The 57,671-nt window shown below is 32.5% G+C and carries 51 protein-coding genes and 1 tRNA gene (1 of these 52 running past the window's edge); 36 read left to right on the top strand and 16 right to left on the bottom strand.

Annotated features, from left to right (window positions below; translation table 11 throughout):
* Positions 1-170, bottom strand: partial view of a VOC family protein gene (locus BUB82_RS10945; RefSeq protein WP_073193664.1) — the beginning only. The gene continues 274 nt to the left of window position 1, outside the view; the window shows 170 of its 444 coding nt (coding positions 1-170); its start codon is at positions 168-170; its stop codon lies off the left edge, out of view.
* A gap of 147 nt (positions 171-317) precedes the next feature.
* Here BUB82_RS10945 and BUB82_RS10940 point away from each other — a divergent pair, with 147 nt between their 5' ends.
* The 3 genes from BUB82_RS10940 to BUB82_RS10930 all read left to right on the top strand — a co-directional run bounded on the left by BUB82_RS10940 (position 318) and on the right by BUB82_RS10930 (position 3,172).
* On the top strand, positions 318-545 hold the full coding sequence (locus tag BUB82_RS10940; protein WP_073193663.1) for a hypothetical protein: 228 nt from the start codon (positions 318-320) through the stop codon (positions 543-545).
* Between the two features lie 38 nt (positions 546-583).
* Positions 584-2,236, top strand: coding sequence for an amidase family protein (locus BUB82_RS10935; RefSeq protein ID WP_073193662.1), 1,653 nt, complete (start codon positions 584-586; stop codon positions 2,234-2,236).
* 150 nt (positions 2,237-2,386) lie between these two features.
* Positions 2,387-3,172, top strand: coding sequence for a glycosyltransferase family 2 protein (locus tag BUB82_RS10930; RefSeq protein ID WP_073193661.1), 786 nt, complete (start codon positions 2,387-2,389; stop codon positions 3,170-3,172).
* Here the strand turns inward: BUB82_RS10930 and BUB82_RS10925 are convergent.
* On the bottom strand, positions 3,169-3,924 hold the full coding sequence (locus BUB82_RS10925; RefSeq protein ID WP_073193660.1) for a Kdo domain containing protein: 756 nt from the start codon (positions 3,922-3,924) through the stop codon (positions 3,169-3,171). The genes BUB82_RS10930 and BUB82_RS10925 overlap by 4 nt on opposite strands.
* A 7-nt stretch (positions 3,925-3,931) precedes the next feature.
* Positions 3,932-5,008, bottom strand: coding sequence for a glycosyltransferase family 2 protein (locus tag BUB82_RS10920; RefSeq protein WP_073193659.1), 1,077 nt, complete (start codon positions 5,006-5,008; stop codon positions 3,932-3,934).
* Positions 5,009-5,076: 68 nt separating this feature from the next.
* On the opposite strand from BUB82_RS10920, the gene BUB82_RS10915 reads away from it, so the two are divergent.
* Together BUB82_RS10915 and BUB82_RS10910 are read left to right on the top strand one after the other, a co-directional pair.
* Entirely contained in the window at positions 5,077-5,946 is an 870-nt protein-coding gene (locus BUB82_RS10915) for a hypothetical protein (protein WP_073193658.1), read from the top strand.
* 77 nt (positions 5,947-6,023) lie between these two features.
* Complete coding sequence (locus BUB82_RS10910) at positions 6,024-6,824, top strand: glycosyltransferase family 2 protein (protein ID WP_073193657.1); 801 nt, start codon at positions 6,024-6,026, stop codon at positions 6,822-6,824.
* Between the two features lie 185 nt (positions 6,825-7,009).
* On the opposite strand, the gene BUB82_RS10905 is transcribed toward BUB82_RS10910, so the two are convergent.
* A complete protein-coding gene (locus BUB82_RS10905; protein WP_073193656.1) occupies positions 7,010-7,891 on the bottom strand; it encodes a glycosyltransferase in 882 nt (293 codons plus the stop codon).
* A 77-nt stretch (positions 7,892-7,968) separates the two neighbouring features.
* Here BUB82_RS10905 and BUB82_RS10900 point away from each other — a divergent pair, with 77 nt between their 5' ends.
* The 7 genes from BUB82_RS10900 to BUB82_RS10870 all read left to right on the top strand — a co-directional run bounded on the left by BUB82_RS10900 (position 7,969) and on the right by BUB82_RS10870 (position 16,297).
* Complete coding sequence (locus BUB82_RS10900) at positions 7,969-8,529, top strand: L-threonylcarbamoyladenylate synthase (protein ID WP_073193676.1); 561 nt, start codon at positions 7,969-7,971, stop codon at positions 8,527-8,529.
* A gap of 2 nt (positions 8,530-8,531) precedes the next feature.
* Positions 8,532-9,959 (top strand): CCA tRNA nucleotidyltransferase, encoded by a 1,428-nt coding sequence (locus BUB82_RS10895; RefSeq protein ID WP_073193655.1) that lies wholly within the window; start codon positions 8,532-8,534, stop codon positions 9,957-9,959.
* A gap of 71 nt (positions 9,960-10,030) precedes the next feature.
* Positions 10,031-11,068: a COX15/CtaA family protein gene (locus tag BUB82_RS10890; RefSeq protein ID WP_073193654.1), complete on the top strand. Its 1,038-nt coding sequence runs from the start codon at positions 10,031-10,033 to the stop codon at positions 11,066-11,068.
* Positions 11,069-11,593, top strand: a complete 525-nt coding sequence (locus BUB82_RS10885) for an IS1096 element passenger TnpR family protein (RefSeq protein ID WP_073193653.1) — start codon at positions 11,069-11,071, stop codon at positions 11,591-11,593.
* Between the two features lie 96 nt (positions 11,594-11,689).
* Entirely contained in the window at positions 11,690-12,748 is a 1,059-nt protein-coding gene (locus BUB82_RS10880) for a nucleoid-associated protein (RefSeq protein WP_073193652.1), read from the top strand.
* A gap of 52 nt (positions 12,749-12,800) precedes the next feature.
* On the top strand, positions 12,801-14,273 hold the full coding sequence (locus tag BUB82_RS10875) for a carboxypeptidase-like regulatory domain-containing protein (protein WP_073193651.1): 1,473 nt from the start codon (positions 12,801-12,803) through the stop codon (positions 14,271-14,273).
* Between the two features lie 2 nt (positions 14,274-14,275).
* A complete protein-coding gene (locus BUB82_RS10870; protein WP_073193650.1) occupies positions 14,276-16,297 on the top strand; it encodes a M3 family metallopeptidase in 2,022 nt (673 codons plus the stop codon).
* Positions 16,298-16,379: 82 nt separating this feature from the next.
* Here the strand turns inward: BUB82_RS10870 and BUB82_RS10865 are convergent, their stop codons facing one another.
* Positions 16,380-17,093 carry an SDR family oxidoreductase gene (locus BUB82_RS10865; protein ID WP_073193649.1) on the bottom strand — a complete coding sequence of 238 codons (714 nt, stop codon included), beginning with the start codon at positions 17,091-17,093 and terminating at the stop codon, positions 16,380-16,382.
* Between the two features lie 101 nt (positions 17,094-17,194).
* On the opposite strand from BUB82_RS10865, the gene BUB82_RS10860 reads away from it, so the two are divergent.
* The gene (locus BUB82_RS10860) at positions 17,195-19,507 is read left to right on the top strand and encodes a transglycosylase domain-containing protein (RefSeq protein ID WP_073193648.1); all 2,313 of its coding nucleotides are present in this window, start codon (positions 17,195-17,197) and stop codon (positions 19,505-19,507) included.
* On the opposite strand, the gene BUB82_RS10855 is transcribed toward BUB82_RS10860, so the two are convergent.
* Positions 19,497-20,363, bottom strand: coding sequence for a hypothetical protein (locus tag BUB82_RS10855; protein ID WP_073193647.1), 867 nt, complete (start codon positions 20,361-20,363; stop codon positions 19,497-19,499). The two genes, BUB82_RS10860 and BUB82_RS10855, sit on opposite strands and share 11 nt — an antisense overlap.
* A gap of 45 nt (positions 20,364-20,408) precedes the next feature.
* On the opposite strand from BUB82_RS10855, the gene BUB82_RS10850 reads away from it, so the two are divergent.
* From BUB82_RS10850 to BUB82_RS10835, 4 genes are all read left to right on the top strand, one after another.
* A complete protein-coding gene (locus BUB82_RS10850) occupies positions 20,409-21,680 on the top strand; it encodes a mechanosensitive ion channel family protein (protein WP_073193646.1) in 1,272 nt (423 codons plus the stop codon).
* A 70-nt stretch (positions 21,681-21,750) separates the two neighbouring features.
* Positions 21,751-22,365, top strand: a complete 615-nt coding sequence (locus BUB82_RS10845; RefSeq protein WP_073193645.1) for a YqaA family protein — start codon at positions 21,751-21,753, stop codon at positions 22,363-22,365.
* A 43-nt stretch (positions 22,366-22,408) separates the two neighbouring features.
* Positions 22,409-22,795 carry a hypothetical protein gene (locus BUB82_RS10840; RefSeq protein WP_143185684.1) on the top strand — a complete coding sequence of 129 codons (387 nt, stop codon included), beginning with the start codon at positions 22,409-22,411 and terminating at the stop codon, positions 22,793-22,795.
* Positions 22,796-22,877: 82 nt separating this feature from the next.
* Positions 22,878-23,897, top strand: coding sequence for a TQO small subunit DoxD (locus BUB82_RS10835; RefSeq protein ID WP_073193643.1), 1,020 nt, complete (start codon positions 22,878-22,880; stop codon positions 23,895-23,897).
* A gap of 87 nt (positions 23,898-23,984) precedes the next feature.
* Here the strand turns inward: BUB82_RS10835 and typA are convergent, their stop codons facing one another.
* Positions 23,985-25,781, bottom strand: coding sequence for a translational GTPase TypA (gene typA / locus BUB82_RS10830; RefSeq protein ID WP_073193642.1), 1,797 nt, complete (start codon positions 25,779-25,781; stop codon positions 23,985-23,987).
* Positions 25,782-25,920: 139 nt separating this feature from the next.
* Entirely contained in the window at positions 25,921-26,382 is a 462-nt protein-coding gene (locus tag BUB82_RS10825) for an Lrp/AsnC family transcriptional regulator (protein ID WP_073193641.1), read from the bottom strand.
* A gap of 151 nt (positions 26,383-26,533) precedes the next feature.
* Here BUB82_RS10825 and BUB82_RS10820 point away from each other — a divergent pair, with 151 nt between their 5' ends.
* Complete coding sequence (locus tag BUB82_RS10820; protein WP_073193640.1) at positions 26,534-27,754, top strand: aminotransferase class I/II-fold pyridoxal phosphate-dependent enzyme; 1,221 nt, start codon at positions 26,534-26,536, stop codon at positions 27,752-27,754.
* 69 nt (positions 27,755-27,823) lie between these two features.
* Here BUB82_RS10820 and BUB82_RS10815 read toward each other — a convergent pair whose 3' ends face one another.
* A complete protein-coding gene (locus BUB82_RS10815) occupies positions 27,824-28,243 on the bottom strand; it encodes a hypothetical protein (RefSeq protein ID WP_073193675.1) in 420 nt (139 codons plus the stop codon).
* A gap of 68 nt (positions 28,244-28,311) precedes the next feature.
* On the opposite strand from BUB82_RS10815, the gene BUB82_RS10810 reads away from it, so the two are divergent.
* The 3 genes from BUB82_RS10810 to BUB82_RS10800 all read left to right on the top strand — a co-directional run bounded on the left by BUB82_RS10810 (position 28,312) and on the right by BUB82_RS10800 (position 30,112).
* On the top strand, positions 28,312-29,067 hold the full coding sequence (locus tag BUB82_RS10810) for a 5'-nucleotidase C-terminal domain-containing protein (RefSeq protein WP_073193639.1): 756 nt from the start codon (positions 28,312-28,314) through the stop codon (positions 29,065-29,067).
* Positions 29,064-29,972, top strand: a complete 909-nt coding sequence (locus tag BUB82_RS10805; protein ID WP_073193638.1) for a bifunctional metallophosphatase/5'-nucleotidase — start codon at positions 29,064-29,066, stop codon at positions 29,970-29,972. Before BUB82_RS10810 ends, BUB82_RS10805 begins: the two co-directional genes overlap by 4 nt.
* Before the next feature lie 66 nt (positions 29,973-30,038).
* Positions 30,039-30,112, top strand: a tRNA-Arg gene (locus tag BUB82_RS10800).
* Positions 30,113-30,705: 593 nt separating this feature from the next.
* Here the strand turns inward: BUB82_RS10800 and BUB82_RS10795 are convergent.
* Together BUB82_RS10795 and BUB82_RS10785 are read right to left on the bottom strand one after the other, a co-directional pair.
* Positions 30,706-31,242: an HD domain-containing protein gene (locus BUB82_RS10795; RefSeq protein WP_073193637.1), complete on the bottom strand. Its 537-nt coding sequence runs from the start codon at positions 31,240-31,242 to the stop codon at positions 30,706-30,708.
* 556 nt (positions 31,243-31,798) lie between these two features.
* Positions 31,799-32,077 (bottom strand): DUF4339 domain-containing protein, encoded by a 279-nt coding sequence (locus BUB82_RS10785; RefSeq protein ID WP_073193635.1) that lies wholly within the window; start codon positions 32,075-32,077, stop codon positions 31,799-31,801.
* Between the two features lie 553 nt (positions 32,078-32,630).
* Here BUB82_RS10785 and BUB82_RS10780 point away from each other — a divergent pair.
* Positions 32,631-33,131: an outer membrane protein gene (locus BUB82_RS10780; protein ID WP_073193634.1), complete on the top strand. Its 501-nt coding sequence runs from the start codon at positions 32,631-32,633 to the stop codon at positions 33,129-33,131.
* Positions 33,132-33,180: 49 nt separating this feature from the next.
* Here the strand turns inward: BUB82_RS10780 and BUB82_RS10775 are convergent, their stop codons facing one another.
* The gene (locus BUB82_RS10775) at positions 33,181-33,639 is read right to left on the bottom strand and encodes a YehS family protein (protein WP_073193633.1); all 459 of its coding nucleotides are present in this window, start codon (positions 33,637-33,639) and stop codon (positions 33,181-33,183) included.
* A gap of 151 nt (positions 33,640-33,790) precedes the next feature.
* Here BUB82_RS10775 and BUB82_RS10770 point away from each other — a divergent pair, with 151 nt between their 5' ends.
* From BUB82_RS10770 to BUB82_RS10745, 6 genes are all read left to right on the top strand, one after another.
* On the top strand, positions 33,791-35,368 hold the full coding sequence (locus BUB82_RS10770; protein WP_073193632.1) for an NAD(P)/FAD-dependent oxidoreductase: 1,578 nt from the start codon (positions 33,791-33,793) through the stop codon (positions 35,366-35,368).
* A 57-nt stretch (positions 35,369-35,425) separates the two neighbouring features.
* Entirely contained in the window at positions 35,426-36,619 is a 1,194-nt protein-coding gene (locus BUB82_RS10765) for a pyridoxal phosphate-dependent aminotransferase (RefSeq protein WP_073193631.1), read from the top strand.
* Positions 36,615-37,625, top strand: coding sequence for a UDP-N-acetylmuramate dehydrogenase (murB, locus tag BUB82_RS10760; RefSeq protein ID WP_073193674.1), 1,011 nt, complete (start codon positions 36,615-36,617; stop codon positions 37,623-37,625). Before BUB82_RS10765 ends, murB begins: the two co-directional genes overlap by 5 nt.
* 38 nt (positions 37,626-37,663) lie before the next feature.
* Positions 37,664-37,867: a membrane or secreted protein gene (locus BUB82_RS10755; RefSeq protein ID WP_073193630.1), complete on the top strand. Its 204-nt coding sequence runs from the start codon at positions 37,664-37,666 to the stop codon at positions 37,865-37,867.
* Positions 37,868-37,932: 65 nt separating this feature from the next.
* On the top strand, positions 37,933-38,967 hold the full coding sequence (locus tag BUB82_RS10750) for a glycosyltransferase (protein ID WP_073193629.1): 1,035 nt from the start codon (positions 37,933-37,935) through the stop codon (positions 38,965-38,967).
* A 6-nt stretch (positions 38,968-38,973) separates the two neighbouring features.
* Entirely contained in the window at positions 38,974-39,507 is a 534-nt protein-coding gene (locus BUB82_RS10745) for an RNA polymerase sigma factor (protein WP_073193628.1), read from the top strand.
* A gap of 86 nt (positions 39,508-39,593) precedes the next feature.
* Here BUB82_RS10745 and BUB82_RS10740 read toward each other — a convergent pair whose 3' ends face one another.
* Both BUB82_RS10740 and rocD read right to left on the bottom strand, forming a co-directional pair.
* Positions 39,594-39,980: a rhodanese-like domain-containing protein gene (locus BUB82_RS10740; RefSeq protein WP_073193627.1), complete on the bottom strand. Its 387-nt coding sequence runs from the start codon at positions 39,978-39,980 to the stop codon at positions 39,594-39,596.
* A gap of 10 nt (positions 39,981-39,990) precedes the next feature.
* Positions 39,991-41,271 (bottom strand): ornithine--oxo-acid transaminase, encoded by a 1,281-nt coding sequence (gene rocD, locus BUB82_RS10735; RefSeq protein ID WP_073193626.1) that lies wholly within the window; start codon positions 41,269-41,271, stop codon positions 39,991-39,993.
* A gap of 190 nt (positions 41,272-41,461) precedes the next feature.
* On the opposite strand from rocD, the gene BUB82_RS10730 reads away from it, so the two are divergent.
* From BUB82_RS10730 to BUB82_RS10715, 4 genes are all read left to right on the top strand, one after another.
* Positions 41,462-42,901 carry an SLC13 family permease gene (locus tag BUB82_RS10730; protein ID WP_083574521.1) on the top strand — a complete coding sequence of 480 codons (1,440 nt, stop codon included), beginning with the start codon at positions 41,462-41,464 and terminating at the stop codon, positions 42,899-42,901.
* Positions 42,902-42,971: 70 nt separating this feature from the next.
* Positions 42,972-44,381: a 23S rRNA (uracil(1939)-C(5))-methyltransferase RlmD gene (rlmD, locus tag BUB82_RS10725; RefSeq protein WP_073193625.1), complete on the top strand. Its 1,410-nt coding sequence runs from the start codon at positions 42,972-42,974 to the stop codon at positions 44,379-44,381.
* A gap of 3 nt (positions 44,382-44,384) precedes the next feature.
* On the top strand, positions 44,385-44,891 hold the full coding sequence (locus BUB82_RS10720) for a DUF6452 family protein (RefSeq protein ID WP_073193624.1): 507 nt from the start codon (positions 44,385-44,387) through the stop codon (positions 44,889-44,891).
* Positions 44,857-45,570, top strand: a complete 714-nt coding sequence (locus BUB82_RS10715; protein ID WP_073193623.1) for a DUF6048 family protein — start codon at positions 44,857-44,859, stop codon at positions 45,568-45,570. The genes BUB82_RS10720 and BUB82_RS10715 overlap by 35 nt, the downstream gene beginning before the upstream one ends.
* Positions 45,571-45,734: 164 nt before the next feature.
* Here BUB82_RS10715 and BUB82_RS10710 read toward each other — a convergent pair whose 3' ends face one another.
* The gene (locus BUB82_RS10710) at positions 45,735-46,892 is read right to left on the bottom strand and encodes a THUMP domain-containing class I SAM-dependent RNA methyltransferase (protein WP_073193622.1); all 1,158 of its coding nucleotides are present in this window, start codon (positions 46,890-46,892) and stop codon (positions 45,735-45,737) included.
* Positions 46,893-47,016: 124 nt separating this feature from the next.
* Here BUB82_RS10710 and BUB82_RS10705 point away from each other — a divergent pair, with 124 nt between their 5' ends.
* The 3 genes from BUB82_RS10705 (at position 47,017) to BUB82_RS10695 (ending at position 49,971) form a co-directional block, all read left to right on the top strand.
* Positions 47,017-47,751 (top strand): class I SAM-dependent methyltransferase, encoded by a 735-nt coding sequence (locus BUB82_RS10705; protein ID WP_073193621.1) that lies wholly within the window; start codon positions 47,017-47,019, stop codon positions 47,749-47,751.
* On the top strand, positions 47,748-48,413 hold the full coding sequence (locus BUB82_RS10700) for a ZIP family metal transporter (protein ID WP_073193620.1): 666 nt from the start codon (positions 47,748-47,750) through the stop codon (positions 48,411-48,413). Before BUB82_RS10705 ends, BUB82_RS10700 begins: the two co-directional genes overlap by 4 nt.
* 412 nt (positions 48,414-48,825) lie before the next feature.
* Positions 48,826-49,971, top strand: a complete 1,146-nt coding sequence (locus BUB82_RS10695) for a geranylgeranyl reductase family protein (RefSeq protein ID WP_073193619.1) — start codon at positions 48,826-48,828, stop codon at positions 49,969-49,971.
* Positions 49,972-49,977: 6 nt separating this feature from the next.
* Here BUB82_RS10695 and BUB82_RS10690 read toward each other — a convergent pair whose 3' ends face one another.
* Positions 49,978-51,978: a helix-turn-helix transcriptional regulator gene (locus BUB82_RS10690; RefSeq protein ID WP_073193618.1), complete on the bottom strand. Its 2,001-nt coding sequence runs from the start codon at positions 51,976-51,978 to the stop codon at positions 49,978-49,980.
* Between the two features lie 144 nt (positions 51,979-52,122).
* Between BUB82_RS10690 and BUB82_RS10685 the strand changes: the two genes are divergently transcribed.
* A partial coding sequence (locus BUB82_RS10685) for a lectin-like protein (RefSeq protein WP_073193617.1) occupies positions 52,123-57,671 on the top strand: 5,549 nt, incomplete at its 3' end.

Raw genomic sequence — 57,671 nt, 5'->3', positions numbered from 1 at the left:
GGTTTATGGGCGTTTCTAAATTCAAAACTTGAACCCCATTGATTAACCTCAAGCCCTAAATGTTCAGCGTACCAATTCCGAGTTTGTTCTGGGTTTTCCGAAAAAAAGAAAACACCACCAATCCCTGTTACTTTTGGTTGCTTTTCGTTTTTATCTGTTAAGTCATCCATTTTTATGTTTTGTTTAAATATATAAAAATTTATTAGCCTGAGATAATTTTACAATCTGACAAATAAATTGATTTCAAATTGATGTTGAAAAGTTTATATGGACTGGTTTTGTTAAAATTGCTATTTTAGAAAACTCATTAAAATGAAATGAAAAAAATATTTAAAATAACTTCAACAGTTTCAATTGTCTTATTCGGTATTTTGTGGCTTTCTAGTCAGTTTAATTTTTTGACTGACTATATTTCAACTGATGTTAGAAATGTTCTTGTACTGATATATTTACTTACAAGCTTAAAGTATTTCAAACTTGAATTGAAGGATAAAAATGCTGAAATTCAACACTTAAAATTGAAATTAAAGAAGAAAAATAATTAGGTTAATAATATTTTGAATTATCAATATAAAATTGAATTATGACAATAAACAAGCTTATTTTTATACTAACAGTTTTGCTAGCATTACAAGCCTGCAACAATCCTTCATCTAAAACAAATTATCCTGAGTTTGATACTTGGGAAGCTTACGACGAGTCGGCCTTAATCGATTCTAGTCAACAAAATGATGATCCCTTACTTCGATATCAATTAATACAATCACGTGTTTTTAATAAAAATGAGCTCTTAAAAGTTATTAAGCCTCAACTTGAAGGCTTCACTGAAAATAAATATTCTGAAATTTCCCCTTTAATTTATGAGAATAGCATCTTAGATATTCAAAATCATATTGCAGATCATAAGCTAAGCTACAAATTATTAACGCAATGGTATTTATATCGTATTGCTCTGCATGAAACCAGCCAGCACAACAACTTAAACGCCATTATTTCTATTAATCCTAATGCTGTAGCTCAAGCCGAAATCTTAGATGAAAGAAAAAATGACAATCTTCATCCTACTTATGGGATGCCTATCTTATTAAAAGATAACATCAATACTGCTGAAATGCCAACAACCGCTGGCGCCTTAGCTTTAATTAATCATCAGCCAAGTCAAGATGCCGAAATTGTGACTAATCTTAAAAATCATAATGCCATTATCTTAGGAAAAGTTAACCTCAGTGAATGGGCAAATTTTCTATGTGATGGCTGCCCAAACGGCTATTCGGCTGTTGGTGGCCAAACCATGAATCCTTACGGACCAATGCGTTTTGATACTGGCGGCTCAAGTTCTGGGAGCGCGGCCAGTGTTGCGGCCAATTATGCTGTGGCGGCTGTTGGAACCGAAACTTCAGGGTCAATTTTATCACCTTCAAGTCAACAATCTTTGGTTGGTCTTAAGCCCACAATTGGCCAATTAAGTCAAAACGGAATTATTCCTATATCCAGCACTTTAGATACACCAGGACCTATTACAAGAACTGTTGCTGATAATGCCATTTTGTTATCTGCGATGCGAAGCCAAACAAAAACTGAAGATTATACATTAACTTCTATTGAAGCACCATCTGAAATTCGATTAGGTGCCATAAAAGCTTATATGAAAGATTCATTGTACCTACAATCTATTGATATTTTTAAAAATAATTCATTACAAGTTGAAGTTATTGAACCAAAACCAATGAATTTTAGTGGATTTCTAGCACTACTCAATGGCGATATGAAACGAGACCTCGAAGCTTACCTTAAGCAGTTTGCTTCAGATTCTGTTGAAGTTAGAAGCGTTTCTGATGTGGTAAATTTCAATACTAAAGATTCTTTACTTCGTATGCCATACGGACAAGCGAGATTAAATGGTATTGTTCGTCAAGATTTAAACGATACTGAACTTGACTCTATCCGTCAAAATTTAATTCAATCTGGAAAAACTTATTTCGATGAACTGTTTAATAACTACCAACTCGATGCTATTTTATCAATTAATAATTATAATGCTGGTCAAGCTGCTGTTGCCAAATATCCGGCAATTACCATCCCGATGGGTTACAGCAAATCAGGCGAACCTCAAGGCTTAACCATTATCATGAAAGCTGGGCGAGAAAAAAACTTATTAAAACTAGCACATTTTTACGAGCAATTGACGAACTATCGTAAACCGCCACAGGAAAATTCAAAAACCATTCAACCTTAAATTAATCAAATAATCATTTTTAAATATTATATCCTAGTATTCGATTAATTTCTAAGTTATATCAACCTTAAATCAACCAATTCACAACTTCTAAGCTTTTGTGAAAATTAATTTTTGTTTATTTGTAGTGTTAACAAGCTAGACGCTTTTATGCCTAAAAACAAACCTAAAATAAGTGGACTAATCATAACGCTTAATGAAGCGAATAATATTGCTGAAGTCATTAATAACCTTGACTTTGTTGATGAAATTGTGATTGTTGATTCTTTTTCTAATGATGAAACAGCAGAAATAGCTCAGCAGTTTCCAAAAGTAAAGTTTATTCAAAATGCGTTTGATAATTTTACAGATCAAAGAAATTTAGCTCTTGACCACGCTAAGCACGAATGGGTTTTGTTTTTAGATGCTGATGAACGCCTTACGCCTGAACTTACTGAAGAAGTGATCTCCGAAATTACTTCAACTGAAACCGCCGATGCTTATTTTTTTAAGCGCAAGTTTATGTTTAAACAGCAACCGCTTCATTTTAGTGGCTGGCAAACCGATAAAAATATTCGTTTATTTAAAAAATCGAAATGCCGTTACACGAAAGAACGCTTAGTACACGAAATACTCAATGTTAAAGGTTCAACTAAAACACTCAACCACCAGCTGATTCATTTTTCATATATTGATTATGAAAGTTATAAAGCTAAGATGAAAAGTTACGCTAAATTAAAGGCTAAAGAACTCTTTCTAAAAGGTGTAAAGCCCAACTTTTTTCACTTTTACATTAAGCCAGCTTATAAATTTTTACATGCTTACCTTATTCGACTAGGATTTTTAGATGGTAAAAAAGGCTTGATTATTTGTTACCTCAATGCTTTAAGTGTTTTTCATCGCTACCCTGAATTGAAGCAACTCAATCAGCAAGAACAAGAATTACAAAAAACCTAGCGACCTTTAAATTTTCGTTTTAAAGCTTGCTTTTTATGGAACTTTCGTTGAAACTCTGAAGTATAATGCCACAATAAATCAAACACTTCAACAGAAGTTTTTGTGTAATGTTTAGCATATTCGTCAGCCATGACTTCGATCATTTCACGTTTTGGCGTTAATCGGCTAAGGTTTTTCATTCGGCTATCAAAATCTAATGCTCTAAATCGCATCCGATTTAAATCAACTAGTTTAAATTCAAAACCACCTTCTGGTTTAACATAAATCAAAGTGTTTCCTGGCGAATGATCTAAAAACTCAACACCTTTTTCATGCAGTTGAAATGAAAACTTAGTGAAAGCTCTTAAAATCTTATCATAATGAGGCAAATCAAAATGATGCACTAAATCACGATAAGTATATTTTGGTTCATCATGAAAACTGATATAATAAGAATCTTTAAGTCCTAAACCTCCATAATTTTCAATATAAGCTATAGGTTCGGGCGTTCCAATACCTAAGTCAGTAAGTTTATTTGCATACTCAAAAGATCGCTCAGCTTTAGAGTGTCGTATATATTTATAGGCAAACTGGTTGATTAAATTAGGGGTTTTAAAGGCTTTGATGTTAATTTTTCTTGCCTTAAAATCGAATAACTTAATCCGGTTTCTATCTCCATTTCCAAAACTTTCACCACTTGTTGTAAAGTTTTCAATAAAGGATAATAACTCTTTTTTATCGTCCTGGTAAGTCGGATTAAATACTGCTCGCATAATTTATTTAAAGTCGCAAATTTAGCTTGTATTTTAAAAACAAATTCTCTAAATACTTTAAAATATTGTTTTTATTTAGATTTCTGATTAATCTATAGGATATTTCAGGATTATCAATTGCATAAAGTTTAAGTATTTCAAATTGTTTAGCCTTTTTTTTATTTATTTGATTATATTCTATAGCATTCAATTGCTTCAAATGCTTTTTAATCATCATTAACCCTTCTTCTCTAAAACCAAAGCACTTATGAAATCTCATAAATCTAAAAAAAGCAGAAATAGTAGTAATCTGAAGGTTTAGTATGTAAGCTCCTATAATAGATTTTTTCTTTGCATTATTTTCTTTTAAATAATAATTTAAATAAATATTATTAATAATAAAAATACAAGACTTAAGATTTTTTAATGTGTAATTTTTAGTTATTGAATGATAGTTCGCAATATTATAATAATAAGTAACTTTAGAATTAAAGATTATATTTTTGGCATAATACATGGTTTCAAAAAACCACATTTCATCTTCATGCAAAATTTTATCAATAAAATTTAAGTTTTTTGAAAAGATAAATTTTGAACTATAAAGCTTATTCCACACAACAATATCAAAAGGCTCTCTTAAAGAGAGTTCTAAAAAATCTAAATCACTTAATTCCCTATTAACTAACTTGTTATGTCTTAACTTTTTATTAATTTTTTTTGTTTGACCATATGTAGAAGCGTTTTTTCCAATGACGATATCAATATCGCTATTTGTTAATTTAATTAAATCATTTAAACATTCCTTATCAAGCAAATCATCAGAATCTAAAAAAAATATATATTCTCCCCTAACATGTTTAAGACCTTCATTTCGTGCAGAAGAAACACCTTTGTTTCTTATTGTAACTAGCTTAAAGCGAATGTCCTTTTTTATCCATAAGTTAACTTTTTCTTCTGTTCCATCTGTACTACCATCATTAATAATAATGCACTCCCAATATAAATAAGATTGGTTTAATACGCTATTTAATACATTATCAATAAAATCACTAGCATTATAACTAGGTATTATAATACTAATTAGTTTTTTTTTAAAATCTATCATTATTCACCATTATTATATTTATTTTACTTTAGCAAAATACATTTATATAAACAAAATATTAGTGAAACATGAGAAAAATTAAAGTTGGATTTTTATTATCTTACGATTACAATAGATTAAAAAAATCTATTCCAGCAGTTTATAAATATTCCGATGCTATTTATTTGGCAATAGATAAAAATTTAAGAACTTGGTCGGGTGAAGTTTTTGTTATCGATAATAATTTTTTCTTATGGTTGAAGAAATTTGATACAGAAAATAAGATTATCATTTACAAAGATAACTTTTTTAAACCAGAACTTTCTCCCATACAAAATGACACTAGAGAACGTCATATGCTATCTATAAAAATGGGTATAGGGAATTGGCTTATTCAAATAGATGCTGACGAAATATTTATAGACTTTAAAAAATTTATTGATACATTGAGAAAGTATGATCACTATTTAAAAAAACCTAAATCTAACCCAATACAAGTTTCAGGTTTTTTAATAAATATCTATAAATATTTAGATGATGGAATTTTATATGTAAAAAAACCCACAAAAGTTCTTTTAGCTACTAATTTTCCCAATTACAAGTTGGCTCGTAAAACTAAAGAACGAATAATTTACACAGATAATCTATTAATTCATGAAAGCTTATCCAGAGATGAAGAGGAACTAAAATTTAAATTAAATAATTGGGGCCACACTAATGAGCTTAATAAAAGTTTTTTTTGTAAATGGAAAAGTGCTAATAAATACAATTATCATAAAATTAAAAATACATTTTATTTAGATCCTAAAGTTTGGAAAGATTTAGAGTACTTTAATCAAAAAGATCTTAATGAATTTAAAAAAACAATACACAAAACTTCAAATTTAAGAATATCTAAAGTGTACTTAATTAGAAAAAATTTCGGCCAATGGTTTAAGCATCTTAAAATTTTCAAATAAAAAACTTAGGTATCAGTAAATTCCTGCTAATAGTATTATTAATTTTACTCACAAATTACATTAAATTGAATATCAAAATGTCTAATGTTACGAAATCAAGTCTTATTACACCAACTTATAATTGGCCTGAAGCGCTTGAACTTTTGCTACTTAGTGTTTTAAATCAAAATCAACTACCTGATGAAGTGATTGTTGCTGATGATGGCTCAACAAATGACACAAAACGATTGGTTGAAAAATTTCAAAAAAACTTTCCAGTTCCATTGCACCATATCTGGCATGAAGACAAAGGAAATCGCAAGCCTCGTATTATGAATAAAGCAATTGCAAAGGCTAAATATCCGTATATTATTGAAATAGATGGCGACATTATCATGCATAAGAATTTTGTAAAAGATCATCTTAATTTTGCAAAAAAAGGTCTTTACCTGTATGGTTCAAGAGCAAACATTCAAGAAGAATACCTTGAAGAGTTGATTAAGAAAAAGCAAATTCATTTTAATTATTTTTCAAAAGGAATTAAAAAACGTGGAAGAACTTTACATCTTCCAGCACTAACAAATATCTATAAACCTGTTGATCAGCGCTCTCGAAAATTACGCGGATGCAATATGTCTTTTTGGCGAAAAGATTTTATCAAAGTAAATGGTTTTAACGAAAACCTCGTTGGCTGGGGAATTGATGATTCTGAAATGATTCAGCGATTACATAATATTGGTATCAAGGGGAAGCGTCTTAAATTTTCAGGGATTGCTTATCATATTTATCATAAAGAACAATCAAAATCTCATATTGATATTAATAGAGAAATAGAAGAACAAACTACTGAGAAAAAACTGACTTATTGCGAAAAAGGTGTTGATCAGTTTTTAAAATAAACTTCTGTAAATTTTTTCTACTTTTTCAGCTTGTATGTCAGATGTGAAGTTTTTGATTACAAAATCTTTATTGCTGTTTAAAACTTCATCAAATCTTGATTTATTTTTATATAAACCCAAAACAAAATCAGCTAATTGTTCGCTATCTTTTACATCAGCTATATAAGCATTTTCACCATGTTTAATTAATGTTTCAGAAATACCAACACGTGTACTACAACTTTTGTTTTAAAGTAAAAAGCCTCTAATAAAGATGTTGGACCACCCTCACGCTCAGATGTTAATAAAAAAACATCAAAATAATCATGTAATAAATAGGCTTGATTAAATTGACCTATAAATAAAACATGCTCTTCCAAATTCAGCTCTTTCAATCGACTTTTATATTCAGGCGTTAATTTTGAAAAACCGCCAACTTGTACAAATTGGATGTCTTTTATTTGATGATGGTTTACAAGCTGGTCAGCGACATCAATAAACCTATCTAAATCTTTGGCAGCTGAATGATTGGCAATATTTCCAACAACAAATTTTGAAGAGTCTACCATAGAATCATAATCTACTTCCTTAAAATCAAGATTAAAAGAATCATTAACAACACTTAATTTCTGCTGATTTTTTTTGGTCAACATCGACTTGAAATGTTGTTTAACATAGTTTGAAACACAAACAATATGGTTAATTGAACTTGAATTATACTTCAGTCGACTTAAATAACTTGAACTATTACTGATTCCTTTTTTTTCAAATACTACTTTAGCTTTAATGGATTTACAAAGTGAAGCATAAAAACACAATGTTAGCGAGCAACTTGTGTGTAGATGAATAACTTCAGGATTAAATTGTTGAATCACTTCAAAAAAACGACTAATGTTTTTAACTGACTTTAGTTTTGGAGTTTTAGAGGCAAAAAATGGTATTTGGTTTTTAGAAGCATGTTTTTCAACAGGTGAATTTTTAGTTCCAAAAATAGCATTGTCAACTTGATTAAGATGTGTCACTAAATTAAATAACTGTTGCTCATTACCACCCCAAGAATTCGCACCAGAAACATGTAATACTTTCATTATTTGTAAACTTAAAACAAAGATATGCTAAATTTGTGGTATGAATTAAAATACCATAAAAGCATTTGATTACAGACATGCAAGCAGACATTACAAACGCCCTCAAAACCTTAAAAAACGGCCAACTTCTACTCTACCCAACCGATACGGTTTGGGGCATTGGTTGTGATGCTACAAATGCAGAAGCCGTCAAAAAAGTTTACCAACTTAAACAGCGTGAAGACTCAAAAGCACTCATTTGCCTCGTCAAAGATTTTGAAATGCTTAAAACTTATGTGCCTCATTTACCATCTAATTTGCTTGAAGTTTTAAATCATACGCAAAAACCAACAAGTATAATTTATAGTCATGTTAAAGGTTTTGCGCCTAATTTAGTTGCTAAAGATGGTAGCGTTGCTATTAGGATTTGTCAAACTGTGTTTTGTCAAGGCTTGCTTTCTGATTTTGGTAAACCCATTGTTTCTACATCAGCCAATATTAGCGGCGAACCTACGCCAAAAGACTTTAATGAAATTTCGCCTGAAATTTTAAAAGGCGTTGACTATGTTGTAAATTTGCAATCAACTAATACGGCAAATGCACCATCTCAAATATTGAAAGTTCATCAAGATGGTCGCATTGAAGTGATTCGCCCTTAAATATGTCTAAAACACATTATACTGAAGCTTTACAGCATCAATTATTTCCATTCATTACTAAAGCAGCAGACCAACTTGGCCTTGAAACCTACGTTATAGGTGGTTTTGTACGCGACTATTTCCTAAAAAGAGAACAAAAAAAAGACATCGACATTGTTTGTGTTGGCGATGGCATTCAGTTAGCAAAAGCTGTGGCTGAACTTTTACCAAACAAACCTAAAGTGCAAGTGTTCAAAACCTTTGGAACCGCCATGCTGAAGGCTTTTGATGTTGAAGTAGAATTTGTTGGTGCTAGAAAAGAATCTTATACTGAAAATAGTAGAAAACCTAGTGTTGAAGTTGGTAGCTTAACCGACGATCAAAACCGTAGAGACTTTACCATTAATGCTTTAGCTTTACAGTTAAATTCTGAAGATTTTGGAAAACTCCTCGATCCATTTGATGGTTTAGAACATCTTAAACAACAACTCATCATAACGCCACTAGATCCTGACATCACTTTTTCAGATGACCCTTTGCGTATGCTTCGTGCCATAAGGTTTTCGAGTCAACTGAAATTTTTTATTGACCCTAAAGCGCTTGATGCTATCGCTCAAAATAAAAACCGACTGCAAATCATTTCAAAAGAGCGAATTGTAACTGAAATTAACAAAATGATGAAAACCCAACAGCCATCTCAAGGGTTTAAGCTTTTACATAAAACTGGTTTGCTTCAACTAATTTTACCTGAACTAACCGCACTTGAAGGCATTGACGAAGTTGATGGCCAGCGCCATAAAGATAATTTTTGGCATACTTTAGAAGTAGTTGATAATATTTCTCGTGAAACCAATAATTTATGGCTTCGCTGGGCGGCCTTATTGCATGATATTGGTAAAGCGCCAACTAAAAAATTTAGTAAACGAAATGGTTGGACCTTTCATGGGCATGAATTTATGGGGTCTAAAATGGTTTACAAGCTATTTAAACGACTCAAAATGCCGCTCAATGATAAAATGAAATATGTTCAAAAATTAGTACTATTAAGTTCTAGACCTATTGCCATTGTTGATGATAATACAACCGACTCGGCTGTAAGGCGCTTAGTGTTTGATGCTGGTGATGATATTGAAGACTTAATGATGTTATGTGAAGCAGATATAACAACTAAAAATCCTAAACGCTATAAACGATATCATAATAATTTTAAAATTGTTCGCCAACGTATTAAAGATGTTGAAGAACGTGATAAAATCAGGAATTTTCAGCCACCAATTTCAGGAAAAATTATCATGAATCATTTAAAAATTGAACCTTGTAAAGAAGTTGGCTTAATTAAAAACGAAATAAAAGAAGCGATCTTAGAAGGTGAAATACCTAATGAATATGACGCTGCTTTTAAATTCATGCTAAAAACTGCTAAGGCTTATGGTTTTAATGCAAAGGCTTGATGCTTGCTAATTTTACCTAAAAAAATGAATCATTCAAATTTAAATTCAACGCTTACATTTACCTTTGAAATATGTTTAGAAAATCGGTAAAAATTTCATTAATCCTAATTTATTTAGTGATTATAGCTGGTGCTGTTGTTAGAATGACAGGCAGCGGCATGGGTTGTCCAGACTGGCCAAAATGTTTTGGCTACTACATTCCACCAACTGAAGAGGCACAATTGCAATGGCATGCTAACCAAGATTATTTTGAAGGTCAAGTCATTATTGTTGATGAAACTTTAAAAGTTGCAAAAGAAAAATTTAAATCATCTAAAGGCTATAATCCCGATAACTGGAACAGCTACGAAAAACATGATTATGCGACATTTAATGCGGCGCACACTTGGGTAGAATATATCAACCGCTTGTTAGGCGCCTTGTCTGGTGTTGCCATTTTAATCATGACAATTTTATCGTTTAAACAAAGAAAAAAATCTTTTAAAATTCCATTATTTTCTGTCATCACATTAGTTCTATTGCTATTTCAAGCTTGGCTTGGGGCTACTGTTGTTTATTCTGTATTATCGCCAGTGCGCATCACTTTGCACATGTTGGTAGCCTTAATCATAGTGGCTTTATTAATGTATATTTTAAAGATTTCAACTGATTTTAAATCTAAATACAACACATCAAATGCATTTCACTACTTAATGCTATTTGCTGTGTTCTTGAGTTTAATACAAGTCGCTTTTGGAACGCAAGTTCGCCAGTTTGTAGATGAACAAGTTAAAGTTTTCGGATATTCAGCAAAAGCAATGTGGTTAAAAGACCCAGATACCATGTTTTACATTCATCGTTCATTTTCAATTTTAGTATTGATTGTCAATTTGGCGATAGTATTCATTAACAAAAAGCAAGGCCTAGGTTTCAAATTAGTTAGATGGATGATAGGGCTTATTATTTTTGAAATTTTTACAGGAATACTCATGTTTTATTTAGATTTTCCATTTTTATCACAACCTTTGCATTTAGTTATTGCAGCTTTATTATTTGGCGTGCAATTTTATATCTTATTACAAAGTTTTGAAGCAAAATCGACTGAATCAATACATAAAATAAAACAATAAATGATATTCAAATTCCGCATTATACTTGACATCTTAGATGATGTATTTAGAGATATTGAAATTAGAGATACCGATACTTTAGAAGATTTTCATAACGCTATTACACAAGCATTCGGCTTTGATGGTACTGAAATGGCGTCCTTTTATAAAAGTGATGAGGAATGGAATCAAGGTGAAGAGTTTTTGCTCTTTGATATGAGTGAAGGTCAAAAATCAGTTCGAATGATGAATGAAACAGCGCTTGATACCGTCTTTTCTCGTGAAAATACTAAAATGATTTATGTGTACGATTTTTTCAATATGTGGACGTTTTATGTTGAATTAGCCGATATGACTGAAGCCAAAGATGGTCAAGATTACCCTAATCTAATGTTTGCGCAAGGTCACTTACCAGAACATCCGCCAGAAAAAGAATTCACAGCTGAAAAACTAGATGAATTAAATGATGATAGCTTTGATGATGGTTTTGACGATCAAGATTTTGAAAGTTTAGACGATTTTGATTTTGATCAAAACTGGAACTAAATAACAAAGTTTATAAATAAATATTTAGTTCGGTAACTTCAACTGAAGTTAGCTTACCACCACAAATTTTTAATATACCTTAATACTCATTTCCTTATGCTCAATTTATATAGCGCCCAAATTGAAAGTTTATCTATACATCGTGTTGGCAATAAAAGCCGCAACGAATCACTCTTTTTATCAGAAGAAGCTTATCAGCTATCAGACGAATTAACCCCATTAATTAAAGAATACTTTTTAAAATCATTTCGCGATAAAGAAGAGAGTTATTATCAATTTGTTCATGAAACCGATTTAGAATTTCATCAGCTTTATAATTATGCGACTGAAATTTTTAACAATCCGCTTAAGGCACATGAAATTTCTAAGCAAATAACTCGGTATTTATTTGAACAATCTATGCATCAACACATTAAAGGCGGTGAAGTTTACGTGGTTTACTTTGAAAATGTACTTGTAGATAATCAAAAAGTTGATGCGATTGGTATTTTTAAATCCGAGTTAAAGCATGACTTTTTACAATTTCAAGAGCAACAAAATAACCTTGAAATGATATTACAACAAGGCGTTTATTTAAACAAGCTTGACAAAGGTGCCTTAATTTTAAATACTGAAAAAGAAGAAGGTTATAAAATCCTCTCTGTCGATTCTAATAAATACGATACGAAATATTGGTTAGAACAATTTTTAGGTGTAGATTTTTTTCAAGACGAAAATTTTTACACTAAAAAATACTTGAAATTTTGCGAGAATTTTGCCAAAGATGTGGTTTTACCAGCTGAAGATAAACAGCAAGAAGTTTTGTTTATGAATAAAGCTATGAATCATTTTGCCGCAAATGATAATTTTAATGAGCAAAACTTTTTAACCGATGTACTTGAAAATCCTGAACTTGAACCTGAATTTAAAAACTATAAAGAAGAACAAGCGCCCAAATATAAAATTGAAGATTTAAGTGATTTCCCGATTTCAAACACCGCTGTAACAGCAGCACGAAAAAAAGTAAAAAGCGTTATTAATCTTGATACTAATGTTCAAATAAAAATGGACTTTGTAAGCGGTGCAAGCGCCGATAAGTTTATTGAAAAAGGTTGGGATGAAGAACGCCAAATGTATTACTACTTAGTCTATTTTAATAAAGAAGAGAAAAAGTAGAACGTTAACTGTAACATTTTCAAAATATGAGCGTTAAGCTAAAAACCTACCTATGATAAAGTCAACCATCACTTATTTGCTACTTGGTTTAACCAGTTTAAGTTTTGCTCAAACACTTACAGGAACTTTACTAAGTCAAGATACTAAAGAAAGTATTCCGTTTGCAACGGTAAGAATCACTAAAAATTACGGTGTTATCACTAATACAGAAGGCAACTTCTCTATTGTTGTTAATCAATTTACAACAAAAGATTCAATTGAATTTTCCAGCATGGGTTTTAAAACAAAACGCATTGCTATCGGTGATTTTAAAAACAATCAAAAAGTTATATTAGAAACGGCAGTTAATGAGTTGGGCGAAGTCTTTTTAAAAGACCAATCTTTAACAGGTCGCGAATTAATTGATAAGTTTTTAAAAAACAAAAACAAGAATTACGCTACAAAAGCCAATTCTTACAATATTTTTATCAGGAATAAATACCAAAGCACCTATAAAGATTATGGGTTTGAATTAAAAAAAGCAAATTATTTAAGTAAGAAAATTGAAAATAATATCAATAAGGAATTAGAAGCACTTTCAAAATCAGTTATTGGTGAAACTTCTACTTATTTTACAGAAAAATTAGTCGATTTTAATTATTTAAATCAAGACTCTGTTCATCTTAAACCCTATCGCGCCATTGAATTAAGTAGTAGCACTTCAAATAATGATGTTGAAGAAATTCAAAATCGCGCCTTCAAAAAGATTTTCGAAAAACTTGAAAATAGTAATAGCTTCAAGGTGCGAACATTTATTATCCGAGTGGCAGATTCACTCGATTTATCAGGTATCAATGAGCAACTTAAAGACCAACCTGACACTTTAGATGTTAAATCGGTTTCAAGAAACATCAAAGGTACCTTAAACAGATATACTTTTACCAACACCTTATTCGAACCCTTAGCCGAACCAGACGATTACGCATTTGAAATAGATGATGTTACCAGCTTTAATAACCAAATGGTTTACGTTGTTAATTATGCTCCAGACCGTAATCGTGCTAAATATATAGGCAAATTTTACATTACAGCAAAAGATTTTGCTATAGTTAAACTTACCCAACGTCTAGCTGAAGGCAAAAGTGAATCTAAATTAAATTTGAAGTTTTTATTCGGTATTAAATTTGATGCCTATTTGAATACCAAAGAAGTGACTTATTTTAAAACCGAAAATGGCACTTATTATCCAAAATACATCAAATCAATCAACAAGCAATATTTTTATTTAGATCGAAAATTTGTATTTAAAGAAAATAATGATGACAGAAGTGAACGCCTTAAATTTAAACTTGAAATCTTAGCTGAAGCTGATAACACCAATGAAACTGAATTATTTGTGGTCAATCAGCGTAAACTTTCGGTTGAAGATTACAGCTTATTGAAAGAAGCCAAACCGATGATTATCGAGCAATTTAAAAACTACTCGCCTGAGATTTGGAAAGACCAAAATGTATTAGAGGCAACAAAAGAAATTAAAACCTATTAAGTATGAGTAACCCGTTATTGCAAAGCTTTAACCATCCACCATTCGAACAAATAGAAAATAAACACTATAAACCTGCTATTGAACAAGCTTTAAACGCTGCACGTGAAGAAGTTGAAAACATTAGCACTTCAACCGAACCTGCTAATTTTAAAAACACGATTGAAGCTTTAGAATTTTCAGGATTTCAACTCGATAGAATTGTTAGTGTTTTTTTTAATTTAAATTCAGCTGAAACCAATCCTGAACTTCAACAAATTGCTCAGGAAATTTCACCTTGGTTAAGCGAGTTTAACAACGATATTTTACTGAATAAAGCTTTATTCAGTAAAATTAAAACGGTTTATGAACAGCAAAACCAAGAAAATTTAAACCCCGAGCAAACGCGCTTATTAGAGAAAGTTTACAAAAATTTTACCAGAAATGGTGCTAATTTGAATGAAAAACAACAACAGCGTTTAAGAGAAATCGATACTCAATTAGCACAACTTTCATTAAAATTTGGTGAAAATGTGCTAGCTGAAACAAATAACTTTAAACTTCATATCACTGATGAGTCAAAAGTTGAAGGCATACCTAAAACTGTGCTCGAAAGTGCCGCAGAACTTGCTCAAAAAGAAGATAAAAAGGAAGGTTACCTATTTACTTTAGATTACCCAAGCTTTATACCTGTAATGAAGTATGCTAAACATCGTGAACTTAGAAAGCAGCTTTTAAAAGGTTTTGGCTCCAAAGCTTTTAAGGATAACGACTATAATAATGAGTCGCAAGTACTTCAAATTTCAAAATTACGTTTTGAACGCGCTCAACTTTTAGGTTATAACACACATGCCGATTTTGTTTTAGAAGAACGCATGGCTAAGTCTCCCGAAACAGTTAACAATTTTATAAATGAATTACTTGAAAAAGCTAAGCCAGCGGCCGAAAGAGAATTTAATCAATTAAAGGATTTTGCAGAAAAAACTGATGGCATTACAGATTTTCAGAAATGGGATCAAGCTTATTACACCGAACTTTTAAAATCTAAAACCTTTAGTTTAAAAGAAGAAGATTTAAAGCCTTATTTCGAATTAAATCAAGTTATTGATGGCTTATTTAAAATCACAACCAAGTTATATGGTTTAGAATTCAATGAAAATAAGTCTTATGAACTTTACCATCCAGATGTAAAAACCTTTGATGTTTTAGAAAATGGCAGCCCAAAAGCTACACTATATGCCGATTTTCATCCACGAGCTGGCAAACGCGATGGCGCTTGGATGACGACTTATAAGCCGCAATTTATTAAAGACGGTCAAAATGAAAGGCCTTTAGTTTCAATTGTTTGTAATTTCACCAAACCAACGCAATCTCAGCCTTCATTACTAACGTTTAATGAAGTAACAACCTTGTTTCACGAGTTCGGTCACGCTTTACATGCCATGCTGGCAAATACAACTTACCCATCATTATCTGGCGCTAATGTTTACTGGGATTTTGTTGAATTACCAAGTCAACTACTTGAAAATTGGTGCTACGAACCAGAAGCCTTACAACTATTTGCTAAACATCACAAAACTAGTGAAGTAATTCCAGAAGAATTAATTGCTAAAATTAAAGCTTCAGCTAACTTCATGGAAGGCTTGCAGAGTTTACGTCAATTAAGTTTTGGTCAATTAGATTTAGCATGGCATGGTATTGATCCAACTGATGTTAATGATGTTAAAGCGCATGAATTGAATGCTTTTAAACCGACGGCTTTATTACCTGATATTTCTACTAATTGTATGAGCACAGCTTTTGGTCATATTTTTCAAGGCGGTTACAGTTCAGGTTACTATTCTTATAAATGGGCTGAAGTCTTAGATGCCGATGCTTTCGAAGCATTTAAAGAACATGGCATTTTTAATCAAACTATTGCTGATAAATTTAAATCAACAGTTCTTTCAAAAGGCGGTACTGTAGAACCAATGAAATTATATAAAAGCTTTAGAGGACAAGAACCTAAGCCTGATGCTTTATTAAAACGTGCTGGATTAATAGATTAAAAATTATTTAAACCACTTCAAATAAAAAAGCGACTTTGCTCTTAACAAAGTCGCTTTTTTATCAATAATCAATCAACAAAATTTATTTTTTTGGTGGTTGTGATGGTCTCACTTCTATTTTGCTTGGTAAAGTTCGTGGATTAAGTTTAAACATATCAACTACTAATTCACCTAAATCTTCAGGTTGAATTTTCCAAGCGTCATTGGCATCAGGCTCATTGCCATTAAAATAAGTTGAAACTGAGCCTGGCATAATGGTTGAAACTTTAATGCCTTTATCACGTAAGTCTAACATTAAAGCTTGAGTAAAACCAGTCAAACCAAATTTACTGGCGTTATATGCCGTTCCTTTTGCAAAGAAATTAGTTCCAGCTAAACTTGAAATACTAATGAAGTAACCTTTAGATTCAGTTAATGCTTCAACAGTTGCTTTTATAGTATTAAAAACACCTGTTAGGTTGGTATCAATTACTTGGTGCCATTGTTCATGTGTAATTTCTTCAATACTCCCAAAATGACCTAAACCAGCATTGGCAATAACGTAATCTATCTGTCCAAACTCTTCTAAACCTTTTCTAACAGCATCTTCAACGGCATCAAAATGTCTAACATCGGCTTCTAAGCCAACAGCAACTTGTTCTGCTTTATCAGCGTTTAGTTTATCAGCTATTTTTTGAGCATCAGTTTTAGAACGGCTCGTTAAAATAACTTTAGTACCTTCAGCGATCAATGCTTCAGCAATACCTAAGCCTATTCCTTTAGTTCCGCCAGTAATAAATGCAACTTTTGTATTCATTTGTAATATTTTTTTCAAAAATAAAGTCTATTAAACTTAATCATTTCATTTTTTAAAAGAATTAACGTCTGAAACTGAATTATCTTCTAATTTTGTTATCTATGAAAAAAACAAAGTCTCGTCAAAAAAGACCGTTTAAAAGGATTTTATTTCGGTTAATCCTAAAATCTATTTTAGTAATAGCGCTAATTTTAGCTAGCTTTATTGGGAGTATTTATCTTGGCTTTTGGGGTAAATTACCAACGAAACAAAACCTTAAAAATTTGACTAATGCTGAAGCTTCAGTGTTTGTAGACCGTCATAATGTTACGCTAACAAAAGTCTATCAATTTAATCGGGAATCGATAGACTTAGAACAATTACCCCAACATGTAATTGATGCATTAATAGCTACTGAAGATGTGCGCTTTTTTGAACATTCAGGCGTTGATTCAAGGAGCCTTTTAAGGGTTTTATTTAAAACCATTTTAGCTGGTGACGACTCGTCTGGCGGTGGAAGTACGATTACTTTACAACTAGCTAAAAACATTTACGGTAGAGAGAATCTTGGCTGGTTTAGCTTGCCTGTCAACAAAATTAAAGAAGCCTTTACCGCTTTTAAGTTAGAAGATATTTATAGTAAAAAAGATATTCTAGAGCTTTACTTAAACACTGTGCCATTTAGCGGAAACACCTATGGTATTGAAAGTGCCTCTAAACGATTTTTTAGTAAACCCGCATCAGAATTAAACTTATCTGAAGCTGCTACTCTCATAGGAACTTTAAAAGCCAATCACAGCTATAATCCACGTTTATTCCCTGAACGAAGCCAATTAAGGCGCGATGTTGTTATTACACAGATGCTTAACTACAATTATTTAAGCCAAGATGAAGCCAACAAAGTGCTTCAGCAGAATCTGAGTATTAATTATAATAGAGAAACTTCAACTGGTTCGGCGTTTCTCAATGAACGTTTATATGCTGAAGCTAATACAATTATATCACGTCTTAATTCAGAAAATAAAACGGAACTAGACTTAAAGACAAGCGGGCTGACGATTGAAACGAGTATTGATGCTGACATACAAAATGCATTTGAAACTGAGTTGGTCAAACATCTTAAAAAAATACAGCAGCTATTTGAAGCTGAATATCAAAATCAAAAACCATGGCAACAAAAATCGGTTTGGTTACCTGTTTTAAAATCAACTAAAGTCTATAAAAACCTCACAAAAAAGGGGTTTTCAGAAGCTGAAATTATTAAAGAGCTAAGTAATAACAAATCTATTGAAATTTATAATGGCAAAGAATATCAGTTAAAAACAGCTTCAGTAATTGATAGTTTACAAGAACAATTGAAGTTTTTGAATGCTGCTAGTTTAACTATAGATCCAAAAAGTGGAGACATTTTAAGTTATGTTGGTGGGGCTGATTATCGTGTTTCACAATTTGATGTTATTCATTATGCTAAGCGTCAAGTCGGCTCGACTTTTAAACCTTTTATATATGCGAGTGGTTTACAATCGGGTTTAGAACCTTGCTCCTATTTAGCAGGAAACACGGTTACCTATACAGATTATGATGATTGGCAGCCCCAAAATGCCTCTAAAACTGATGATGACAAACACATGAATTATAGCTTAAATTATGCCTTAAGTAACTCGATGAATACCATTTCAGTCAAGGTTTTAGAAGAATCTGGATTAAAACAAACAATTAAGTTGGCTCGTGAATTTGGAATAACAAGTCCTATTCCCGAAAAACCTTCAATTGCATTAGGTGCTGTTAATTTGAGTTTTGAAGAGCTTGCAAGAGCTTACGCTGGGATTGTGAGTTCTAAAATTCCCTTACAACTGAACTTAATTAAACGTATCCTTAAAGATGGAAAAGTTATTTATGAAGCAAAGTCAACAGAATTTAAAGCGAGTCCGCTTTCTCAACAACATCGACTTGAATTGTTAGCGATGTTAGGTGAAGTAGTCAATACAGGTACTGCCAAATCAATTCGGAGAACTTATGGTATAAAAGATGCTATTGCCGGAAAAACAGGCACAACACAAGACAATAAAGATGGTTGGTTTATTGGTTTAACACCTAATTTGGTAAGTATTAATTGGGTTGGTCACAATCAACAACGAATTGGTTTTAAATCAACAGCCTTGGGTCAAGGCGCTGTGAGTGCTTTACCAATTTTTGCTAAAGCCTATAAAGCTTTGAAATTAAAAACAACTCATTATACCGCAAATCAATTCCCTGAGGTTAATCAAAACATTAAAAATAAATTAAACTGTGACCCTAAAAAACGTGACGGATTTTTAAAACGTCTATTTAAAAAGAAAACCGAACAAAAAGATTTTGACGAAGATGCTCAAAAGCAAAAAAAAGAAAAAAAGAGTTTTTGGAATATCTTTAAATCTAAAAAGTCTAAAGACTAGTTTTTAAAGGCTTTATTTTAATTAGGCTAATACTTTGCAATTGATTCTTGTTTTCTTCACTAGCGATAAATAGTTGGCCATCTTCAGCAATTGCGATTCCTTCAGGTTGTGGTAAAATATCTTCATCAAGATAAATTAAATGCTGTGGAATTTTATTTGGATCGAGTATCATTAATTTTGGTGTTTTAGCCTCAGTGATATAATATTTTGAATCGGCATAAGCTATTTCAGAAAGCCAAAAATCACGAGATGGATGTGACTGAGGGATTGAATTAAAAATTTCATGTTGATTTGAAATACTCATAAACTCAGTTAGTTTTTCGGTAGAAATTTGATATTTGTAAACCACTATTTGGTTTAAAGCTTTAATCTGTTTACTAAATTTTATACCTATAAGTAATTCATCTTCAGAAAAAGCAAATAAACCTTCAACATCAATACCTTTTTCATTAAAAAGTTGTAGCGTTTCAACTTGAGGTGATGGACTTTTATAATTTTTAACTTTAAAAATAGTAGCATCACTTCTCAAGACATAAGCTGTTGAATTGATAATAGTTATTCCTTCAAAATCACCTTGAGGTTCAAATTCAAATTGGTTAGTAATTTGAGATGTTTTAAGATTATAGATATAAATCACACCTTTTTCATCCTGAATACATGCCATATTATGATTGCCTAAATAATATATTCCAGATACTTCTTTAAGAACTTCAGGTAAAGTCCATTGCTTAATCACTTCAACTTGAGCAGTAGGTTCATACTCAAATATATACTTGTCTTTCAGCAGAAAAATTACTCCTAAAATAATGACAATCACTAGCAATAATATAATACTCAACAAATATTTAGATCTCATAGAATTTTAAATCGGGTATTTTGTAAATTTGTGCAAAATTCAACAATGAATCAAACATCAGACCGCTTAATTTATAATTTTTTGATAGAGCAGTTTAACTTATCAAGCAGTAAGGCTATTTACATTAATTTAGGTATCAATTTAATTTTAGTCTTAATTTTTGGCTACTTATTATTTAAGCTTTTACGTTATACTGCTAAAAAAATAGTAAATCGTTTGGCATCTAAAACCAAAACTGAGTTTGATGACTATTTAGTAAAAAACAATACATTTTTACACATCTCTAATTTAATTACAATTAATGTTGTTTCAAGTCTTTTGCCTTCTATTCTCAAAGATTTTGAGCACTTGTTAGACGAAGTTAATAGAGCTTTTTCTGTCATCATAACCATTTTGGTAGTCATGGTTATTCGAAGCATATTATTAACCATTAAAGACTTTTTAAGAACTATCAAAGCCTTTAAAGACAAACCAATTGAAAGCTATATTCAGGTCTTTATGATTATAGTTTGGCTTATAAGTATTGTAATTATTTTCTCAGTGATAACAGGAAAACCACTATTAAAATTCTTAACAGCATTAGGTGCTTTTTCGGCTGTATTGCTTTTGGTTTTTAAAGATACCATTCTAGGATTTGTTGCTAGTATTCAAGTTACGGTTAATGATACAGTAAGAATTGGCGACTGGATCACGATGGAGAAATATGGCGCTGATGGTGATGTGTTTGAAATTAATCTAGCTTCAGTCAAAGTGCGTAATTTTGATAATACCATTACAACCATTCCCACTTACTACTTAATATCTGATTCATTTAAGAATTGGCGTGGTATGAGTGTTTCAGGAGGAAGACGTATAAAGCGTGCAATTTTAATTAAAGCCAACAGTATTAAATTTTTAACTGAAAAAGAAATCAATCATTTAGAGAAAATTCAGCTGATATCAAATTACGTCAACTCACGTCATCAGGAAATAAAAAATCATAACACTAATAACAATATTGATAAAAGCCTTTTAATTAATGGACGAAACATGACTAATTTTGGAGCATTTAGAACTTATGTTGACCATTATTTAGAGCAAAATAAAAATATAAATCATGAAATGATGATTATGAGCCGTCAACTGCCCCAAACAGCTGAAGGTATACCACTTGAAATTTATGCTTTTAGTAAAGATAAAGTTTGGAAAAACTACGAGCGCATCATGGCCGATATTTTTGATCATTTGTTAGCCTCAACACATTACTTCGATTTAGAAATTTATGAAAAACCAAGCGTTTCAGACATTAAATTGCTTCAATCAAAAAATTTAAATTAAATAAAAATTAACGAAGTCTGTAAGTTAGATAACATTTAGCTACAGCTTTTATTATTATTTTTGTCGCCCTATGGCAAAATCAAATTCAACCAAAAAACCACGCTGGAAATTACTGCATCAGTATTACACATATACTGGATTTTATAGTTTCTTAGGTCGTAGCTTATTGAAAGCCACACCACCAATTGTTATATTTATAGCTGTTTTATTGGGAATCCATTTTTTTGTGATGGATGTTAATTCAATGTTAGATTACGTCACAAACAATTTTCCTGATTATGGTGTTTTTGCTGTATTTTTCGCTTCAGAATCTATTTTAGGCTTAATCCCGCCTGAAATTTTCATTGCATGGTCAGGTAAATCAAGTATGCCTTGGACTTATCTTTCAATTTTAGCTGTTTTATCTTATACTGGCGGTATTTTATCTTATTTTTTTGGTCGTGGTGTCGCTAGCATTCCTTCTGTATTTGTTTATCTTGAAGTTAAAATGGCTAAGCATATTAAAAATATGAGAAAATGGGGTGGTTTGCTTATTATTGTAGGCGCACTATTACCTTTACCTTTTGCCATATCAAGTATTGCAGCCGGAATTATTAAATTTCCATTCGGAAGTTACATATTATTTGGCTTATTACGTTTACTAAGATTTGCTATTTACGGCCTAATGATTTTTGGGGCGATGTAAGTTTAAGCAATTCTCTAAATTCACATCAGTTAATATGAATAAAATGAAACTCAACTTATATTCTTTATCTAGCTTTAAGCACTTGATATGGATCTCTCTTAGTTTCATTTTACTAAGTTCAAATTGTTCTGCTAGGCACATTTTTCAAGATGCTCTCAATCTTGAAAAAACAGAAGTTAGCAATAAAAGTAAATCAGCCTTAAAAACTTCAACTTGTGAAGTTAACTTTGAATGGAATTACTATCAGCTTGGACAAAAGGAAAAAACCTCTCAAGAGCTTGACTTAGTCTCAGGTTCAACCCTAAAGTATCGTTTAGAAATTTATTATGAGAGATCAACTCAAATCCCTCAAATAAATTATTTTTTAAAACGTTGTTCGCTTCAAATCCCGATCTATATTATTTTAAATCGCTTACGCCTAGATCTTTAAATTTTAAGTTTTACGAATACCCCATTTTAGCCGTTACCACTTTATGATGGCAAAACTTATTATTTAATGAAAAGAATTTAAAATGACACAAGAAAATCAAAATTATTATGCTGGACTTTTTAGTCTCAGCCTTCGTTTAGTTGTAGGTTGGACCTACTTTTCAGCATTTTGGAGAAGAACTATTTTAGCTGACAAATTAAATCCAGAATTACCTGGATATATAGGTGAAAAATTCAATCATTTTTTGCCAAACGCCATTGGCATAAAGCCAATTATTCAACATCTTGTAGAAAATCCTGATAGTTTATGGGTGGCTATGATAGGCTTTACCATAATTGAAGGTATTGTAGGTCTATTTATCATGTTTGGCCTATTTACAAGACTTATGAGCATTGGAGTTTTTATGTTAGCCATGGGCATTTTACTTGGCTCAGGCTGGATAGGCACCACATGTTTAGATGAGTGGCAAATCGGTGTGCTAGGAATAGCATCAGGATTCGTCTTATTTTTGACTGGCAGTAGCCAATACTCTATAGATAATATTTTAATTAAACGCTTTCCAAAGCTAAGCCGTAAAAAATGGTTTAACTTTTTAGGTTCAGGCCATTTACAAATTTCTAATATAAAGCTCTCTAGAATTGTGCTCATCGGCTCAATTTTTATTTTAGGATTAACCTTATATACTAATCAAGTGTTTCATGGTGGACTTTGGGGAACTTTACACAACAAATCTGTAAAACCTAAAATTGAAATAAATGCTGCTCATATTGATGGAAACACACTCAATTTTGAACTGTACAGAACTGAAGGTGTTGATGTTTATGGCGCTTGGATTATTAATTTGAAATTAAAAGATATAAGTAATAAAACAAGATTTCAGCTCACTGCTGAAGACTTAGCATCGCTAAATGAATCAAGCATAGATAATTATTATATTGCTAAGGTAAAACCTGGACAACATAGTTTAATTGTTCCTTTAGGTGCAAAAGCTACTTTAAACTTAGTTCATGAACATATTGCTAAGTTAGCCACAGGAGAATATCAACTTGAAATTACTGATATTAGTGGCGCCAGTTGGTCTATGAAGGTTTTAAAAGATTAATCAAAAATGATAAACAAAAAAAGCTTTCCATAATTCAAATTAATTGAAACTTGGAAAGCTTTTTAAATATAGTAATTAATCTACGTATTATATGATTTTAAAACGCTTACGGTCTACTTCTTTTAGATAGATTTTTCTAATACGTAAAAAATTAGGTGTTACTTCAACATATTCATCTTTTTGAATATACTCTAAAGCCTCTTCTAATGAAAATTTCTTAGCTGGAACAATTTTGGCCTTATCATCTGCGCCAGAAGAACGAACATTAGATAACTTTTTGGTTTTAGTAATGTTAACCGTCATATCATCTTGACGAGAGTTTTCACCAATAACTTGACCTTCATAAATATCTTCACCTGGATCTACAAAAAACTTACCGCGATCCTGAAGTTTATCAATTGAATAAGGAATGGCTTTTCCTTTCTCCATAGAAACTAATGAGCCATTAAGACGTTGAGGAATATCACCTTTAAGAGGCTGATACTCTTTAAAACGGTGAGCCATAATTGCTTCACCAGCAGTGGCAGTCATTAATTGATTTCTAAGACCTATAATCCCACGTGAAGGAATTAAGAACTGAATCGTCATTCGTTCGCCTCTACCTTCCATGCTCAGCATTTCGCCTTTGCGTTGTGTTACCATTTCAACTGCTTTACCAGAAACATTTTCAGGTAAATCGATGGTTAATTCTTCAATTGGTTCGCATTTAACGCCGTCAATCTCTTTAACGATAACTTGCGGTTGACCAATTTGAAGTTCATAACCTTCGCGACGCATGGTCTCAATTAAAACAGACAAATGCATTACACCACGTCCATAAACTATAAATTTATCTGCAGAATCGGTTTCTTCAACTCTAAGCGCTAAATTTTTTTCTAATTCTTTAACCAAACGTTCTTTGATATGTCTAGAGGTTACAAATTTTCCATCCTTACCAAAGAAAGGCGAATCATTAATTGTGAAGAGCATACTCATCGTAGGCTCATCGATAGTAATGCTTTTTAAAGCTTCAGGATTTTCTATATCTGCAACGGTATCGCCAATTTCAAAACCTTCTAAACCAATAATAGCACAAATATCGCCTGCCTTAACTTCTGTTACCTTTAAACGACCGACGCCTTCAAAAGTGTATAGTTCTTTAATACGTGTTTTGGTCACCTCACCATTGCGCTTAACTAAAGCCACTGGCATGTTTTCTTTTAAAGTTCCGCGTTGTAATCGTCCGATTGCAATTCGTCCTGTGTAAGAAGAGAAATCTAATGAAGTGATTAAAAGTTGTGGTGTTCCTTCTTCTACTTTAGGTGCAGGAATATGTTCTACCACCATATCAAGTAGTGGCTCAACATTCTCGGTTTGATTGTTTGGGTCTGTACTCATCCAGTTATTTAAAGCTGAACCATAAACTGAAGGGAAGTCAAGTTGCCATTCTTCAGCACCAAGCTCAAACATTAAATCAAAAACTTTTTCGTGAACTTCTTCTGGTGTACAATTTGGTTTATCAACTTTGTTAATAACCACACAAGGTTTTAAGCCTAAGTCAATTGCTTTTTGAAGCACAAAACGCGTTTGCGGCATTGGTCCTTCAAAGGCATCAACTAATAAAAGTACACCGTCAGCCATGTTTAAAACACGCTCAACTTCACCACCAAAATCGGCGTGACCTGGTGTATCAATAATATTAATCTTAGTATCTTTATATCTTACTGAAACGTTTTTAGAAACAATGGTAATACCACGTTCCCGTTCTAAATCGTTATTATCTAATATTAAATCACCTGTGGTTTCGTTATCACGAAACAATTTACAATGGTGCATAATTTTGTCGACCAAAGTGGTTTTACCATGGTCAACGTGGGCAATAATGGCGATATTTCTAATATCCATAAATATAAACTTAATTTAAGCCGGCAAAGGTAGTGTTTATTTGTTGTAGTTGTATGTTATTATATCAGTTTATAAATATCATAGCTTTATTAAGCATTTCCAGTGCGCTACATCAATTTACTGAGGTTAATGACAAATCTTACAACTTTAAAGCGGTGTGATTAAACACTTCTTTAATACTAAATGCCGACTGCGTATTGCTAATATGTGGAATCTTAGTTAATTTTTCAACCATAAAATTTCTAAAACTTGACATTTCATCTAGATTAACTTTAATGAGATAATCATAAGTACCACTTACATGAAAGCATGCGACAATTTCTGGAATTAAAGCAATTTCACTTTCAAAAGCAGCTATTGAAGCTTGCGTATGCTCTTTTAACTGAATCATCACAAAGGCTACAAAATCTTTCTGTATTTTTCGGGGATTAACTAAAGCTACGTAACGATTTATATAATTCTGTCGCTCCAATTTTTTAATACGCTCATAAATTGCTGTTGGCGATAAACTTAGTTTTAATGCCAATTGCTTGGTGGTAAAGCGCGCATTTTCTTGCAATAAATTAAGTAAGTGCTTATCTGTTTGATCTAAAGTTGCCATCTATTGTAAATTTATCTAATTCATTTGGGCTACTAATGTAAATTTAGAATATTATTCTATATCTGTTATAGTTATTAGCTAAAATTACTAAATAAATAATTTATTATTGATTATATTTCTTCTATATCTGAAATTCGAAGAAAATTTAGTCATGAAACATCAACCAGCAAATGCCATTCAAGATCTTCAATTTTTTAGAGAACAAGGCGGTGTAAATCCTTCTATTTCAGATAGTTCAACCTACACATTTTTAACCGCTAAAGCCATGAGTGATACTTTTGAAGGCACTCAGGAAGGTTGCTACCTTTATTCCAGACATTCTTCACCAGGCAATCAGTATTTATGTGATGCCTTAGCAAAAATGGAAGCGACCGAAGATGCACAAGTTTTCGCTTCTGGTATGGGTGCCATTACGTCGGTGCTCTTACAATTATGTAAATCTGGAGACGAAATTGTATCAAGCCGAACTATTTATGGTGGTTCTTATGCTTTTATGAAAAACTTTCTACCTGATTTTAAGATTCAGACTCATTTTGTAGACATCACCAACTTAGACCAAGTTGAAGCGGCCATCAACACAAACACTAAAGTTTTATACTGTGAAGCTTTAAGCAATCCTTTACTCGAAGTGGCTGATCTAGAAGGCTTAAAGAAGCTTGCAGTAAAATACAATCTCACCTTTGTTGTAGATAATACGTTTACACCCTTGGTAATTACGCCTACTGAATTTGGAGCAGATGTGGTTATTCATAGTCTGACTAAATTTATTAACGGCTCTTCAGATACGGTTGGTGGTGTTGTATGCGGCTCAACTGAATTTATTAACGCGTTGAAAGATGTCAATCATGGGGCTGCAATGCTTTTAGGGCAAACGCTTGATAGTTTAAGAGCAGCTTCCATACTTAAAAATCTACGTACGTTACCAATACGTATGCAGCAGCATAGCAAAAACGCCATGTATTTGGCCCAATGTTTAGAACAAGCTGGTTTTAAAGTCGTCTATCCAGGATTAAAATCGCATAAAAGTCATAAAAAAATGCAGCAACAAATACATCCTGAATTTGGGTACAGCGGTTTATTAACACTTGATTTAGGCACATTAAAGCAAGCAAATGCATTTATGGAAGCTTTACAAGCCGAAAATGTAGGCTATATCGCTGTGAGCTTAGGCTTTTATAAGACCCTGTTTAGTGCTTCAGGGAGTTCAACATCTTCAGAAATTAGTGAAGAAGAGCAGCTTAATATGGGATTAAGCGAAGGTTTAGTACGATTTTCTATTGGTTTAGATTTCGATATAGAACGGACTTACCACGCCTTTATAAAATGCGCTAAGCATGTTGGTATATATTCTAAAGCAACAGCTATAACTTAATAGTAGCTAACCATTAAAAAAGGCTAAATCTGACGGTTTAGCCTTTTGTATTAATTAGGTTGTAGTCAACTAATACCGTATTTTAGTCTCCAGAATAGTAAATGTGCTAGGTGAATTTCTATTGAGTTCATTTTCAGCTGAAATTACCAAACGTGTGGGTTTAAGCGGTAATGAAGCCTCAATTTCAGCATATAAACTTGAACTAAAAGTAGATTCTTTTACTTTTATTTGACCCAAATTTACGCTTCCTTGAGCAGTTTCAGCCCATAACACATAAAATTTTCGCTTAGGACTCAAGCGTTCAGGCTTTGTTAAATTATTAATATCAAGTTCTACCAGAAAATTATCATTCTTATCTTTCGAAATCACCGCGGTTGCTTCAGCCGAAGGTACGACCTCAGACACGGGAAATTCAACTTTAGTATTACAAGACCAAAATCCTAATACTAATATTAAACTTAGCAGGGATAAAATCCTCTTTGTTAACATAAACATTATTTTAAATCATTAGTCTGTTGTAAAAATACGTTATAATTGTAATATCAAATTGAAATTAAATGAGAATTTACTTAATCGCCTTATGTTTTATCTTATTTGCTTGTCAATCAAAGACCTATAAAGTCACTGAAATTGACACCAAGCAAGTAATAATTGATTCGACCTACAATAAAAGTAATGAAATCGAGGCGTTTGTAAAGCCTTACCGTAAAAAGATTAATAACGAAATGAACAAAGCCCTCGCTTACTCACCAAAAGCGATGTTTAAAAGTGAAGCAAAATTAAATACAAGTATCGGAAACTTAATGGCTGATGCAGTGCTTGAATTAGGAAACCCTATATTAAGTCAGCGTGAAAATCTAAAAATAGATGCTGTTTTACTCAATTATGGTGGAATTAGAGGTGGTATTAATAAAGGAGAAGTCACCACAAGAACGGCTTATAATATTATGCCATTTGAAAATGAAATTGTTGTGGCAAAACTAGATTCATTAAGGTTTAAGCAACTCATTACTTACTTAGTTGAAGCCAAACGAGCTCACCCAATTGCTGGGCTGAATTTAACTTTACAAGCCAATGGGCAATTGCAATTAGTTGAAGTTAATGGCAAACCGCTTAATCAAGCATTTTATTATGTTGCTACTTCAGACTATTTGGTAAAAGGCGGCGATCACATGTCGTTTTTCACCAAAGCTGACACTACCTATAATTTAAACTACAAATTAAGAAGTTTATTAATTGATTATTTTGAGCAACAAGACACTTTAAGCTCAAAAGTAGATTCACGTTTTACGCAACTCAATCCAAAATCATGAAACGAAGACACTTTATAAAAACAACCTCAACCGCTGCTGCCATTGGCGTTTCTGGTATAGGTTTAAGTAGTTTTACAAAACCTCAGCACCAAAAACATATCACTATATTACACACCAATGACGTTCACAGCCATATAGACCCGTTTCCTAAAAACCATTCTAAATACCCAAATTTAGGTGGTGCAAGTCGGCGGTTTAATTATATCAATCATGTTAAAAATGAAAATCCAAACACTTTAATTCTTGATGCTGGTGATGCATTTCAGGGCACACCTTATTTTAATTTTTATGGTGGTGAATTAGAGTATAAAATCATGTCTAAATTAGGATATCATGCTTCAACTATTGGAAATCATGAATTTGATAATGGTATTGACAATATTGCTGCTCAACTAGAGCATGCTCAATTTGATTTACTTAATGCTAATTACGATTTAAGAAATACCAGTTTAAATGGTTTAACTAAACCCTATCAAGTTTTTGAAGTTGATGGCATTAACATCGGTATATTTGGATTGGGCATTGAGCTTGAAGGTTTAGTATCTAAAGATTTATATAAAGAGACCAAGTATCTAGATCCTGTTGAAGTTGCTAAAGATCAAGTTGAAATTTTAAAACAACAAGAACATTGCGACTTAGTTATTTGCTTATCACACTTAGGATATAGCTATAACAGTAAAAAAATAGACGATTTAAAACTAGCTAAACAAACACATGGTATCGATTTAATTATTGGTGGACATACGCATACCTTTTTAGACCAACCTATACCAACTAAAAACGCTAAAGGCAACAACGTCATTGTAAATCAGGTTGGTTGGGCAGGCATAAATGTTGGTCGCATCGATTTTTATTTAGATGATTTAAACAACTGGGAAAATACAGGAACATCTCAAGAAGTTTAAAATAATATTAGATTGTAAACTAGCTTGTAAAACAGAATAACTCATTATATTTGTCATCATAAAATTGGCCGCGTAGTTCAACTGAATAGAATATCAGATTTCGGCTCTGAGGGTTGCAGGTTTGAATCCTGCCGCGGTCACAAACAGCCAAAACCCTCATCAATACTGGGTTTTGGCTTCTTTTTTATAAATAAACTAAGGTTTGTACTATTCTATTATATATTTAATGATAGCCTTAGAAATTTGATTTAAAACTATAATTTTCAACACTAGACTTTAGTTATTAACTAGATGACATCTGAATCCTTCAAATGATATCAGATAGATAAAATCATTTAATTCATCTAGTGTCTCATCTTAAGTTAACACTTTAGCCTAATTGAGATAGCATTACTTTCAATTGATGTCTCATTTAAAACAAGATTAATAAGCTTCTAAATACATAGGTTTGTTTTATTAACTTATAATTTTCAATTTATAATTAATGTACAAAACTTTTAATTTTTATGTACTATATTTTAATATTTAATGTACATAATTTTCACATTTAATGTACTTTATTTTATATTTTAATGTACATTATTGATGTATTTATTGTGCTTTATTTGTTCATTTAATGTACATTAATTAATTATAACTCATCAAATTCAATTTTTAAGCTAAGTATTTGGCTAATTAGTCTATAAGAACAATTTAATTGTATATGTAATTAAGTATTAGCTATAATTAAGTTTTATTTCGCATAAACTTCATATTCTGCTATTTTATTGTCTAAGCGTTTGTTTAAGTATTCGTTCTTGTCTTGAAGCGTTTGGTTAATTAACTTCGCTTCATCCCAATAATATTGAATCTTTTCTTTTGTCCAATTTCTAGGAGGTTTTTGAAGATTAGTGATTCTATCAGCTAATTTAACAGCACCAACTTCTTTTGGCATTTCGTTGATTCGCTTTAAACTATCCAGCATCCTTTCTTTTTTAGAAGTCAAATTATTATTCTTCGTTAAAACCTTTACTCCTTGTGCTACTTCTACTCCAAATTTATCTTCTAACTCTAAATATTCTGTATCGGTATCTTCTAAAGTATCATGCAGCAATGCTAATTGTACAGCATAATTAAGGTCAAAATTGCTTTTTATTTGATGCGCCATCATTATTTCCATGGCTACATTAGAAATGTGCCATAAATAACTAGATTCAGTTCCAGGTACTGTTTGGTATTGATGCTTTTCTGCGGCAAATTTTATGGCTTCTTGATAAATTTCTTGAGTCATTTTCTGTGAATTTAATGTTTATTGAAATTGTCTTAAAAACAAATAAACAGATAGATTCTTACAATTAATATTTTGACTTAATTGACTCGTTAAGCTGATATAATCTAAGTTTTGAAAGGCTTGAGTGATTTCTTTTGCTAATTCGAAATGAGATTGAGTGAAAAATTTTCATCATCAAAAATACATAATACCTGCCAAGTTGCTAACCAAAATTACCATTTATTATATCCAAAAATACTTTGAACAACTTTAGTCGTTAACCGTTTTCATTTGAGTAATGGCAAAAATCAGAAACACTCCACGTACGAAAACCAAAAATTCAGACCAATCATAACTATAAAATATACCATTATAATCCCAGTATCCTTTTTTATCTAGCAACATATAGGGTCTATCGTGATATTGAAAAACTTTCACGAATGGCCAAAATTTATTTGTTAGTGGCGTTCCTTTATTAAAGAAGTCAGTTTCACTGTAGGAAGTAATGAGTGCAAAAAGATGAATACCAGACCAAATCAAAAAAATTCTAAGAACTTTATGCGAAGGGCTTAGTTTTTTAAAAAATTTTATTCGACTTCTTCTCTAAAAGAACATTCAGCTCACCTGATACTTCTGTTTTGGTTACTTTTCCTTCATTTTTAGGCAGAGGTGGTGGTAATTTATTAATTTTCAGAATATTGTATAGTTCTGGAATATCCTTTATTTCTGTCCAATTTACCATCCCATCGTGCCAAATTAAAGTGTCACAGCATAATTCCTGCGTTTTCAATTCTTCTAAGGTTTTTGGTCCGAATTTATTACCTCCTTTAGCGAAATAGAATTTCTTATTTTTCATGTTCAGCTTTTAATTTAAAACTCACAATAACTAAAAGGTTAATGCCATTAAACCGTGTATTGTATTAGTTAGTTATTATTGATTTGATTACCAAAACTAGACATTTACAATTATAATTTACTAAAAGAAGTTAATTTATTGGGCGGCTATAGACCTAAGGTCTGTTTTAAGTCAAAAAATTGGTTTGACGACTATTCTTTAAAAAATTTAACTTCAACTAAATCATCTTTAAAAATACGGTAATGATAATCAACTGTTAGTCTAAAATTTTACTGATGTGTTCTTCAAATACTAATGCCTTTTGGCTTGGTTTCTGGACAAGTAAAAGCTATGTCAAAACCATATTTATCATTATTTCATTAAAAATTAATTTTAGCTAAGCTTTTATTCATTAATTAGTTCACTAAGCTGAAACGATCTTAATCTTAAAGCTATGTTATTAAAGCTATAATATTTTATGTAGTAAGTTAAATTCAATTAAAATTATAGCCTTTAAGCATCTCAGATTTTGTCTTTAACTGGTGGATTATAAATTTGTTTAAAATTTAATATTATGAAAACGTATAAATCACTATTATTTTTAGGATTAATCTTGACAACTAGCCTAGCTTCGGCTCAACAATTTTCTGAACATTCCTTAGGGCTAAGATTGGGCGATGGTAATGGTTTTGGTTCTGAAATCTCTTACCAATATGGGTTATCTGAACAAAATCGTTTAGAGATAGATTTAGGTTGGAATGATGGCGATGATTTTGATGGTTTTAAACTTACAGGTGTTTACCAATGGGTTTGGAATTTAGAAGGTAATTTTAACTGGTATGCCGGTGCTGGTGCTGGTTTCGGTAGTTATGAGTATGAAGTCACACAACCTAACTCGCCTGTTTTTAACGAGGATGAAACTTTTTTATTAGCAGCAGGCCAAATAGGAATAGAATATAATTTTAATGAAATACCGCTACAATTATCTATCGACACTAGACCTGAATTAGGTTTTGGTGATTATAATGATGACTTAGAGTTTGATTTAGCGCTTGGCATTCGCTATCGATTTTAAATTAAATAAATTAAATATACATACCGCTTCAAATTTTTGGAGCGGTTTTTTATGTTCTGTATCTAAGCTGTAAGCCCATTAAAAAATTACGCAAATACTGGTCTAATAATTGGCGATATTGACTTTGTTTTGGGTTTCTCATAAAGGCCGAAATTTCATTTTTTGAAACTTCTAAATCAGCTTGCTTAAAAATAGAAATTAAATCTTCTGTCTTTAAAGCCAATGCAATTTTCAACTTTTTTAAAACTAAATTATTAGTCATAGTCGATTCAGCAGTAGGCTGTTCGCCTTCACGTTTACCGCGTTTTAAATTGATAAATCCATTTAGAAAATGAGCTAGTTTTTTATCAGGTAAATTGATATAAGACGCGTGATCTTCAGGTTTTAACCAATCACTAATTTCAGTTCGTGTAGTTTTATAATCCCCTAAATCAAAAATGCGGATCATTTCATCATCAGAAAAATCAAACGTATAGCGCAATCGCCTTAAAACATCATTATTTGTCATATTTTTTTTGAATAAAATACAAATTAAGCGAAATAGTTGATAAGAACAATTGATTTATCAAACTTAAATTCTTAGGACAAACAAATATCAGATTTTTTGGTTTTGAAAGTGACTTTGGATTTATTAGAGTAATTTTACCATTTTAAAATAAATGACTCACACACCACAAATCGATTTAAGGGTTTCACCTCAAGTAGCTCACAACACAAAAGCTATTATTCAAGAGTTGGCTAAGAAACTTAACTGTCCAGAGCAAGAAATTACAGCTATTAAGGTAATTAAACGTTCTATAGATGCACGCAAACCAAATATAAAATTTCAATTAAGACTGCTCTACTCGACCAAAGCACAACCCATCACATTCCCAACACCAAAACTTAAACATTACAATACAGTTCAACCAACTTCAGCAAAGGTTCATATTATTGGTAGCGGACCAGCCGGCCTATTTGCAGCTTTACGTTGTTTAGAACTCGGTCTAAAACCAATTGTAATTGAGCGTGGCAAAGATGTACGCTCAAGACGGCGAGATTTGGCCAAACTAAATAAAGAACACTTGGTCAATGCCGAATCAAATTATTGTTTTGGCGAAGGTGGCGCAGGAACTTATTCAGACGGGAAACTATACACCAGATCAGATAAACGTGGTAGCATTAATCGTATATTAGAGACTTTTGTTCAGTTTGGTGCAGATGAAGACATTCTCGTTGATGCGCATCCGCATATCGGGACTAACAAATTACCAAAAATTATTGCTGAAATGCGCCAATGCATTATAGATAATGGTGGCGAAATTTATTTTGAAACAAAATTGACCAACTTATTTCTGAACAAGTCTCAAACAGAGGTTGAAGCTATAGAGCTTAACCACAAAAAAACAGTTCCTATTCAGCAACTTATTCTAGCCACAGGCCATTCAGCTCGTGATATTTTTTATCTATTAGAGCAACATCAAATTAAAATTGAAGCCAAAAGCTTTGCAATGGGCGTTCGAGTCGAACATCCGCAAGAATTCATAGATCAGTTACAATACCATGCTAAAAACCGAGGTGATTATTTACCACCATCTAGCTACAGTTTAGTTCAGCAAGTTAATGACAAAGGTGTTTATTCTTTTTGTATGTGTCCAGGTGGCATTATTGCTCCTTGTGCAACAGCGCCTGGAGAAATTGTCACTAACGGTTGGTCGCCGTCTAAACGGAATAATCCTTTTGCCAACTCAGGTATTGTTATGACTGTCGATGAAGAACAATGGTCAAAATTTGAAGCCTTTGGTGAACTTAAAGCATTAAAGTTTCAAGAACACATTGAGAAAAAATGTTTTGAATTGGCAGGACAAACACAAGCTGCTCCAGCGCAGCGTTTAATTGATTTTGTAGCCAACCGAACTTCAACAGATTTGCCTACATGTTCTTATCAACCTGGATTAGTTTCTGTTAATATGAATGATATTTTTCCACCGAAAATGCATCAAAGATTACGTGAAGCCTTCATTAAATTCGATAAAAAAATGAAAGGTTTTATTCATCCTGAAGCTGTCATTGTTGCTACCGAATCACGAACTTCTTCACCTGTTAGAATACCCCGAAATCGTGACACTTTACAACACATTGACCTTCAAAACCTATTTCCTTGTGGTGAAGGTGCGGGCTATGCAGGCGGAATTGTTTCTGCAGCAATTGATGGCGAACGTTGTGCAGAAGCTATTTTTAACAAAGCCTTAAAATAAGGACTATTCAGAGGAATTATCAATAAAATTTCGCATTTTTGCAATAAAAATTAGTCTATGCCAAAAATATCTCAAAAAGGCCTTCAAATGCCTGAATCGCCTATTCGAAAGTTAGTTCCTTTTGCTGAAGCTGCTGAAGCTGAAGGCAAATCAATTTACTACTTAAATATTGGTCAGCCTGACATCCCAACACCGCAAAAAGCATTAGATGCTGTTAAGAATAATGATCTTAACATATTATCTTACAGTCCATCTTCTGGCTTTGATTCTTATAAAACCAAATTAGCTAAATACTACAACCAGAATGGTATTAACATCTCTAAAGATCAGTTAATTGTTTCAACTGGTGGTTCTGAGGCTTTAATGTTTGCTATGGGAAGCATTACAGATCCAGGTGATGAAGTCATTATCCCAGAACCTTTTTATGCCAATTACAATGGTTTTGCAACGGCGGCAAATGTAACAGTAAAAGCCGTTCAGTCTAAATTTGAAGATAACTTTGCTTTACCACCGATTAGTGAGTTTGAAGCACTAATTACCGACAAGACAAAAGCCATTGTCATGTGTAATCCTGGCAACCCAACTGGCTATTTATATACAGAAGATGAAGTGAAGCAATTAGCTGATTTAGCGCTTAAACATGACTTATTTGTTATTGCTGATGAAGTTTATCGTGAATTTACTTATGACGGTGCTAAGCACACATCGATCATGGCAGTTGAAGGTTTAGAAAACCACGCAATTATGGTCGATTCTGTATCAAAACGCTACAGTATGTGTGGCGCAAGAATTGGTTGTATGGTCTCTAGAAATACTGAAGTGATGGCCGCAGCGATGAAGTTTGCACAAGCACGATTAAGTCCACCAACCTTTGCACAAATTGCCAGTGAAGCCGCTTTAGACGTTGACCAAACCTATTTTGAAAACATTAATAGTGAATATGTGAATCGTCGAGATACACTAATTGAAGCTTTAGGACAAATTGAAGGTATAAAAGTGGCTAAACCAAGAGGTGCATTTTATTGCATAGTCGAATTACCTGTTCAAAATTCTGAGCACTTTGCCAAATGGCTGCTATCTAATTTTGAAGTTAATGGTAAAACAGTCATGGTTGCGCCTGCAGCTGGATTTTACTCAACGCCTAATACTGGTCTAAACCAAATTAGAATTGCCTACGTTCTTGAAAAAGAACATTTATTAGAAGCAGTTTCTATTTTAGAAGCCGGACTTAAAGCCTATCAAGGTGATTAATATAAAAAAAGATTTTTCGCTTAAAACATTGAATACCTTTGGTATTGATGTAAAAGCAAAGCAGTTTATTTCAGTTACTAAACAAGCTGAACTTCTTGAAATTCTGAGGCGATTTTACGCCTCTGAATTATTTATTTTAGGTGGTGGCAGTAATATGCTTTTAACCAAAGATATAAATAAAACAGTTGTTCATGTTAATTTAAAAGGGATTGAAACCGTTCAAGAAGACGAAAACCATATTTGGTTAAACGTACAGGCTGGAGAAAACTGGCATGAATTTGTTTTATATTGTATCGAAAATAATTATGGCGGCTTAGAAAACTTATCACTTATTCCAGGTAATGTTGGTACTTCACCAATTCAAAATATTGGTGCTTATGGTGTTGAACTAAAAGATAACTTTGAATTTTGCGAAGCGATTAATGTGCAAACGCTCAACACTGTTAAATTCAATAAAGCTGATTGCGAATTCGGTTATCGCCAATCGGTTTTTAAAAACAAATATAAAAGCCAGTTTATCATAACCAATGTGTGTTTTAAACTCACAAAGCGTAAGCATAACTTACATTTAGATTATGGTGCTATTAAAACAGTCTTAGATCAAAAAAACATCAAAAATCCAAGTATAAAAGATATTTCAGATGTCGTAATTGCCATAAGAAGTAGTAAACTACCTAACCCTAAAGAGCTAGGAAATTCAGGAAGCTTCTTTAAAAACCCTATTATTTCTGCTCAACATTTTGAGCAACTTCAACAAAAATTCGATTTAAAATATTACGTATTAGCTTCAGGTGACTTTAAAATACCTGCAGGTTGGCTTATCGATCAATGCCAATTAAAAGGTTACCGTCAAGGTGATGCCGCTGTACACAAACAACAAGCCTTAGTTTTGGTGAATCATGGTAATGCTTCAGGCCATGACATTTTAAATTTAGCTAAATACATACAAGCGCAAGTCTTTAACACTTTTAACATCAAATTAGAGCCTGAAGTCAATATCTATTAGTCGCTTTTTACTAACTTTGTATTCAGATTTAATACATTATGATTACAAAGGTTTTATTATTAAGTTTAGTTCTTCTAGGACTTGCAGTTGCTGGAATTGCCATTAAAATATGGGGAAAAAAAGATGGTAAATTTGCCGGTACATGCGCCAGTCAAAGTCCATTTTTAAATAAAGATGGTGAAGCTTGTAGCTTTTGTGGTAAAACACCAGACCAACAAACCGACTGTAAAGGTTCTAAATAACTTCAATTCATTTGTTTATCACATTGCTTATAAGTTTACTTGGTTTTTCACTAAGTTTATACTTGTTGAGCAATATTTCTTTTATTTACCTTAATAAATATCAAAAATCACGCTGCAAATCTTCAGAAGAAAAGCCGGTAAGCATTGTGATTTGTGCTCATAATGAAGCTAAAAATCTTTATAAAAATTTACCAAAAATACTTCAACAAGAATTAAAACAATTTGAAGTTATTGTTGTTAACGACAATTCTACAGACGAAACTCAAACAATATTAGAGAAATTTCAGATGAAATTTCCACGATTAAAACCTATTCAGTTGAGTGGTCAGCAACCAAGAAAACGCCAAGCATTGTTAGCTGGTGTAGAAGCTTCAAAGTATGATTATTTAGTATTTACAGATGCTGACTGCCAACCTAGTAGTCAAGATTGGGCAAATTTAATGACACAAAATTTGTCATCTAATATTCAGCTAATTTTAGGTGTTTCTCCTTACAAAACAAAAGCTAGTTGGTTAAACGCACTAATTCAGTTAGAAACAACCTCAACCGTAATTCAATACATTAACTTTGCGCGGCTTAAAAATGCGTACATGGGTGTTGGTCGAAATTTAGCCGTTGTAAAATCGGCTTTTGTAAAATACAACCGGTTTAATTCAGACCAGCATTTAGAATCTGGAGATGATGACATGTTGGTTCAGCGATTTCCAAAAGAAAACATCGATGTGCAAACAGATAAGAGAGCTTTTACTGAAAGTGAGCCAAAAACTAAATTGAAGCAATGGATTAATCAAAAACAACGGCATTACACAACAGCACCGAATTATCACTTATCGCAGAAGTTAGAATTAGGTGCAATTGGATTGGCGAGAATTTCGGCATTGATAAGCATCATTGGTCTTAGTTTTACGGAATACTGGCTTTTAGCCATAATAAGCTTAATTACTATTTGGAGCCTACAAATAGCTGTTTTTATAAATCATAAAAGCTTTATTAAATCATTAAAAATCTTATTATTCTGGCCTATTTTAGAATTGAATTTAGTTATTTTACAGCTTTATATTTTGATTTTAAATCAATTTAAAACGCCTAAATACTGGTAAACTGATATGACAAACCAACAACTTATTGAAGCAGCTAAAAAAGGTGAACAATCGGCTTTTAAAAAGTTATTGGATAAATATTGGGATAGTGTTTATGCATTTCAGTTAAAGCGCACAAAAAACACTTATCAAGCTGAAGAAGTTTGCATTCAAAGTTTTGCACGTGCTTTTGATAAGCTTGACACCTATCAAGAACAGTTTAATTTTAAAACTTGGTTAATTACGATTTCAAAAAACATACAAATTGATATCAACAGAAAAAAAAGTATTGAAACATCAGATTTAGATCAAAAAAATGCTAACCAAATTGTCGATATTGAACCTACTGCTGAAGACCGCCTAATTACTGAACAAAACTTAACCAAATTATTAGGGCATATTAAAAGCTTAAAGCCACATTACCAAGAAGTTATACATTTACGTTATTTTAAAGAATTAAGCTACAAAGCCATTGCAGAAGAATTAAATCAGCCTATTAATAACGTAAAAGTTAAATTGTTGCGTGCTAAAAAACTATTAGCAGAACGACTAAATCCTTAAAATAAATTTGGCTCTAAACCAAAAGATTAATTACTTAAACACAGGAAGTTTATTTAAAAAAATTAGATTGAAGTTACAAGTTTAAATTATTCTTCAAACCGATTTTGCCAAGATTCAAATCCGTTACTTAATTCAATAATGCTATCGATTTTCATATCTTGAAGCATCGTGTTGGTTTGACCGCTTTTATTGCCTGTTCTACAATAAATGAATACGATTGAAGTTGTATCGACAGCTGATTTTAATTGAGATTGAAAATCATCAGATTCAAAGTCAATATTTATGGCATTAGAAATATGTGCGTCTTGAAACTCTTCTGGCGTCCTTAGATCAAGTAGCAAAGCTTGAGGATGCTTATTCAAGGCGTCTTTAAATTCTTGTGGCTCAACAACTTCAACTGTTTGAGAAGTTGAAGTTGTACAAGCTACAATTATACTTAATAAGCTAACTAATATTAAGCTTTGAAAAGTCAATTTCAACTTATTATTCAAAATCTTTTAAGGTTTTTATAATGATTGAAACACAATCCATAATTTGATCTTTAGTAATAACTAATGGTGGCGCAAAACGAATAATATTTCCGTGGGTTGGCTTTGCTAACAGGCCATTTTCTTTTAATGCCATACAAATATCCCAGGCAGTAGAGCTATCTTCAGTATCATTAATGACGATAGCATTTAACAGTCCACGACCACGGACAAGCTTCACTATATCAGTTGTTTCAATAAATTTATTCAATTCACTTCTAAATAAATCGCCAAGTTCACGTGCATTTTGAGCTAGTTTTTCGTCTCTAACCACCTCAAGCGCTTCCATAGCGACAGCAGCAGCCACAGGGTTACCACCAAATGTTGAACCGTGTTGCCCAGGTTGAATAACATTCATTACAGCATCATCTGCTAAAACTGCAGAAACAGGGTAAGCTCCACCTGAGAGTGCTTTCCCTAAGATTAAAATATCTGGTCGTGAGTAAGTTGCATCTTGACGTTCACAATGGCCTTGGCAATCACATTTTCCACAGACAGCTAATAAAGCGCCAGTTCTTGCAATTCCTGTTTGAATTTCATCAGCCATGAATAAAACATCATGTTGCTGGCATAATTCTTTAACTTTAGGAATGAAATCGTCGCTAGGCGTGTAAACTCCAGCTTCACCTTGAATTGGCTCTATCAAGGCACCTGCAATATTATCGTGTTCTTTTAAAACTTTTTCTAAAGCATCAGCATCATCATAAGGTATTTTTATAAATCCTGGTGTGTAGGGTCCAAAATTCTTTCTAGCACCTTCATCATTACTAAATGATATAATCGTTGTTGTTCTACCGTGAAAATTATTTTCAAATACTATGATTTGGGCATCTTGTTCTTTAATTCCTTTTTTTTCATAAGCCCATTTACGACAAATTTTGATAGCCGTTTCTACAGCTTCTGCTCCGGTATTCATTGGTAATAGCTTATCAAAATTGAAGTAATCTGTTGCGTATTTTTCAAAAACACCTAAAACATTATTATGAAAGGCGCGAGATGTTAAGGTTATTGTATTGGCTTGTTTTGTCATTGCATCAACAATTCTAGGATGGCAATGCCCTTGATTTACAGCTGAATAAGCTGAAAGAAAATCGTAATATTTTTTATCTTCAACATCCCATACAAAAACACCATCACCTTTTTTAAGTACTGCTGGTAATGGATGGTAATTATGGGCGCCATGTTTATCTTCTAATTCTATTGCTTGTGCTGAAGTTTTTACGTCTTCTACTTTCATGAAATTAATTTTATATAATGAATTTTCACAAAAATAAACATCTAGGCTTCATTTTTTCGTAAAGAAATTTGAAAACTAATCATTTTCACTAATTTAGTATTATTATAAATAAAGAAGTCGTATTAAGTGCCTAAAATCATAGTTTAATGAATTTACAACTATTAATTTTGAAATACTAAAACTTGGCCATATGCAATCTGATTCAAGGCGATATGCTACAAAGATTATCAATAAATTAAACAAAAATTTAGTAAAACAAGTTAATTGGAAAAGCAGATCACTTCAATTTGTTTTAAGCTTTTTAATTGCATTGGGCTTAAGCTATGTAATTAAAGAGCCAAGTTTTACAGAAGGACAAACCTCTGTTCTATTCATTTTAATATTTGCAGTTGGCTTATGGGTAACTGAAGCTATTCCGCCTTTTGCTGTTGGCATATTAATTATTGGTGCTCTAGTTTTTACAATGAGTAATTTAGAGTCTGAAAATGTTAAACAGTATGTTCAAACTTGGTCAGATTCTGTTATTTGGTTGTTTTTAGGTGGTTTTTTTATTGCTCAAGCCATGCAAAAAACTGCTTTAGACCAATCTTTACTCAAATTTATAGTTCCCAAATTAGGAGAAAAATCAAAATATATTTTGTTAGGATTAATGCTTATTACAGCTTTTCTATCAATGCTGATGAGTAATACGGCAACAACTGCTATGATGATTGCTAGCATTACGCCAATTACATTGAGCCTAGGTAAAGAAGCCCCACTTACCAAAGCACTTTTAATTGGTATTCCGACAGCTGCTGCTATTGGTGGCATGGGTACTATTATTGGCTCTGCTCCTAATGCAATTGCTGTTGGTGCTCTTGACGGAATTGGTATCCGAATTAGTTTTATGGAGTGGATGCTTATAGGAATTCCTGTAGCCTTAATTTTAATTTTTGGATTTTGGTATGGTTTGCTTAAAAAATATAAAATAAAACGTAAATCTTTAGATTTAAGTTTTTTACAAAAAACGAAGCAAAACACCGATGCAAATATTACAACATCACAAGTTCGAGTAACTGTAATTATTATTGTAGCTAGCTTAATATTTTGGTTAAGTTCTCAATGGACAGGTATTCCAGTTGCTGCAGTTTCGGGTATTCCGATTGTGGGTTTAACCATGTTTGGCATATTAGATGCTGACGACATGCGAAAACTCCCTTGGGATACCTTAATGTTAGTCGCTGGTGGATTGGCTTTAGGGATTGCCGTTCAACAACAAGGATTAACCGATTACTTTATCAGTTTTATTAATATTAAAGACTTCAACTTTTATCTATTAGCAATTATATTTGCTTTAATTAGCGTTGTTTTCTCTAATATTATGAGTAACACAGCAACCACTACTATTATGATTCCGTTAGCAATTTCATTTGCCGCTCTAATTCCTGAACAATCTCCAAAAATTATTCCACTAATCATTGCGCTAAGTGCGTCATGTGCTTTACTTCTACCCGTTTCTACACCACCTAATGCTATTGCCCATAGCACAGGAAAACTTGATCAAAAAGACTTTAGATTTGGTGGAATATTTATTGGCATTATTGGGCCTATTTTAGTGAGTCTTTGGGTTATACTAGTCGAATTTATTTAAGGAATGTCTCATTTTAAAAGAAATTGATGCGAATAAAGGCATAATTAAAACATTGCTTTATTTTTGCGATATGGCAAGAAGAAATAAACGTCAAGCTTTTGAAGCTGTAGAAATAATTGATGCTGGCAGTAAAGGCAAAGGCATCGCTAAAGCACCAGATGGTCGCGTGCTCATTGTAGACCAAGTTGTCCCTGGTGATGTGGTTGATGTTCAAACCTACAAAAAACGCAAAGCTTACTACCAAGCTAAACCTACAAAAATAGTTGAAGCTTCACCTAAAAGAACTGAGCCCGTTTGTGAGCATTTTGGAACATGTGGTGGTTGTAAGTGGCAAAACATGGCTTACGAGCATCAACTTTATTATAAGGAGAAAGAAGTTCTTGAAAATTTAAAACGTATCGGAAAAATTGAACTTCCAGAAACCCAACCGATCTTAGGAAGCCAAAAGACATACTTCTACCGGAATAAAATGGAATTTTCATTTAGTGATAGCCGCTGGTTGACTAAAAATGAAATTGAAAATAATGATACAATCAATAATAAAAATGCCTTAGGATTTCATATTCCTGGCATGTGGGATAAAATTTTAGATCTGAATCAATGCCATTTACAAGCAGACCCTAGCAATGCTATTAGAAATGGCCTTAAAGATTTTGCATCTAAACATCATTTAGATTTTTTCAATGTTCGAGAACAAAAAGGTTTACTAAGAACCTTGATGATTAGAACTAGCTCTACTGGCGAAGTAATGGTTTTAGTCCAATTTTTTGAAGATGACAAAGCTAATCGCGAACGCGTTTTAGATTATTTAAAAAATGAATTTCCTAGTATCACCTCACTCCTATTTGTGATTAATCAAAAAGGAAATGACACTATTTACGACCAAGATGTAATTTGCTATCACGGGCGCGACCATATTTTTGAAGAAATGGAAGGCTTGAAATTTAAAATTACAGCTAAGTCATTTTACCAAACTAACTCCGATCAAGCTTACGAACTTTATAAAATCACCAGAGAATTTGCTAATTTAAATGGTGATGAAGTCGTTTATGACCTTTACACTGGTACAGGAACCATCGCGCAATTTGTAGCCAAACAAGCTAAACATGTTATTGGCATAGAAGCTGTGCCCGAAGCTATTGAAGCTGCCAAAGAAAATGCTCAGTTTAACACGATTAATAACACAAGCTTCTTTGCAGGTGATATGAAAAAAGTCTTTACTAAAGCCTTTGTTAAACAAAATGGTAAACCTGATATCATTATCACAGACCCACCACGTGAAGGCATGCATGCCGATGTTGTTGAACAAATTAAATTTTTAAAACCAAAAACAATTGTTTACGTTAGCTGTAATTCGGCAACACAAGCAAGAGATTTAGCTTTACTAGATGAATTTTATAAAGTAACAAAAGTTCAACCTGTAGATATGTTTCCGCAAACGCATCATGTTGAAAATGTGGTCAAACTTGAATTACGTTAATCAATGAAACGAAAGCTTCTTTTTATTTTTACTGTGCTATCTATTGGCTTATCAAGTTGCGAACGTGACGATATTTGCCCAGAAAACACACCAACAACGCCAAGATTAGTCGTTCAGTTTTTTGATATCAACAATCCCGAAATCCAAAAAAATATAAATGAATTAGTCATTCAAAGTGTTGATACCGATAACGAAAATTTTATTGAATATGATAATGTTTCAGAAATCATATTACCCTTAAAGACAAATCAAAATTCAACACAATTTTTAATGACGATCAATGCTAACAGCGAAAACGAATCTGACATTAATACAGACGAATTAATTTTTAACTATGCACGGCGTAATGTCTATATTAATCGTGCCTGTGGTTATAAAGTTGAATTTTTAGATTTTCAAGTCACTCAAATTGAAGAAAGCAATGAAGATTTAGAGTGGATAAAAGCCACTGCTGTACAACAACCAAACATCGACAATGAAAACGAAACTCACCTCTTTATTTATCATTAGTCTTCTGGTTGTTAACTTTAAAAGTTTAGCACAAACTCAAGACTCTATTTCTTATAAAGAACGCTATGGCATCACCTTTGGCTTAGACCTTAGTAAAATTGGACGTTCAATTTTAGAAGACAATTATACTGGTGCTGAAGCCTTTATAGATTATCGTTATAATGACCGTATATATATTGCAGCCGAATTGGGTTATGATGATAAAATCTATACTGAAGAAAATCTAACCTCTAACACCAAAGGTGCTTACTTAAAAGCTGGTATTAATTACAATAGTTATGAAAATTGGATTGGCATGCAAAACCTTATTTATGCTGGTTTTCGTTTCGGTGCAGCTAGTTTTAGTCATGACTTAACTGATTACACCATTTACACGAGAGATACATTTTTTAATCCAGATATAAGAACTGAAGAACGCAGCTTTAATAGCTTAACCGCTACTTGGGTTGAATTAAAAGCTGGAATTAGAGTTGAAGTTTTTAAAAATATTTTTTTAGGCGCAAATGTTCAGTTGAAGTTTCAAACTAGTGCAACTGAGCTTAATAATTTTGACCATTTATATATTCCTGGATTTAATAGAACTTATGATTCATCAAGCATTGGTGCTGGTTGGGGCTACTCAATCAGTTATATGTTACCGATTTATACCAAACTAAAACGACAAGCTATCGATAACTAATACCAAATATTCTATAAGATGAGACAAAAAGAAATTGAATTATAATTGTCTTAATCAAGGCAAAAAAATTAATCATAGCCATAGCTACGTTTCATTTTTTTAACGAAGAGAAAGGCAATTAGAAACTATTTATTTATCTTATTGCATGGGAGATTTGGTATAATTCAGTTTTGATATTTTGCTTTTTTTGAACCTTTATAAATGTCGTATCGCAATAATCGCGATTCTATACTGGCATTAAACACTTTTATTTTTCGGCTTGGTCTAAGTCCCACATGTTTTATAGCACCAGAATCTAAAGGCACTATAAACCAAGCTGTGGTATCAGGATAGTTTTGTTTTAAAGTATCTCCAACACTTGAATAAAACTCAGGGACTTCAACTGGTAATCGTTCACCATAAGGCGGATTAAACAGCATAAATAAATGGCGGTCTGCTAGCTTTTCAGTGGTAAAAAAATCGGCTTCTTCAACTGAAATAAACTCAGTTAAATTAGCATTTTCAATATTTTCTTTGGCTTTTGAAATTGTAATACCTGACAAATCAAAACCTTTAATTTTAAAATGAAATGGTCTTATCTTTTTCAAAGCAGAAGCTTTAATTTTTTCAAAAAAATCTTCATTGAAGTTATTCCACTTCATAAAAGCAAAGGTTTCGCGGTTGATGTTAGCAGGGATTTGACAAGCAATCATCGCAGCCTCTATTAAAATAGTACCGCTACCGCACATTGGGTCTAAAAAATCACATTGTCCATCCCAGCCCGAAGCCAATAATAAACTGGCTGCTAAGACTTCATTAATTGGTGCAATGTTGGTCGATTTTCTGTAACCACGTTTAAATAAGGGTTCACCAGATGTATTTAAACTTAAATTACACGTATTTCTATCAATATGCACATTTAAACGAACATCAGGTTCATTAGTATCAATATTTGGTCGTGTGCCAAATTTGTCTCGAAACCGGTCTACAATTGCATCTTTTGCTCTAAAAACCACGTATCTTGAATGCGTAAATATGTCAGAATTAACGGTAGAGTCTATGGCAAAACTACCATTCTTATCAACGAAATCTTCCCAAGGAAATTCATAAACAGATTGATAAAAATCTTGTTCCTTATAAATTTTGAAATTTAAAATAGGCTTTAATACACTTACAGCTGTTCTTAAGCTTAAATTAGCTTTGTACATAAAGCCTAAATCACCCATAAAACTGACATGACGAACACCTTCAGTAACATTCATAGCACCTAGATTTCTAAGTTCTTTAGCTAAAATTCCTTCAAATCCATGAAGACATTTCGCCGTCATTTCAAAATTTTCCATAATAAGTCTAATTTTGTGCAAAAATACGCTAATAAAAATGAAATCTAGTCTTCAATACATATTGTTAGTTATAAACGACAAATCAGACTATCATTAATTTAAAAAATACGCTAAATTTGTCGCTATGTCTAAAATAAACCCTGAATGGTATAAAGCTTGGTTTGACTCTGAGTATTACCACATTTTATACCAAAATCGTAACCAAACTGAGGCGCACGCCTTTGTAAAAAAATTATTTGAATATCTTAATCTGCCAGATGATTCTAAAGTGCTTGATTTGGCTTGTGGCCGTGGGCGGCATGCGCAATTTATTGCTGATCTTGGATACGACGTTCTTGGAATTGATTTATCTGAAAATAACATAAAATCTGCTCAAGCTCATGCGCATAAACATCTCAAATTTAAAGTGCATGACATGACTATTCCCTTACAGGCTGATTTTGATGCGGTATTGAATTTATTTACCAGTTTTGGCTATTTTGAATCAACACAACAAAATTTTAATACACTTAAAGCCATCAAACAAAATTTAAAACCGAATGGTGTTGGCGTTATTGATTTTTTAAATGAAGCCTACTTACGCCAACATTTAATACCAAAATCGACAGTAGAAAAAAATAATCTGACCTTTCATATTAAACGCTGGATTGAAGATAGTTTTGTATATAAGGAAATCAAATTTACAGATAAATCTCAAGACTTCTGTTTTTACGAACGTGTTAAATTAATCACTAAAAACGAATTTGAACAGTTTTTTAAACAGCTCGATTTAAAAATTACCTCTAAATTTGGCAATTACAATTTAGATGGTTTTGATATCAGTAATTCAGAACGTCTCATTTTAGTTTACCAAGCATGAGTTTAATCTTACCTATTATTGCGGCTGTTGTTGGGTTTATAGTCGCCTTTTTTTTACATAAGAAGCAAGTTGGCGTCAATTTACTTTTAGCATTTAGTGGTGCCTTTTTACTTTCGGTAACCGTGTTAGAGTTTTTGCCTTCAATTTATGCTAGTAATGTTTCAAACATCGGGTTATATATCTTAATCGGTTTACTTTTGCAAATTATTTTAGAATATCTTTCAGGTGGCGCAGAACATGGACATTTACATCAAGATAAGCAAACAAAAAGTTTTCCTTGGGTTTTATTTTTAAGCTTATCAATTCACGCTCTTTTAGAAGGTATACCGCTTCACCATAACCACCATTTACTTTTGGCGGTTGTTATTCATAAAATACCAATTGCCATTATCATTGCTTCATTTTTATTTCAAACCCGATTAAGCACTTTTAAAATAGGTTTGTTTTTATTAATTTTTGCCCTAATGACACCTTTAGGCAGTTTTTTACAACAAAACTATACAGTTTTTGATACCTATAGCGCTTATTTAAATGCAGTAGTTATTGGTATATTTTTGCATGTTTCAACAACAATTTTATTTGAGTCGTCTCGTGACCATAAATTTAATCTTTCAAAATTCGGAATGATTTTGTTAGGGATTTCTATCGCGTTGTTAATTTAAGTTATCAACTGAAAGAAATAGAACTATTTATAGCGGTAACTTCAACTGAATGCTAATTAAAGCACACTATACCCAATTCTACTAAAAAATGAAATTACTAACGGCTAAATACAAACTAAGATCCCACAAATTCAATCTTGAGTTATATTCATTTAAACGTGCCTTTTTTCGTTAATAGTTGAAGTGATTGCGGTTAATACGGTTTCAGTAAGTTTTATAAGCGCAAATAGCAGCTTATGACTAGGACAATTATCTAAATATTTAAAGCCTTCAAAAAAAATGAAAAGCTAAACATCAATACGATTTAGGTTTAAGTCTAAACATTAGGTTTAATAAAGAGCTGACACCAAATAGACTTTTAAAATTTTAATATTCTCAAAAATCATATATTTTTACCATTATAATCTATGATATGAAAACTTACGACATTGCTATTATTGGTAGTGGTCCATCAGGAGCAAGTGCTGCTTTTGAAGCTGCTAAAAAAGGATTATCATCAATAATTATTGAAAAAGAACAATTGCCGCGATATAAAACCTGTGGCGGTGGATTTGTTTACAGAGGCAGACGCAACATGCCTTTTGATGTCTCTAAATCAGTAGAACGTGAGTTTTTTGATGTTGATATTCGTTTTGATGCTAAAAAGTTAGCATTAAACACAGTTCGTAAAAAGCCGATTATTAGCATGATTATGCGTGATGAGTTTGATTACCTAATTGTTCAAAAAGCTGAAGAATTAGGCGTAAAAGTGCTACAAGGTGAAAAACTTCTTGCTTTAGATTTTCAAAACGATTTCACTACATTAACCACAACCAATAAACAAATTCAAGCTAAATTTATTATCGCTGCCGATGGTGCTTTAAGTCCGACTGCAAAATTAGCTGGTTGGGAAGAATCGCGTTTAATGTGTCCTGCTCTAGAATACGAAATTAAAGTACCTGATAAAGATTTTGAGCGCCTATCTAAGTCGGCTAGATTTGATATTGACGTTGTGCCTTTTGGTTATGGATGGAGTTTCCCTAAAAAAAATCATTTATCGGTTGGTGTGGGAAACTTCACTAAATCAACTAAAAAAATCAACTTAAAAGAAAATTACAGAGATTACTTAAAAATTCTGGGAATAGAAACGGTTTTAAAAGAAGAAGCTCACGGTTTTATTATTCCTATTTCACCAAGAAAAGATGGTTTTGTAAAACAAAATGTATTTTTAATTGGTGATGCGGCAGGTTTTGCAGATCCATTAACCGCTGAAGGAATTTCTAACGCTATTTACAGCGGTAAACTAGTCGCTGAAGCCATTTCAGAAAGTAACTTGAGTTTAAATGAAGCCAATAAATTATATAACAATAAATTAAATGATAAGTTATTGCCAGAACTAGAATTAGGCGTTAAACTAGCAGCCTTGTTTTACGAAAATAGAACTTTACGAAATTTATTACTTAAAAAGTATGGCCAGCGTGCAGCAGAATATATGACCGATATTTTTATGGGAGATCGAACCTATCCGCATAATTTTAAAGAAAAAGTAAAGCAAAAATTAAAAGTATCTTTATTTTAAGTTTTGCTATTCGTTTTTAATATTAGCTATAAACGTGTTGATATTTTCTTCTTTAGAAATTGCTAATTTCTTTTTGAGTCGATATTTGTGTTGATTAACCGATTTAGGTGAAATACTTAAAAAATCAGCAATTTGTTTAGTTGAATATTTCTGGCGAATTAAAACACAATATAAGATATCTTGCTCGGTTAAATTGGCATTGATTTTATTTAACTGCTGCATAAAATTAGGCGAAATTGACTCAAAAACTTCTTTTAAGCTATTATTGTGCTTTTTTATAATCTCATCTGTTTGAAGCTTTTTAAGTAAATGACTGGCATCATTAACCTTTTCATCTTTTAAAGCTAAAAATACTTCATTCAGTAAATTAACACTCGACTGCTTTTCAAGTTGCGCCGCTTCAACTTGATTTTGCTTTTGTTGTAGTTTCAGTTTTAGAAGTTCTTTGCTTTTTAACTCGTTATCATAAGCTAGCTTCAACATTTTTTCTGCTTGTTCTTTTTTTAAGATAAGTTCTTCTTTTAATTTTTGCTCAGTTTTAAGTTTATTGTGTTCGGTTTCTTCTAATTTTAGCTGTGCGAGCAAAATTTGCTTTTGTTTTCTTTTATAGAAAAAATAAAAAATCAAGGCTATAACTACGATACAAATTAAGCTACTTAATAATTTGTTTTTATAAGATTGTTCTTGGTTTAGTAAACTTAATTGTGTGAGTTCTTGCTCTTTTTTATAATTATTTAAGTACAAATTGACATTGGTTTGTTTCTGCTTTAAATTATGCTGGTCGCGCTTAACCTCTAATCTGTTTTGTAAATGGTTATACTTGATTAGACTATCAGTTTCTAAAAAAATTGAATAGTAATCAATCAGTGTATTTGTAATTTTTAATTGATTTTGTAACTCTTCTTCATTTAAAAAACCTGTTAAACTATCAATTATTCGTTTTTTTGTTAATGTAAAGTTTGAAGTTGTAGGTAAGGCTTCAAGCTTATTGCTTTCTAATATTTCATAAGCCAAAAGCCATGCTTTTGTTTGATGAAGTTTGCGTTTATTTTTTTGAAAATAATTAATATGATTAAGTAAATGCTTAGTAGCTAAATCAGGATTTTTAGTTGAGTAAACTTCAGCTTTAAGTCTTTCAACAAAGTGATATCTTGAAATATTACCTATTTTTTTATAAATATGTTGTGCATTTCCTAAATACTGAAGCGCATGTTTATAATCTTTATGCCTTTGATATAAAGCCAATGCCTTGTACTCATAACCAACAGCTAAACCAATTTTATGTTTAAAATCAGGCAAAAAAGTATTAATGGCAGAATCTGCATATATCTCAGTGTTTTGATAATCCTTAAGCTCGTAGTAACGCATACTTAAAGACTTATAAATATGACCACTTTTAAGTCGACTTTTAGGATACTTTAATTGTTTTGTGATTTCAAGAGCTTTTAATAAATAATAAATAGAGGCATTATAATCATCGGCATACTCGGCACATTTAGATAACTTAAGTAGATGATTATAAAATTTCATTGAATTTGTAGCATCTTTATTGGCTAATTGGCTGTATTCATTTAAATAGTTACAAGCCTTTAAATTGCCATATCTATTATTGTAGTAGGTAAATTTAAAATTGATAAATGCTATCTCGGTTTTTAATTGAGGAATAGATCCTTCAATACGATCAATAACTTCATTTATAAATTCATAAAATTCAGCATTTTTATTTCCTAAAATTACTTTATGTAACTGATGCGTTAATTCATCTAATCGTTGCTTTTTTTGATTTTTAGTTTTAAAAGTATTCAGATATAATTCAAAATATTTCTCACGATTAGCAGAATTACAAAATACTTGTAATAAGTACGGATGAATCTGATTTCTTTTTTCTTTATTAGAAAGTTTATTAAATCTTTCAATAGTAAGGATGCTTTGACAGTTTGGGCTTGACAAAGACACCTTAGGTATAAATAGAAATAAAAAAAAGACTAAAAATAGTGATTGATTCATGAGTCAAATATATACTTTTTTAAAATCTTAAATCGCTTAAAATAACGCAATACAAGCCTTTTAGGTCGTTGTAGACTAATTGTAGACTATTAAAAATAGTTGCCGAACGGTTTTTAAAATAGATTTGATGAAAATATCTTTATTATGAAAAAACTTTATCTATTAATCTTAATCTTTTCTGCTTTTATTACAAATGCACAGAACAACCCACCAACTATTGAAAGTCAACCAAGTTTAATCACATTAAATTCAATTCCACAAAATTTAGACTTGAATGATTTTAATATTACAACAGATGATGCAGATGGAGATAATGTAACTCTTTCATCATCAGTTTCTCAATTTGATTGTAATAATGTTTCCATATTACAAAACTCCGTTCGCTACGGTAATGGTTCATCAAACACACTTGGCGCTGGAAATGTTCAAACCTTTAAGTCTCTTAGAAATGGATTTTTAACCAAGCTCGAAGTGGAGTTTCGCGGTAACACTTCGGCAACAACACAAGCTGTTATTGAAGTTTATCAAAACAACAACGCAGATCCTAATTTAGCCACCGATGTAGAACTAATTGGTACAGTAACACTAAATATACCAGCGCAATTTAATGCACTTGGTGTAGGCGATTTTGATAAACCTATTTATTTAGAGCTGAATAGAATGTATGCCTTTAGACAAATTTCGGGACCTGGCATTAGAATGCGTCAAGGCTCTTTTTATACAGCTGGAGCTACATTTAATCATGACTTCAATAATGCGCTAGTCGTCACTGAAAGTGGTGGGTTTAACAATGACTGGAAATTTTATGTTACACAATTTGATGCCAATGGCGTTTCTGCTGCTTCAATTCCAGTTTCAGCATCTGATGGCACAGACAATACAAATGCAAATGTGGATGTATATCATCTGTCAAACATAGCACCGACAGCAATAGCTCAAGATATAACTGTAGATTTAGATGCTAATGGTAATGCTAGCATAACACCACAACAAATAGATAATGGCTCTTCTGTTGCTTGTAATGATAATATGAATTTGAGTCTAGACATCTCAAATTTTGATTGTTTATCTATTGGTAATAATACAGTTATTTTAACCGTTGAAGATGATTATGGAAATTCTGCTACAGCATCATCTGTGGTAACTGTTCAAGATAATTCTGCTCCTGTATTTTCAACAATTAATGACATTAATGCCAACACTACGGGAAGCGATGAAGTCGTCACCTATAATTTACCAACCATAACAGATAACTGTATCGGAAGTAACATAAACTTTGATGATTATCCAGCAACTCCAAGCGGCTTTACAAAAATGGGCGTTTTTAATGGCCATACATATTTCATATCTAACTCAACCGATACCTATGCTAATTTTTTAAGTACAATCAATACGATTAATGGCGCTTATCCTGTGAGCATTACTAGTGCAGCAGAAAATAATTTTATTGCTAATTATTTATCCGAAAACGGACAATTAAATGCTTTGATAGGAATTAATGATTTGTTATCAGAAGGCACTTTTGTTTGGGAAAATGGTGAAAATGTGAGTTACACGAATTGGAATTCTGGTGAACCAAATAATTCTGGTGGAAATGAAGATGTAACAGAAATCTATAATAATGGTGGCTGGAATGATATTGGTGATGCTAATAATGATCGTCCGATAATAATTGAATTCTCCTATTCAGCAGAGCAAACCGCTGGATTATCAAGTGGCTCAAGCTTTCCTATCGGAACAACAACCAATACATTTGAAGCTCTTGATGAATACGGTAATACATCTTCTGTTTCGTTTGATGTAACTATCAATGATACAGGTAACCCAACTATAACTTGCCCAGATGATATAACTACAACCGCTACAAATCCAATTGTTAATTTTAGTGATCCAATTGTTACAGATAATTCGTCATCGTCCTTTAATTTTTTGCCGGGCATGACCTTTATAGGAAATAATAGTGGTAAAAACTTTTTTATCAGTGATGAAAGTTTTTCTGGCGCTAACGCATTTGCAGATGCTATTAACCGTGGCGGTACAGTAGCAACAGTTAACAATGCTACTCAAAACGCCTTTTTAGCCAATGCACTTTCAACAAATGGTATATCTGAAGCGCATATCGGCTATTCTGATAATGCTTCTGAAGGTAGTTTTGTTTGGCAAGACGGAAGCTCATCAACTTATACCAACTGGCGAGCAGGTGAACCAAATAATACAGATGGCGTTGAAGATTATGTTACAATATCTAGTGGCGGCTCTTGGAATGATGTTGGAGCAAGAGGTACTGGCAATGAAAGATATATTCTACAATTAGACCAAAATGAAGCTTACGTTTTACAAACCAGTGGCCTTGAATCTGGAAGTAGTTTCCCGATAGGCACAACCACGGTAACTTTTGAAGCTTTTGATGCATCTGGTAATACTGCTGCTTGTAGTTTTGATGTAACCGTTACAGACTTTCCTAACGTAATCACTCAAAATATAGATGTTACATTAGACCCTTCTGGCAATGCAAGTATTACAGCACAAGATATTGATAATGGAAGTTCATCTGTTTCAGGAATCGCCAGCTTAAGTTTAGACCAGTCTACTTTTGATTGTAGCGATTTGAATACTACATCATCTAGTGTGAGCCTTAATTTTGAAGGTAACGGTCACATTCAAATAGATGGAAGTGCACCGTTAGATTTTGGTGGTAGTAAAGGTTTTACTTTTGAAACGCAAATTTACCCAAGAAGTAACGCTAACACTTATATTTTATCCAAAACACTTGGTGGTGCATCTTGGCCTACTAAATTAACTACCATGTTTTACATTAATGCAAACAATCAATTAGTTTTCGGAATAAATAGATTTAGTGCTGGTGGTTGGACCTATTTAAACTCTCCATTAAATAGCATTTCATTAAATGAATGGCAACATGTTGCAATAAGCTACAGTCCATCAACATCTACCATGAAAATTTATATTGAAGGAATAGAAGTTGCTTCTACAACGCTAAATACATCAAACCCAACCGCATCTCCTGGACTATTGAGAATTGGTGCATCTGAAAATGGTGGTGGTCAATTTGATGGTTATATGGATAATTTCCGCGCTTGGGAAAATGCTTTAGATACGGCTGAAGTCTTAGCAGCAAAAAATAACAATTTATCAAGCGTTAATAATAACTTACTTCTACATTATGCCTTTAATTCTGATTTTGGTACCGAAGCCATAGATTTATCTTCAACTGAACGCAACGGTACTTTTACAGGAAGCTTAAATGAAAACAGCTGGTATACAGGGTCTAACAATTTAAACCCTAATGGAACAACGGTAACTTTAACGGCTACTAGTAATTCAGGTGATGTTGCTACAGGAACTGCTGTTGTAAACGTTATAAATAACTTTACGCCAACAGTTGGTACTGCACCTGACGATATTTTAGATTATACTACTAACCCATCTGGTAAAACTGTTAATTACAATTTACCTTTAAGCTCTACGAATTGTTTAGCTCCACAAAGCTTAGATAATTACCCACCAACACCAACTGGATTTACCAAAATGGGAGTTTTTAATGGGCACACGTATTTTATTTCAAATGCTCAAAATACATTCACTAATTTTTCAACGCAAGTTAGTGCTATTCAAGACGCACATTTTGCCACAATTACTAATCCAGAAGAAAATAGTTTTATTGCAAGCTATCTAACCGACAATAGCCTTGGCAATGCATACATAGGGCTTAACGATCAGCAAAACGAAGGAGTCTATGTTTGGGAAACCGGCGAAGAATTTATTTATACCAATTGGAATACTGGCAACCCTTCAAACTCAGGTAGTGGTGAAGATGTTGGTGAAATCTTTCCAGATGGTGGTTGGAACGATCTTCCAGAAAATTTAATTCGATATGCAATTATTGAAATCCCTTACGCAATAGAACAAATTACTGGTTCAGGAAGTGGAGAAACTTTTTCTCCTGGAACAACCACTAATGAATTTAAAGTTTATGGTAAAGGTGGTGGCACTTCTACTTTCAATTTTGACGTAGAAGTTATACAAGCCGATTATATCTACTTGAATAACGCCTGGCTAGATGCTAAGAATCCTAATGGAAATGCTGTAGCTACTGAAACCATGTTAGTTGTAGACAATGAAGCAAGTCTAACATCACCAATTAGTTTAGCTGAAGTTACCATAGAAAACTCAGCCTCAGTTGAAGTCAACGATATCTTATCTATCACCACAAGTATAAATAATAACGGCCAAATCACTTTTAAGAGTAATGCTACATCAACTGCTCAATTTGATGAATTTACAGGCACTATTTCTGGCACAGGAACAGTTGAAGTCGAGCGTTTTATTCCAGCCAAACGTGCTTTTCGTTTGATGAGTTCTGCAGTTGATGGTTCAAGCATCGCCAATGCTTGGCAGCAAGACACGCATATTACGGGTACAGGTGGCGCTACCAATGGTTTTGACGCTACAAGTACTAATAATTCGTCTATGTTTACATTCGACAATACAATCACCGATCAATCTAGTGGCGCTGGTTGGCAAGCTGTAACATCAACAAGTGATGTGATTTCAGCAGGAACGCCTTACCGTTTAATGGTGCGTGGTGACCGAACCATCGACTTAACTAATAATGAAGCTTCAGCGACTGCAACGACTTTAAGTGCTTCGGGTACAATGTATACAGGAAGTTATTCACCAACTATAGCCTCTGCAGCTGATAACTATAGTTTTGTTGGTAATCCTTATCAAGCTGTGGTTGACTTTGCTTCGGTAACTAAATCTAATCTTACAGATTTTATCTATGTTTGGGATGCTTCTGTAGCTGGATCTAATGGTAATGGCGGTTATATTACCGTTCAAGTTTCTACTGGAAATATCACAGCTCCAAGTCCAAGTAGCTCTGATGCCTCGCAATACATTGCACCAGGCCAAGCCTTTTTTGTACAAAACACGGCTACGGGTAATGGCTCAATCACTTTTAATGAAGCTGATAAAGCTACTTCTCAAGATCAAGTTAGTATTTTTAGTACCTACACTAATTTTTACATCAACTCGCGTTTATATAAAGCCTCAGCTTTACAAAACGGTGAGATGGAAAGCGATGCCATAGGTTTACGTTTTAATGAAAACTATACCACGATTGGTAGTGATGAAGATGCGAGCAAATTAGCCAATCCAGGTGAAAACTATGCGATTGTGAACAATGGCTTTAAATCGATTGATAAGCAAAACATCCCAACTGATGGCCATCAAATTGATTTATTGATGATGAACTATGAAGATACGGCTTACAGCCTAAGCTTCAACTTAGGGAATCAGCCTGAAACGCTTAAGGTTTACTTAAATGACAGCTATTTAAATACACAAACCGAGTTAACGGAAAGCACAACTTATGACTTTACAGTTGATGCTAATGTGCCAGAGAGTATAGATCAAAATCGTTTTCATTTAAGTTTTGAAGAAGTGCCTTTAAATAACCAAAGTTTTGATGCCGGACAAGTTCGCTTGTATCCTAATCCAGTGATTCATCAGTTACAAATTGAATTACCAGCGTCAGTTGAGATCAATTCAGTTAACATTTTCAATACCTTAGGGCAAGAGGTGCTAACAACCACGCAATCTCAAGTTGATGTGAGTCGATTAGCCTCAGGTGTTTATGTGGTTGAGCTAGAAACTTCAGCAGGGAAAGT

The organism is Psychroflexus salarius (assembly GCF_900129035.1).
Taxonomy (GTDB): Bacteria; Bacteroidota; Bacteroidia; order Flavobacteriales; family Flavobacteriaceae; genus Psychroflexus; species Psychroflexus salarius.
The sequence above is the reverse complement of the archived record's forward strand: the minus strand, read 5'-3'. Positions and strand labels throughout refer to the sequence as shown.

Bases quoted from the DNA above. Each gene is read 5' to 3' on its own strand.
- BUB82_RS10940 (WP_073193663.1), top strand. From the start codon at position 318: ATGAAAAAAATATTTAAAATAACTTCAACAGTTTCAATTGTCTTATTC.
- BUB82_RS10935 (WP_073193662.1), top strand. From the start codon at position 584: ATGACAATAAACAAGCTTATTTTTATACTAACAGTTTTGCTAGCATTA.
- BUB82_RS10930 (WP_073193661.1), top strand. From the start codon at position 2,387: ATGCCTAAAAACAAACCTAAAATAAGTGGACTAATCATAACGCTTAAT.
- BUB82_RS10925 (WP_073193660.1), bottom strand. From the start codon at position 3,924: ATGCGAGCAGTATTTAATCCGACTTACCAGGACGATAAAAAAGAGTTA.
- BUB82_RS10920 (WP_073193659.1), bottom strand. From the start codon at position 5,008: ATGATAGATTTTAAAAAAAAACTAATTAGTATTATAATACCTAGTTAT.
- BUB82_RS10915 (WP_073193658.1), top strand. From the start codon at position 5,077: ATGAGAAAAATTAAAGTTGGATTTTTATTATCTTACGATTACAATAGA.
- BUB82_RS10910 (WP_073193657.1), top strand. From the start codon at position 6,024: ATGTCTAATGTTACGAAATCAAGTCTTATTACACCAACTTATAATTGG.
- BUB82_RS10905 (WP_073193656.1), bottom strand. From the start codon at position 7,891: ATGAAAGTATTACATGTTTCTGGTGCGAATTCTTGGGGTGGTAATGAG.
- BUB82_RS10900 (WP_073193676.1), top strand. From the start codon at position 7,969: ATGCAAGCAGACATTACAAACGCCCTCAAAACCTTAAAAAACGGCCAA.
- BUB82_RS10895 (WP_073193655.1), top strand. From the start codon at position 8,532: ATGTCTAAAACACATTATACTGAAGCTTTACAGCATCAATTATTTCCA.
- BUB82_RS10890 (WP_073193654.1), top strand. From the start codon at position 10,031: ATGTTTAGAAAATCGGTAAAAATTTCATTAATCCTAATTTATTTAGTG.
- BUB82_RS10885 (WP_073193653.1), top strand. From the start codon at position 11,069: ATGATATTCAAATTCCGCATTATACTTGACATCTTAGATGATGTATTT.
- BUB82_RS10880 (WP_073193652.1), top strand. From the start codon at position 11,690: ATGCTCAATTTATATAGCGCCCAAATTGAAAGTTTATCTATACATCGT.
- BUB82_RS10875 (WP_073193651.1), top strand. From the start codon at position 12,801: ATGATAAAGTCAACCATCACTTATTTGCTACTTGGTTTAACCAGTTTA.
- BUB82_RS10870 (WP_073193650.1), top strand. From the start codon at position 14,276: ATGAGTAACCCGTTATTGCAAAGCTTTAACCATCCACCATTCGAACAA.
- BUB82_RS10865 (WP_073193649.1), bottom strand. From the start codon at position 17,093: ATGAATACAAAAGTTGCATTTATTACTGGCGGAACTAAAGGAATAGGC.
- BUB82_RS10860 (WP_073193648.1), top strand. From the start codon at position 17,195: ATGAAAAAAACAAAGTCTCGTCAAAAAAGACCGTTTAAAAGGATTTTA.
- BUB82_RS10855 (WP_073193647.1), bottom strand. From the start codon at position 20,363: ATGAGATCTAAATATTTGTTGAGTATTATATTATTGCTAGTGATTGTC.
- BUB82_RS10850 (WP_073193646.1), top strand. From the start codon at position 20,409: ATGAATCAAACATCAGACCGCTTAATTTATAATTTTTTGATAGAGCAG.
- BUB82_RS10845 (WP_073193645.1), top strand. From the start codon at position 21,751: ATGGCAAAATCAAATTCAACCAAAAAACCACGCTGGAAATTACTGCAT.
- BUB82_RS10840 (WP_143185684.1), top strand. From the start codon at position 22,409: ATGAAACTCAACTTATATTCTTTATCTAGCTTTAAGCACTTGATATGG.
- BUB82_RS10835 (WP_073193643.1), top strand. From the start codon at position 22,878: ATGACACAAGAAAATCAAAATTATTATGCTGGACTTTTTAGTCTCAGC.
- typA (WP_073193642.1), bottom strand. From the start codon at position 25,781: ATGGATATTAGAAATATCGCCATTATTGCCCACGTTGACCATGGTAAA.
- BUB82_RS10825 (WP_073193641.1), bottom strand. From the start codon at position 26,382: ATGGCAACTTTAGATCAAACAGATAAGCACTTACTTAATTTATTGCAA.
- BUB82_RS10820 (WP_073193640.1), top strand. From the start codon at position 26,534: ATGAAACATCAACCAGCAAATGCCATTCAAGATCTTCAATTTTTTAGA.
- BUB82_RS10815 (WP_073193675.1), bottom strand. From the start codon at position 28,243: ATGTTAACAAAGAGGATTTTATCCCTGCTAAGTTTAATATTAGTATTA.
- BUB82_RS10810 (WP_073193639.1), top strand. From the start codon at position 28,312: ATGAGAATTTACTTAATCGCCTTATGTTTTATCTTATTTGCTTGTCAA.
- BUB82_RS10805 (WP_073193638.1), top strand. From the start codon at position 29,064: ATGAAACGAAGACACTTTATAAAAACAACCTCAACCGCTGCTGCCATT.
- BUB82_RS10795 (WP_073193637.1), bottom strand. From the start codon at position 31,242: ATGACTCAAGAAATTTATCAAGAAGCCATAAAATTTGCCGCAGAAAAG.
- BUB82_RS10785 (WP_073193635.1), bottom strand. From the start codon at position 32,077: ATGAAAAATAAGAAATTCTATTTCGCTAAAGGAGGTAATAAATTCGGA.
- BUB82_RS10780 (WP_073193634.1), top strand. From the start codon at position 32,631: ATGAAAACGTATAAATCACTATTATTTTTAGGATTAATCTTGACAACT.
- BUB82_RS10775 (WP_073193633.1), bottom strand. From the start codon at position 33,639: ATGACAAATAATGATGTTTTAAGGCGATTGCGCTATACGTTTGATTTT.
- BUB82_RS10770 (WP_073193632.1), top strand. From the start codon at position 33,791: ATGACTCACACACCACAAATCGATTTAAGGGTTTCACCTCAAGTAGCT.
- BUB82_RS10765 (WP_073193631.1), top strand. From the start codon at position 35,426: ATGCCAAAAATATCTCAAAAAGGCCTTCAAATGCCTGAATCGCCTATT.
- BUB82_RS10755 (WP_073193630.1), top strand. From the start codon at position 37,664: ATGATTACAAAGGTTTTATTATTAAGTTTAGTTCTTCTAGGACTTGCA.
- BUB82_RS10745 (WP_073193628.1), top strand. From the start codon at position 38,974: ATGACAAACCAACAACTTATTGAAGCAGCTAAAAAAGGTGAACAATCG.
- rocD (WP_073193626.1), bottom strand. From the start codon at position 41,271: ATGAAAGTAGAAGACGTAAAAACTTCAGCACAAGCAATAGAATTAGAA.
- BUB82_RS10730 (WP_083574521.1), top strand. From the start codon at position 41,462: ATGCAATCTGATTCAAGGCGATATGCTACAAAGATTATCAATAAATTA.
- rlmD (WP_073193625.1), top strand. From the start codon at position 42,972: ATGGCAAGAAGAAATAAACGTCAAGCTTTTGAAGCTGTAGAAATAATT.
- BUB82_RS10720 (WP_073193624.1), top strand. From the start codon at position 44,385: ATGAAACGAAAGCTTCTTTTTATTTTTACTGTGCTATCTATTGGCTTA.
- BUB82_RS10715 (WP_073193623.1), top strand. From the start codon at position 44,857: ATGAAAACGAAACTCACCTCTTTATTTATCATTAGTCTTCTGGTTGTT.
- BUB82_RS10710 (WP_073193622.1), bottom strand. From the start codon at position 46,892: ATGGAAAATTTTGAAATGACGGCGAAATGTCTTCATGGATTTGAAGGA.
- BUB82_RS10705 (WP_073193621.1), top strand. From the start codon at position 47,017: ATGTCTAAAATAAACCCTGAATGGTATAAAGCTTGGTTTGACTCTGAG.
- BUB82_RS10700 (WP_073193620.1), top strand. From the start codon at position 47,748: ATGAGTTTAATCTTACCTATTATTGCGGCTGTTGTTGGGTTTATAGTC.
- BUB82_RS10695 (WP_073193619.1), top strand. From the start codon at position 48,826: ATGAAAACTTACGACATTGCTATTATTGGTAGTGGTCCATCAGGAGCA.
- BUB82_RS10690 (WP_073193618.1), bottom strand. From the start codon at position 51,978: ATGAATCAATCACTATTTTTAGTCTTTTTTTTATTTCTATTTATACCT.